Genomic DNA, 57,671 nt, shown 5'->3' on the forward strand with positions numbered 1-57,671 from the left:
GCTGGTGATGGGGGCGGTGGCGGGTTGCCCGATCACGGCGGTGTTCGATGGCGACGCCTCGCTGCGCTCCCGCCCGATGCGGCGAATTTTGGACCCCCTCGAATTGATGGGCGCAAAGGCCGGCGAAGCCAAAGAAGGCGGCCGCCTGCCGCTGACGCTGCACGGCGCGCGCGATCCCGTGCCGATCCTCTACCGGACCCCGGTGGCCTCGGCCCAGATCAAGTCGGCGGTGCTGCTGGCAGGACTTGCCGCGCCCGGCGTCACCACGGTCATCGAGCAGGAAGCCAGCCGCGACCACACCGAGTTGATGCTGAAACATTTCGGCGCCGAGATCATCTCGACCACGGAAGGCCCGCACGGCCGCAAGATCGCACTCACCGGCCAGCCCGAACTGCATGGCGCTGACGTCGTGGTGCCCGCCGATCCGTCGTCGGCGGCGTTCCCGATCGTGGCGGCGCTGGTTGTCCAGGGCTCCGACGTGACCTTCTCCGACGTCATGACCAATCCGCTGCGTACGGGGTTGCTCACAACGTTGCGCGAGATGGGCGCTTCCATCGAGGAGAGCGAAGTCCGCGGCGACGCCGGCGAGCCGATGGCCCGCTTGCGCGTGCGCGCTTCCAAACTGCGCGGCGTCGAGGTGCCGCCGGAGCGCGCGCCCTCGATGATCGACGAATATCTCGTGCTGGCGGTCGCAGCCTCTTTTGCCGAGGGCGCCACCATCATGCGCGGCCTGCAGGAACTGCGCGTCAAGGAATCCGACCGGCTGGAGGCGACCGCCGACATGCTGCGCGTCAACGGTATCAAGGTCGAGGTCGCAGGCGACGATCTGATCGTCGAGGGCCGCGGCCACGTGCCCGGCGGCGGCCTCGTCGCCACGCACATGGATCACCGCATCGCGATGTCCGCGCTGGTGATGGGACTGGCCGCCGACAAGCCGGTTAAGGTCGACGACACCGCCTTCATCGCCACCAGCTTCCCGGATTTCATTCCGATGATGCGTTCGCTGGGAGCAGAGTTTTCATGATCATCGCCATTGACGGACCGGCGGCATCCGGCAAGGGCACGCTGGGCAAGCGGCTCGCTCACCACTACGGCTATCGCCATCTCGACACCGGCGTGATCTATCGCGCGGTCGCGAAGGCGCTGCTGGACGAGGGGTTTGACCTCACCGATGAGGCGCGGGCGGTAGCGGTTGCGATGGAGCTCGATCCCGAAAAATTCGGGCATCCGGAGCTGAAGACACAACGCATCGGCGATGCCGCCTCAGTGGTGTCGGCAATACCCCGCGTGCGCGAGGCGCTGGTCAGTTTTCAGCGCCAGTTCGCGGCCGACCCGCCGGGCGCCGTGCTCGACGGGCGCGACATTGGAACCGTGATCTGCCCGAATGCCGACGTGAAGATCTTTGTCGTCGCCGACCCGCAGGTGCGGGCCCACCGCCGGACGCTGGAAGCCCGCGCGCGCGGCGAAGCGGTCGACGAGGCGCTGGTGCTGGCCGATATCCTCAAGCGCGACGAACGGGACAAGAACCGCGCCGCAGCGCCGCTGAAGGCGGCCGCCGACGCGCACATTCTGGATAATTCCCATCTCGACATCGAAGGCGGCGTTCGCGCCGCCATCGCCATCGTCGAGGCCGTCCGCGCCAAGCGCTAAAGGGACGATTTTCGAGCGGCTTGGCAGCCCTCCTGCCAGCCCGAAAGGGCCGATAGATTAGGCATTTCCGGCTTGCCGAAAATGGCCCTTGGGGCTATATCCACGCCCATCCGGGCCGCCATCGATACGATCAGGGCTGTCCGAGCGGGCCGGCGGGAGGTTTGAACCCCCGCTGTCATTGGAGGAAAGCCCGCTCCAGGTTCTTGAAGTCGATACGCTCGTTTCAGGCTCCGGACTTCTGACGCTACGCGCATTCTTTCGCAAAACCGGTACCCACTTTTGCGGAATGCGCGACATCAAACGTACCGAACGTGCAGGCATGCTGCCGGCCCGCTTTTGCGCCTCCCGCAAACAGCGGTCGTTGGGATTTGCGGACCCCGACACTTCACGCGCGATACGCCCTTTAACCCGAATGGCCGGCAATACCGCATCTGGAGAACATATGGCTTCGACTGCTGCTTCTTATAATCCTACCCGCGACGATTTTGCTGCAATGCTGGACGAGTCCTTCGCCGGCGGCAATCTGCAGGAAAGCTCCGTCATCAAGGGCAAGGTGGTTGCAATTGAAAAGGACATGGCCGTCATCGACGTCGGCCTGAAGACCGAAGGCCGCGTGGCGCTGCGCGAATTCGCCGGCCCCGGCCGTGAAAGCGATCTCAAGGTTGGCGATGAGGTCGAGGTGTTCCTCGACCGGATTGAGAATGCGCTCGGCGAGGCCGTGCTGTCGCGCGACAAGGCGCGCCGCGAGGAAAGCTGGGGCAAGCTCGAGAAGGCCTTCAACAACAACGAGAAGGTTCACGGCGTCATCTTCAACCAGGTCAAGGGCGGCTTCACGGTCGATCTCGACGGCGCTGTCGCCTTCCTGCCGCGCTCGCAGGTCGATATCCGCCCGATCCGCGACGTCGCGCCGCTGATGAACAACTCGCAGCCGTTCCAGATCCTCAAGATGGATCGCCGCCGCGGCAACATCGTGGTGTCGCGCCGCACGGTTCTCGAAGAGACCCGCGCCGAGCAGCGCCAGGAACTGGTGCAGAACCTCGAAGAGGGCCAGGTGATCGACGGCGTGGTCAAGAACATCACCGATTACGGTGCGTTCGTTGATCTCGGCGGCATCGACGGCCTGCTTCACGTCACCGATATCGCATGGCGCCGGGTCAACCACCCGACCGAAGTGCTCACCATCGGTCAGACCGTCAAGGTCAAGATCATCAAGATCAATCACGAGACCCACCGCATTTCGCTCGGCATGAAGCAGTTGCTGGACGATCCGTGGCAGGGCATCGAGGCCAAGTACCCGTTGAACGCGCGCTTCACCGGCCGCGTCACCAACATCACCGACTACGGCGCGTTCGTCGAACTGGAGCCGGGCATCGAAGGCCTGATCCACGTCTCCGAAATGTCGTGGACCAAGAAGAACATGCACCCCGGCAAGATCGTCTCGACCTCGCAGGAAGTCGAAGTGCAGGTCCTGGAAGTCGATTCGGTCAAGCGCCGCATCTCGCTCGGCCTCAAGCAGACCATGCGCAATCCCTGGGAAGTCTTCGTCGAGAAGTTCCCGGTTGGTTCGGTGGTCGAAGGCGAGGTCAAGAACAAGACCGAGTTCGGTCTGTTCCTCGGTCTCGACGGCGACGTCGACGGCATGGTCCATCTGTCCGACCTCGACTGGAAGCTTCCGGGCGAGCAGGTCATCGACAACTTCAAGAAAGGCGACATGGTCAAGGCCGTGGTGCTCGACGTCGATGTCGAAAAGGAGCGCATCTCGCTCGGCGTCAAGCAGCTCGAAGGCGACCCCTTCGCAGAACCTGGCGACGTCAAGAAGGGCGCGGTCGTGACCTGCGAAGTGCTCGAAGTGAAGGAAGCCGGCATCGAGGTGAAGATCTCGGGCACCGACTTCACCACCTTCATCAAGCGCTCCGAGCTCGCCCGTGACCGCAACGATCAGCGCGCCGAGCGGTTCGCCGTCGGCGAGAAGGTCGATGCCCGCGTGATCCAGTTCGACAAGAAGGCCCGCAAGGTGCAGGTCTCGATCAAGGCGCTGGAAGTCGCCGAAGAGAAGGAGGCCATCGCACAGTACGGCTCCTCCGATTCGGGGGCGACGCTGGGCGATATTCTCGGCACTGCGCTCAAGAACCGCGAGAAGTAAGCGTATCGCTGAGTCGTTCCGCGAACATCAGGCCCCGGTCTCGACTGGGGCCTTTTTCTTGATCTGCACGACTTTCTCCGTCATGCCCGCGCTTGTCGCGGGCATCCACGTCTTGCTTTTTGCGACAAAGACGTGGATGGCCGGGTCAAGCCCGGCCATGACGGCCGTAGGGATGATCCTGGGGCCTTGTTTTCTTCAAATTGCGTCGCAATTGATGTAATCAACTAACGCTTCGCTCACGCTGCGGATGCAAAACGCGGTGATTAGTTCAGGAGAAATTCGATGTCGCTCGATTCGGACGTGATCGTCGATCGCCGCAGGATCCGCCGCAAGCTGACCTTCTGGCGCGTCGTGGCTGGCCTGGTTGCGATCGCGGCGATCGTTACTGTCGGCACCGTCGCGACGACGAGCGGGCCGGCTGCGCTGGCAGCATCGGGATCGATCGCGCGGGTCAACATCGAGGGACTGATCCGCAGCGACCAGCAGCGCGTCGAGGCGCTGGAGCGGCTGGAGAAATCGAACCACGTTGCCGTCGTCGTCCACATCAACTCGCCGGGCGGCACCACGGCCGGCTCCGAGCAGCTTTACGACTCCCTGGCGCGGCTGAAGGCCAAGAAGCCGGTTGTCGTGGTGGTCGAGGGGCTCGCCGCATCGGGCGGTTACATCGCGGCGATCGCCGCCGATCACATCGTCGCGCGCCAGAGTTCGCTGGTCGGATCGATCGGCGTGTTGTTTCAGTTTCCGAATTTCTCCGAGCTCCTGAAGACCGTGGGCGTCAAGGTCGAGGAGGTGAAATCCTCGCCGTTGAAGGCCGCGCCCAACGGTTTTGAGCCGACCAGCCCGGAGGCGCGCGCAGCCCTCGACGCGCTGGTGAAGGATTCCTATGCCTGGTTCCGCGGCCTGGTGAAGGAGCGGCGCGGCATGGATGACGGCCTGCTGGAAAAGGTCGCGGATGGAAGGGTTTTCACCGGCCGCCAGGCGGTCGAACTGAAGCTGGTCGATCAGCTCGGCGACGAAAAGGCAGCCGTCGCATGGCTGGTTGCCGAGAAGAAGATCAAAAGCGATCTGCCGGTGCGCGATTACAAGCTTAACCCGCGATTCGGCGACCTGACGTTCCTGCGAACGGCGGCCTCGATCGCGTTCGACGCACTCGGCTTGAGTTCCATCGCGCGCCAGATCGAGCAGGGTGGCGTCGCACAGGCGGTCGATCAGCTCTCGCTCGACGGCATGCTGGCATTGTGGCGCCCCGCAGCCCCCAACTGAGCCGCACCGGCTGGTCTTTGTCACATTCTCCCGCACTGCGGGTGTCGTGACAGACCCCTGCCGCGGTGCCTGTCACGCGATTTCGGGTTGCCCAAAAGTGATTTAGCGTCTTGACAGTTCAAGGTATTTTCACGGAAATGGATATCCGCACGACCCCGGATCCCAACTTCGATGATCAAATCCGAACTTGTTCAGCGCATCGCCGAGCACAACCCGCACCTCTACCAGCGGGATGTGGAGAACATTGTGAACGCGATCCTCGACGAGATCGTGGCAGCGCTGGCGCGCGGCGACCGTGTCGAGCTGCGCGGCTTCGGCGCTTTCTCGGTCAAGCATCGCCCAGCGCGCGCAGGGCGCAATCCGCGCACCGGCGCGCATGTGCCGGTCGACCAGAAGAGCGTCCCGTTCTTCAAGACGGGCAAGGAGATGCGCGAGCGGCTGAACCGCGACAATGGCTCGCCCGAGGCCGGCGCCTAGGCGCTTTTCGGTTCGACTGGATGTAGCCGTGTTGCGGGTCTTAAGCCCCGCCTTTCTCCATCACGACGAGAGAAGGTCATGCGAAAGTTCTTCACGGCGCTGGTCGTCATTCCCTTAGGCCTCATCTTCATCGTCTTCGCGGTCGCCAATCGCCATTTCGTGACGGTGTCGTTTGATCCCTTCAATTCGACCGACCCGACGATCGCGGTGTCGATGCCGCTGTTTGCCGTGATCATTGCGGTGGCCATCCTGGGGGTGGTGGCTGGTGGCATGGCGACCTGGTTCCGCCAGCGCCACTGGCGCCGCGCGGCGCGCCAGCATGAGGCGGATGCCCGCCGAGCAAGGGCGGAGACGGCCGATCTGCGGGCTGCGGCGGCGGTTTCCCGGGCCGATCAGCAGCGGCTTCCAGCGCCCTCCCAGTACGGGTTCTATGGGTCCGCAGGGCGAGACAAGCAGGGCGCGACGTTGTAGAACCCGCCCCGTCAGCTTGTTCCAATTTGCCTTGGCGGCTTATGTCCGCCCCCTGAGAGACCATGTCCCTGCTCGTCAAAATTTGTGGCCTGTCCACGCGCGAGACGCTCGAGACTGCGCTTGAGGCGGGTGCCGACATGGTGGGCTTCGTGTTCTTCTCCCCGTCGCCGCGCCATCTCAGCCTCGAGACCGCGCGAGAGCTCGGCGGGCAGGCCAAGGGCCGCGCCGCCAAGGTGGCCTTGACGGTCGATGCCGACGACGCGACGCTTGAAAACATCGTTGAGACGCTGCGGCCGGATCTCTTGCAACTGCACGGCAAGGAAACCATCGCGCGCGTGCGCGACATCAAGGCGAAGTTCGCGCTTCCGGTCATGAAGGTGATCGCCGTCGAAACCCCGGCCGATCTCGCCGCGCTGCCGGGCTATGCTGATGTCGCCGACCGCATCCTGTTCGATGCCCGCGCGCCGAAAGGCGCTACCCGCCCCGGCGGGTTAGGGGCGGTGTTCGACTGGCACGTCTTGGAAAAGCTCGATCTCCAACTGCCCTTCATGGTCTCGGGCGGGCTTTCCGCCGACAATGTCGCGGAGGCCGTCCGCGTCACCCGCGCCGGCGGCGTCGACGTGTCCTCCGGCGTCGAAAGCGCGCCGGGTGTCAAGGACCCTGAGATGATCCGTAATTTTATTCGCGCCGCGCGCGCCACCGAAGAATTGATGGTCCGATGAATCCAAACCTGCGCAATTCCTTCCGCACCGGTCCCGACGAGCGCGGGCATTTTGGCAATTTCGGCGGCCGCTTTGTCGCTGAAACGCTGATGCCGTTGATCCTCGATCTGGAAAAGGCCTATGCGGCGGCCAAGGCCGATCCGGCGTTCCAGGCCGAGATGAACGGCTACCTCAAGGATTATGTCGGCCGGCCGTCGCCGCTCTATTTTGCCGAACGCCTGACCGAGCATCTCGGCGGCGCCAAGATTTATTTGAAGCGCGAGGAGCTCAACCACACCGGCTCGCACAAGGTCAACAACGTGCTTGGCCAGATCATGGTCGCGCGGCGCATGGGCAAGAAGCGCATCATTGCCGAGACCGGTGCTGGCCAGCATGGCGTTGCCACCGCGACGCTGTGCGCGCGCTTTGGGCTGGAATGCGTGGTCTATATGGGTGCAGTCGACGTCGCCCGTCAGGCGCCGAACGTGTTCCGCATGGAGATGCTGGGCGCCAAGGTCGTTCCGGTGCAGTCAGGCACGCGCACGCTGAAGGACGCGATGAACGAGGCGCTGCGCGACTGGGTCACCAACGTGCATAACACGTTCTATTGCATCGGCACGGTGGCGGGCCCGCACCCCTATCCGATGATGGTGCGCGACTTCCAATCGGTCATTGGCGACGAGACCCGCAAGCAGATGCAAGAGGCCGAAGGCCGCCTTCCGAATTCGCTGGTAGCCTGCATCGGCGGTGGCTCCAATGCGATGGGCTTGTTCCATCCATTCCTTGATGATCCCTCCGTCGAAATTTTTGGCGTCGAAGCCGCCGGTCACGGCCTGACGCAACTGCATGCGGCGTCGATTGCCGGCGGACGGCCAGGCGTGCTGCACGGCAATCGTACCTATCTGCTGATGGACGACGACGGTCAGATCCAGGACGCGCATTCGATCTCGGCGGGGCTCGACTATCCCGGCATCGGGCCGGAGCATTCCTGGCTGCACGAGAGCGGCCGCGTCACCTATCTGTCGGCGACCGACGACGAAGCGCTGGCCGCCTTCATGCTGCTGTCGCGGCTGGAAGGCATTCCGCCGGCGCTGGAATCTGCGCATGCGATCGCCAAGGTCACGGAGCTCGCGCCCAAGCGGCCGAAAGATCATCTGATGGTGGTCAATCTGTCCGGCCGTGGCGACAAGGACATTCCGCAGATCACGGAGATTTTGAAAGGCAAGAAGCAGTGACCACCCGCATCGACGCACGCTTTGCCGAACTCAAGAACGAGGGCCGCTCGGCGCTGGTCACCTTCCTGATGGCCGGCGATCCCGATCCCTTAACCTCGCTCAACATCATCAAGGCGCTGCCGAAGGCGGGCGCCGACATCATCGAGATCGGCATGCCCTTCACCGATCCGATGGCAGACGGTCCGTCGATCCAGGCGGCGGGCCTGCGCGCGCTCAGGGGCGGGATGACGCTGACGAAGACGCTGGAGATGGTGCGCGGCTTCCGCAAGGATGACAGCACCACGCCGCTGGTGCTGATGGGTTACTACAATCCGATCTACATCTATGGCGTCGACAAGTTCCTCGCCGATGCCAAGACGGCCGGCGTCGATGGCCTGATCATCGTCGACCTGCCGCCGGAGGAAGACGACGAGCTGTGCATTCCCGCACTGAAGGCCGGGCTCAACTTCATCCGGCTGGCGACGCCGACCACCGACGACAAGCGCTTGCCGGCGGTGCTCGCAAACACCTCCGGCTTTGTCTATTACGTCTCGATCACCGGTATCACCGGCGCGGCGGCGGCCGACTCGACGGTCGTCGGGGACGCCGTAGAACGGATCAAGCGCCACACCAAATTGCCAGTGTGTGTCGGCTTCGGCATCCGTACCCCGCAGGCGGCGCGGGCGATTGCCGAGAAGGCCAACGGCGCCGTGGTCGGTACCGCGCTGGTCGACGCGTTGCGCGACAGCCTGGACACGACGGGGCAGGCGACCAGCAGGACCGTCGCGGCTGTGGCCGATCTCGTGGCCTCCCTGGCGCAGGGTGTCCGGGGCGCGAAGCAGGCGGCTGAATAAGCCACAATTGCCTGCCAATTGGCCGAAAGGGGCGGCCTTGCCCGGAGTGATTCGGGCCGCCATATATTCCACTTGATGCGTTTAACCGCATTTCGGAGCGAACCATGAATTGGCTCACCAATGTCGTCCGGCCGAAGATTCGCAACATCCTGCGCCGTGAGACGCCGGAGAATTTGTGGATCAAATGCCCGGATTCCGGGCAGCTCGTGTTCTACAAGGACGTCGAGGCCAACCAGTTCGTCATCCCCGGCTCGAACTACCACATGCGCATGGGCGCGGTGGCGCGGCTGAAGTCGATCTTCGACAACGAGACCTGGTACGACATCGCGTTGCCTGAGGTGACGCCCGATCCGCTGAAGTTTCGCGACGAGCGTAAATATGTCGACCGCATCAAGGACGCCCGCACCAAGACCGGGCTGAACGATGCCGTCAAGGTCGGCTATGGCAAATTAGAGGGCGCCGGCGTCGTGATCGCGGTGCAGGACTTCGATTTCATGGGTGGTTCGCTCGGCATGGCGGCGGGCGAGGCGCTCGTCCGCGGGCTGGAGCTTGCTGTCGAGAAGAAGTCGCCATTCATCGTGTTCGCAGCCTCCGGCGGCGCGCGGATGCAGGAAGGCATTCTCTCGCTGATGCAGATGCCGCGCACCACCGTCGGCGTGCAGATGCTGCGGGAAGCGAAGCTGCCCTACATCGTGGTGCTGACCAATCCGACCACCGGCGGCGTCACCGCATCCTACGCCATGTTGGGCGACGTGCAGATCGCCGAACCCGGCGCACTGATCGGGTTCGCCGGCGCGCGCGTGATCGAACAGACCATCCGCGAGAAGCTGCCGGAAGGGTTCCAGCGCGCCGAATATCTGCTCGACCACGGCATGGTCGACATGGTCGTGCATCGCCACGAGATGCGTCCGACGCTGGCACGGCTGTGCCGGCTGCTGACGAAATCTCCTGCGCTCGAAGCCGCCTCAAAACCTTCGCCCCAGGTCACGGACCCGGCGCAGATCGTCTCGGCGCCGGAAGCCGTGCCGGCTGCGCCCCACGCGTGAGCCTGCCTGCCGCCAAACCCCGCCCGCTTGGTGAGTTGATCGCGCGGCTGTCTGCCTTGCATCCGAAGCGTATCGATCTCAGCCTCGATCGCATGCACCGCCTGCTGGCGCGGCTCGATCATCCGGAAGCCGTGTTGCCGCCGGTGATCCATATCGCCGGCACCAACGGCAAGGGCTCCACGGTCGCCTATCTGCGCGCGATCCTCGAGGCCGCAGGCCTGCGCGTGCACGTCTATACCTCGCCTTACCTGGTCAGGATCAACGAATGCTTCCGCATCGGCGAGAAAGCCGGCGGCCGGCTGGCTGATGATGCCGAGTTGCGCCGGGTGCTGGAGCACTGCGAGCAGGTCAATGCGGGCGAGCCGATCACGATTTTCGAGATGGAAACCGCGGCGGCGTTTTGCCTGTTCGCGGAGCATGACGCCGATGTCGTTTTGCTCGAAACCGGTCTCGGCGGAAGGCTTGACGCTACCAATGTCATCGACCGGCCGATTGCGACGGTTATCACGCCGGTTAGCATGGACCACACCGAGTTTCTCGGCAGCACGCTGACTGCCATCGCCGGCGAAAAGGCCGCCATCATCAAGCGCGGTGCGCCGGTGATCTGTGCCGAGCAGGAGCCGGAAGCCATGGCTGTCATCGAGGCGCAGGGAAAGCGCATGCGCGCGCCGCTGCATGCGGCGGGACAGCAATGGCATGTCGGCGTCGAGCGCGGGCGGCTGGTCTATCAGGACGAGCGCGGCCTGATGGATCTCGCGGCGCCAAAGCTGTTCGGGCGGCATCAATTCGACAACGCCGGTCTTGCCATCGCAACGTTGCGGGCGATCGAGGCGTTCAAAATCGGAATGCCGGCGTTCGAGGCCGGCATTGTCAACGCCGAATGGCCGGCGCGGATGCAGCGGCTGGTTTCCGGCGCGCTGGTCGATCAGGGGCCGAAGGGGTGCGAGATCTGGCTCGACGGCGCGCACAATGCGGAAGGCGGACGCGTCACGGCCGCGGCGCTCGGCGATCTCGAAGAGCGCGTGTCGCGCCCGCTGGTGGTGATCGCCGGCATGATGGCGAACAAGGATGCGGGCGCGTTCCTCGCCAATTTCGCCGGTCTGACGCGCCACATCATGGCGGTGCCGATCCCCGGCCGCGACAATGCGATGCCGACGGACCGGCTGGCGGATGCGGCACGCGCGCTCGGCATGCGCGTGGAAAATGCTGCAAGCGTCGAAGCCGCGCTATACGCGCTGTCGCGGCTGGCTTACGAAGTGCCGCCGCGCATCCTGATTACCGGCTCGCTCTATCTCGCCGGCCATGTACTTGATATCAACGGCACGCCGCCGGGATAGAAATTAAATGGCCGCTGAAATTGCTTCCAGCGGCCGCCCGGGAAGAAATATTGATTGCTTATGAACTAACCAGCCCCGGTGTTTGCAAAGACTAGCCAAGACACCCGCGAACTGCGAGTCGGAACCCGGGTTCCATGCTAGAACCAAAAGAGAATGTTGCGCGCCGGTTTCACCCAAATGAGGGAAATCGCCATAGTATCGCTCCTGCACGGTCGTCCGATCGCACCCGACAAAACCTTGAATTGAAAATTAACATGCGCTTTGCCGCGATTGCCGATGTGCACGGAAACTATCTCGCGCTGGAGGCCGTGCTGGCCGACATCCACGCGCAGGGCATTGGCGACATCGTCAATCTCGGCGACATGGCGAGCGGCCCGCTCGATGCGCGGCGAACCATGGACGCGCTGATGGCGCTCGATGCCGTCCACGTGCTCGGCAATCATGATCGCTATCTGATCGATCGGCCGCCGGAGAAAATGGGATCATGGGACCGGCCGGCTCATGCGCTACTCACCACCGAGCATCTCGACTGGTTACGCACGGTGCCATCAACGCGGATAGTTCGCGATCACGTGTTTCTCTGTCACGCTACGCCTGCCGACGATAACGTCTACTGGCTCGAGACAGTGACGCCTGATGGCTCGGTCAGGATGTCGCCGCTGGAGGCGATAGAGAAAGAGGCGGAGGGAATTTCGCAGTCGCTGATTCTGTGCGCCCATACTCATATCGCGCGCGCGGTCAGGCTCGGCGACGGACGCCTGGTGGTCAATCCCGGTAGCGTCGGCGTTCCCGGCTTTTCTTACAACGTTCCGTTCCCGCATCTGATTGAAGCCGGCACGCCTGATGCGCGCTACGCGATTCTGGAATTCGCCGATGCGTCCTGGCGCATAACCTTTCGCCATGTGCCCTACGATCACGATGCGATGGCAGCATTGGCGCGACGGAACGGCGACGCTGAGTTTGCATCCGCGCTTTCGACGGGATGGATCCGTTGAAAAATTCGTAGATCCGGATGGAGCCAACGGGGCTGCGAGATCATCCGCCACAAAAACAAACGGCCGGCGATTCGCCGGCCGCTTCATCACAATGATCGATCGAAGCCCGATCAGACCGCAGCGGTGATCCACTGTTGCAGCTTCGCCTTCGGCGCGGCGCCGACCTGGCGGGAGGCCATCTCGCCCCCCTTGAAGATCATCAGGGTCGGGATCGACATCACGCCGTATTTCGAGGCCGTCTTCGGGCTCTCGTCGACGTTCAGCTTCACGATCTTGACCTTGTCGCCCATGGCGCCGGAAATCTCGTCGAGCGCAGGCGCGATCATGCGGCAGGGGCCGCACCATTCGGCCCAGAAATCGACGACCACTGGCCCGGTCGCCTTGAGCACTTCGGCTTCGAAATCGGCGTCAGAAACCTTGCCAACGGCCATGGAATACCTCGTTCGGTTAGGAATTAAGGGGCGCGGGTGAGAATCGCGCCCAGCATGATAGGATCAAACCTATGAACGCGATCCTGCCGGGTCAAGCACGGGTCACGCCGAGATGATGGATGCCCGCTCGGCTCCCAGCGCGGCAGTGGAAATCTCCATTAATTCAGCGCTTTCGGTCCAAAGCAGCGCCGCGCGAACCGCCTGCTGGGGATAAAGCTTGGCGAGGACTGCCCGGTACAGCGCGAGTTGGCGGACATAGCCCCGCGGCGCCTCGTCAGGCCGGCTAGGGGGGGCATGGTTGGTCTTGAAATCGACGATCAGGACCTCGCTATCAGTAACTACGAGGCGGTCGATCTGCCCGGACACCAACACCGGCCGGCCGCCCGGCCGCTCCAGCCGCCCGACGATCGAGACTTCGGCACGGCTGCCAGGGGCGAAGACGGGCGCAAATCGCGGATCGGCAATCAGGGCCAGCGTACTTTCGGCCAGCGCCTGCCGTTCCTCGTCGGTCCAGCCATCGGCATTGCGGGCCAGATAGGCCAGCGCGGCCTCGCGGCGCCGCTCGGCGGCGATGTCGGGCAGCGATTGCAGCAGCCGGTGCACCAGCGTGCCGCGCTGCAGGGCACGGGCGCGCTGGGTGAGCGATTCGGCCGTGCGTACCGGATGGCGCTCGCTGTCGGCGGGGTCCGAGGGCCGCAACAGACTTTCCGTGGAAATCTCTGGCTGTGCCGGCGTCAGCAGCCAGTTCGGCAGCACCGTCGGCGCCGGCGCGGGCGGTGCAGCCGCCGGAGCGGCCGACGGCGCGGCCTCCTCCGCGCGCATATAGCGCTTCACCCGGCCTGCGGCGGTCTCGATCTCCTGAAGCTGCAAGGCAGAACCGTCGAGCCCCTTGGTGATCAGGTCGTACCAGGACAGCGGCCGGACACTCCTCATGTTGCCGGGCAGGCAGCCGCCGACGATCAGGCGGTCGGCCGCGCGCGTCATCGCGACATAGAGCAGGCGGCGGTATTCATCCTCGGTATCGCCGATCATCGCCGCGCGGGCCGCGACGACCGCTGGGGGATCCTCGGCCTTGCGGCCGGCCCAGACCACGACACCCGGCGCATGCGGATCGGCATTGCCCTGCGGCAGGTGGATGAGTTTCAGCCGCTGCGTATCCGAGGGCGAGGTCGTGGTGTCCACCAGGAACACGACGGAAGCCTCGAGGCCCTTGGCGCCGTGCACCGTCATGACGCGGACCTCGTCGCGCGAGATTTCCATGTCACGCTTCACTTCGAGATCGGCCGTGCGCAGCCACGCCATGAAGCCCTGCAAAGAGGCCGGTGCCTTGCGTTCGTAGCTCAGTGCGAGTTCCAGAAATTCGTCGAGCGCGTCGTTCGCCTCGTGTCCGAGCCGCCGCAAAATTCGCGCGCGGCCGCCGTCGCCGCCGAGCAGCCAGGCATAGAACGCGAACGGTGGCTCGCTGGCAAAGCGGCGTTCGCATTGTTCGAGCCGCCACAGCGCATCCCTCAGCCGGCCGTCCGCTGCAGCGCGCTCAGCCAGCGCTGCGCGCAACGATCCCCTGCGCTGCCAGGCGATCTTGAACAGGTCGTCATCGGATAGCCCGAACAGCGGACTCTTCAGCGCCACCGCCAGCGCCAGATCGTCCTGCGGCAGCAACAGCGCGTCAGCGAGGTTCATCAAATCGATGATCGCGATGTGCTCGGTCAGCTTGAGGCGATCGGCGCCGGCGACCGGGATGCCAGCGTGCTTCAGCGCCTGGATCACGGCATCGAACGCATTGCCGCGCCGCCGCACCAGCACCAGCATATCGCCATAGCGCAGCCGACGGCGGTCGCCTTTGCTGCCGGTCATCACGCCGCTGCCGACCAGCGCCTTGATCTCGGCCTGAATGCGCCGGGCAAGCTTTACCTCGGGGCTGGTCGCGGCGACGCCGTCGAACGGCGCACGCCAGCCTTCGAGGTCCTGCCGGTCGTCGGCCTCCGCAAGTTCCCAGAGATCGATCTGGCTCGGACCTGCGTCGGCAAGCGAATGATGGATCGGATTTCCGATATCGACCGCATGGATGCTGCGAAAGATATCCTGCTCGCGAAACACCCGGTCGACCGCATGCAGGATCGCCGGTCCCGAGCGGAACGAGTAGGTAAACGACACCGGATCGAACTTCAGGCCGGCGCCCTCGAACTTTCTCTGCAGGGCGCGGCGGCGCAGGTCGAATTCGCGTGGCGCCGCGCCCTGAAACGAAAATATCGACTGCTTCTCGTCGCCGACCGCGAATACCGTTCGCACCACGCCGTCGCGCGCGCCTGCGCCCGAGGTGAATTCGGAGATGATGTGCGCGACAATGTCCCATTGGCGGGGGCTGGTGTCCTGCGCCTCGTCGATCAGCACATGGTCGACGCCGCGGTCGAGCTTGTAATGCACCCAGCCCGAGGAAACACGGTTGAGCATGTCCAGCGTCTTGTCGATCAGGTCGTCATAGTCGAGCAGGCCGCGTTCCTGCTTCTCGCGGCGATAATTGGCCGCCGCGGCGGTTGCGATATGAAGCAGCGCCTCGGTGCGGTCGCGCGCCACCACCGCGCGGCGGCGCTCGATCAGGGGAAGGATTCGACGGGCTTCAGATTCAATCAACCGGCCAATGGCCGGATTATTGTCACAGAATTTCTTCGTCACCACCGATTTGCGGGGTGTGCGGTCGGCGTCGGTGAGGAATATGCCGAGATATTCGTCGACCTGCGCAGCGCCGGTGAACATCAGCGCACCGCGCAGCCGCGCCGCCTGATCCTGATCGGTCTTGCTTCCGGTTTCCAGAACCAGGGCGATGTCCTGCCATCGTGACCGCGGCAGATTGGGTCCGTCGACGATGTCACGTTCGACGTCCTCGATCCGATCGTCGGGGCTCACGCCGAGCGCCGCGGAGATCTGCGCGGCGGCGGCGTGCGCGCTGCCGGCGGCGTCGGTCCAGGCCATGAAATGATCGCGGCTGAGGCAGGCCTCGCGCACCACGTCCTTGAAGGTGACGTCGGCCGCGCTCGCCATCGCCGTCATCAGCGCGCGCCCGGTCGCGCTGTCAGGGTTGCGCGACGCCTCGAGGAAAACGGCGAGATTGGCGCGCTCCATCATCTCGTTCTGGTCGCGGTCGTCGAGCACGGCAAACCGCGCCGGCACATTGGCCTCGAACGGGAATTGCTGCAGCAGCCGCGTGCACAGCGCGTGGATGGTCTGCACCTTCAGCCCGCCCGGCGTCTCCAGCGCGCAGGCGAACAGTTTGCGCGCCGATTTGCGCAAGCGCGCGCTGGGATTGGGAATGCTGGCATCGCGAATCGCCGCGTCCAGCGCATCGTCGTCGAGCGTCACCCAATGGCCGAGGGTGGTGAACACGCGCTCCGCCATGTTGGCGGCAGCGGCCTTGGTGAAGGTGATGCAGAGGATCTTTTCCGGCGCCACGCCGTCGAGCAGCAACCGGATCACCCGCTGCACCAGCACATGCGTCTTGCCCGAGCCTGCATTTGCCGAGACGAAGGCGGAGGCCGCCGGATCGGACGCACGCGCCTGCGTGGCGCGGACGGCGTCGGGAATGATGCGGGCGGCCTTCACCATTCCTCGATCCCCAGTCCGCCGGCCGCCGACCATTCCTTGATCCGGGCGAGATCGTCATAGGCGCCGTAGCGGTTCGACCACATCGACAGGTTCAGCGAAGTGTAGGCCGTCTCCTCGTTCTCGAATTTGCGGATCAGTGCCTCTAGTTGTTCTCGGGCATAGTCGGCCGCCTCGTCCGGCGGCTGCGGCGTATCGTTGTTCCGGATTTTCAGTTCCAGCGACCGCTGCTCGCCGGGCGGATTGTTGCCGCTGAGCCTGACATAGACGAGTTCGCCGACGGATGAGCCAGCGTCGATATTCTCAAAGCCGCCCTCGCGCAGGATCGCGGCCTCCAGCGTCAATTGCGGCGACAGACCCATGCGCACCTGTTTTCCCGTCGGCGGCTGGCCGGTCTTGTAATCGAGGATCGCAAAGCTGCCATCGTGGCGCTGCTCGATCCGGTCGGCGCGCGCCGATAGCGTGAAGATGCGTTCGTTGCCGAGCGGAATCTTGATCTCGCCCCGGATCTCGGCGGCAATTCTGTCAATCCTGTCGCGCCGCGCCAGCTCCCAGTCGGCAAACCATGCGGCGATGCGCTGAAACCGCGGCCACCACAGCGCTCGCGCCTCGGGCCGTTCCATCAGCGGCGCGAAATATTTTTCGCCGATGCCGCGCAGCACCAGCGCGGGCTGTGGCGGAAAGGCGTCGGCGAATTTTTGCGTAAACTCGCCGAGCGCGTCATGGATCGCCGAGCCGCGATCGGCCGCCGACAGCGGCATGTCGACGGGGTCGAGCGGATCCAGCCGCAGGATGTATTTCGCGTAGATCGTATAGGGATCGCGCAGCCAGTCCTCGATCGCCGTGACCGACAATTTCAGCGGCCGCGTCGCGACGGGCGGCTTCGGCGCGGGCTGCTCGATCGGCGCGACCGCGTCGGGCTGGTCCAGTTCGGCGGCGAAGCGGACATAATTTTCTCCGGCGGCCTTGGCAGCGTCCCAGCGCGCTTCGCCGGCGACCGCCTCCAAGCGGTGCAGAAAGCGCGAGGCGACCGCCGGCGCGCCGCCAACCTTGGCCGAATTGGTCAGGATCACATCGTCCGTTCCCAACAACTGTACGAAATCGTGCGCGGAAAGGCCGATGCGCCGCTCCGGCAGATCGAGGCCGAGCTCATGGCGCATCGGTCGGCTCAGCCAGGGATCGAGCCGCGGCGCCGGCGGCCAAACGCCTTCGACCAGTCCGCCGAGGATGACGCGATCGGATTCGGTCAGCCGCGCTTCGAGCTGGCCGTAGATGTGCAGATGCGCGCTCGCCGATTCAGGCCGCCGCACCATGCGATCGGCATAGGCGGTCTGGAACACATCGGGGTAGTCGCCGAGTTGGACCATCAGGCCGCTCGGCTTTTGTTCGGCAAGCAGGTCATCGAACGCCGCTGACAATGCAGCGCCTTGCGCCTCCTCGAAGACGACGGCAATGCCGTCTTGATCCGAGGATAGCGCGACCAGCGTTTCGCGATGGCGCTGTGCCAGTTCGGCGAAGTCGACCGGTTTTGACGAGCCCATGATTTCCAGCGGCGCCAGCGCCTTTTGCAGCGCCGCGATCAGCGCCTGTACCTGGTCGAGCTCGTCGTCCCTTAATTTCGCGCGCAGCTCGGAAGCGTGGAGAGAAGATGTCTCATGGCTCCTGAGCTTCCTGAGCTCGACGCGGAAACGTTCGAGGTCGCGTGCCAATCCGCCTGTACCGGCTTGCGGCCGGGTGCCGCGCAGCAGCGCCAGTTCGAGGATCTCGATGGCGTGTCTGAACGCGCCGGATGTGCGGCCGAGCCGAAACAGCGGATGTTTCAAGAGCGCGAGCAATGTCGGCGGCTCAAGCCCCTTGCTGGCTGCTTCCGCGGCGAGGCGGGCAAAGATGCCGCTTGGCGTATCCATCAGCGCGTCGCCGCCGGAATCGTCGAATTCGAGATTCCAGCGCCTTAGCGCCGCCATCACCCGCCGCGCCAGCGCGCGGTCCGGCGTCACCAGCGCGGCTGATTTGCCGAGGTGCCGCGCCTCGCGCATCGCGACCGCGATCGCCAGCGCCTCCATTTCCGAATTGGGCGCCTCGACGACGGCAAGCTGCGCCATGCCGCCGGCAATCTTTGCGGCAACATCCGGCTGGACCAGACGATCGTGCCATTGTTCGGTCGCGCTCGACGGCCGCATCGTCTCGGACACCAGCACCTCGCGTCCCTGCGGACTTGGCGTACCCAGGATTTCGACGTCGCTTCGCTTGATGCCGAAGCGATCCAGCAATCCGTGCATCGCAAACTGCGGATGGTTCGAGGAGGGCTGCGTGGTGAACTTACCTTGCGCGTCCCTGACGCCGCCGATCGTCTGCCAGGCTTCCTCGTCGAGATCGGTGTCGAGGCCCGGCAGCACCACCGCGCCCTGCTTCAGGCCGGCCACGGCGTTGAGAAATTTCGCGGTCGCCGGCATCGAACCGGTCGAACCGGCTGCAACCACCGGCCCCTCATGATGTGCGGTCAGGCGTGCGGCTTCCGCCTCGATCAGGCGGTCGCGCCGCTCGGCGGGTTCGATCCGGCCGATTTCCTTCAGGTGCTCCGGCCACGCCTTGCGCGCGATGCGCAGGAATTCGAGCGAGTGCTGCCAGTATTTGTCGAACTGGTCGGGGACCAGTTTGTCGAGCGCTTCCCAGGCGACGCCGCGCGTCACCATGTCGTCCATCAGCCGCGCCAGATCGCCGGCCAGCGCCAGCGTCGAGGCCGGGCCACCGACCACGAGCGGCGCCGACACCGGGCTTTTCGCCCATGCCGCAACCAGATGCGCCAGCGTCAGGCGGCGCTCCAATTCGCTAAGCCTCGGCGGAATGTCGAGCGGCGCCACGCCGCTGAATTGTTCGGAGCCTTCCGTAAACGCCAGCTCGTCCTCGTCGATGTCGCCAAGCGCCACAATGCGCGGCAGGATCGCGGCGTCCGTCCGCAGTTCATCGAGAAAGATTTCCCGCGCCAGCCTTCCTGCGCGCCGGGTCGGCAGATAGAGCGTCGCCGTCGCGAGATTGAGCGGGTTGCTGCGTGCCTCGAATCCCTCGACCAGCCGGCCGTCGACCAGCGCCGCGATTACGGTGCGTAGGAACGGCACGGATACGGGAACGCTGAAAACGCGCATGGGCTTCCTGATTCGAGGTCAGGCGCAATATAGGGAGCGATTGGGGATAGGTCATGCGGGTAAGGGCGGCGTCCCCGCTACTCACTGCCAAAGCAGTCCGGGCCCATTCTACTTTGCATGGGGTTGTTTTCGAGATTTTTTGTCTGAGCCGCTGCGGGCGGAGCACGTATCGCTGATGCTTCGCGCTAACGGCGGATCGGTTCGACGCCGGTCCAGCGTCGAATCAGGCCACGCTTTCCAGAAACGCCTCTTCCGCCGCCTGCACCGCGTCGGGGGTTCCGACATGCATCCAGACGCCGTCGAGCCTGAGGCCGAACAGCCGCTCCTGCTCGTTGGCGCGGTCGAACATCTTGGTCAGCGAAAACTCGCCGGCGGGCGCGCCGGCAAACAGCGAGGGCGACATGATTGCCGCGCCCGCATAGACGAACGGCACCACCTGATGCTCTTTCCGCTTGCGCAATGCGCCATCCGGCAGCATCGCGTAGTCGCCGCGGCCGGCGTAGCCGATGCTGCTCGTGGTCGGCGCCATCAGGAGCAGGATGTCCATCCGATCGGGATCGAAGGTTTCGGCGAGCCGCTCCAGATTGGGCCGCACGCCGTCGATCCACATCGTGTCGGCATTGAGATGGAAGAACGGCTCGTTGCCGAGCAGCGGCAGCGCCTTCACCACGGCGCCGCCGGTGCCGAGCACCTCGTCGCGTTCGTCGGAGATAATGATGTGGGGCTTGGCGCGGCTCGCGGTGTGCTGGATGATCTGGTCGGGCAGGTAATGCACATTGACCACGGCTTCGCTGACGCCGGCGCCGGCGAGCTTGTCCAGCACGTGATCGAGCAAGGGCTGGCCGGCCACGCGCACCAGCGGCTTCGGCATGTGGTCGGTCAGCGGGCGCATGCGCAAACCGAGACCGGCGGCAAGGACCATGGCTTTGGCGGGCGTAACGGACATTCCTGGAGTTTCTCGAACTATCAAAATCAGGCCGCGGATCATACCACGGCGATTCGCTTGAACCAGCAACCATGAGGCCTTAGTGGCCGCACATGACGGCCGTACGACGGCCGCCGGCGGCCAAACCTCAGACTTCAGCGCCCTCGGCCCCGCGCTTGGCCGCCTTCTTCTTCTTGTCGCCCTGCTTCAGGAAGTTGACGCCGATCTGATCACCGTTGACCCAAGCCAGTTCGCAGCGCCGATAGGCCAGCCCCGTCGACGACAGCAGCAGGAAGAATTCCTTCAAGTGCAGGCCCTCGACCGAACCCTCGACCGTCAGCTTGGCGCCGGTCTCGGAAACGTCTTCCATCACGCAGTCGCGCCGCCAGGTGCCGTCGATGCCCATCATGTGCGCCGCAAAGCCGCGCTCGAACACGACCCGATCTCCCTTGCGACGTTCCGCCCCCGCCATGGCCGTCTTCCCGTGTCAAAACCGAATGCGCCATGCCTCCACAGCATGGCCGGTTCCAGATTAAATGCGGGGTGGCTAACAGGAGGTAAATCAGGGGCGTGGCGGCGGCACGTTGGCGGCATACCATTCGCGAACCACCGCCAGCGCCGGGTGCGCCAGCGAACGGTTCAGATAGGTCCAGATCCGGGGCTGGTGGCGCAGATATTGCGACTTGCCGTCGCGCCGGTTGAGCCGGGCAAACGTGCCGAGCAGGCGGGTATTCCGCTGCGCCGACATGATGGCGTAAAGCTCGGCAAAGCTGGCCGGATCGAACTGGTCATCCGCCGCGCGGCGCGCCTTGATGTAGCGGGTCAGAAGCGTCAATTCGAGCTGTTCGGGAACGTCGAGCCGGGCGTCCTGCAGCAGCGACACCAGATCGTAGGCGGCAGGGCCAAGCACGGCATCCTGGAAGTCGATAATCCCGACGCGCAAGATCCCCGTGCGGTCGCCGAGCCAGATGATGTTGGGCGAATGAAAATCCCGCATCACCCAGGTTCGGGGCGCAGCCGCCGGCTTCTCCAGCAACGTTCGCCACATCGTGACGAATTCGTCGCGCCGTTGCTGGCTGACCTCGGCGCCACGATCCGGCAGATACCATTCGAGCATCAGGCCGATCTCGACCAGCCATGCATCGATATTATAGACCGGAATTTGGTATGGGCCCTGCGGCGCCAGCGGCGCCGTTTCGGGCAGGGCTTTGCGATGCAGCTCCGCCAGCATGTCGGTCGCCGCCTCGTAGCACTCGGCGATCGGCCGCGGCGGCTCGCCTTCGACGATGCCGGCACTGCCGAAATCCTCGGTGATCAGGAAACCGGAATCGAGGTTGGCGTGGCGGATGGCGGGCGCCGAGAAGCCGTGCGCGCGCAGGCCGTTGTCGATGGCGACGAACGGCTTGACGTCCTCGGCGAGATGAACGGCGGCGCTGTAGGACTTTCCGTCATAAATCGCCGGCCCGTCCGGGCGGCGCGGCGAATTCATCAGGATCGAGGTGCCGTCGTCGCGGATCAGCCGCGCATAGGAGCGCGTCGATGCGTCGCCGGGCATGCGCTCGCGCACGGTATCCAGGAAGCCGGAATCGCTGAGAAATTTGCGCAAGCTGCTCAATCGCGTCACCTGCGCCGCCGCCTTGCCATGGCCGGTGATTTCGGCGGCGCGCGCGGTGGATCCGAGCGCCGGGCGATGGCTGAAGGCGATGTCGATGCGATCTTCGGGCAGCGCATCGGGCGCGCGCTCCGGCCATTCGATCAGCGCCAGTGTGCCCTCGGGCAGCGGCGACAATCCGATTTCCTCCAGCTCGCTCGAATCATTGATCCGGTAGAGATCGGCGTGAACGATCGGATATGGCAGGTCGTAGCTCTGCGCCAGCGTAAACGTCGGGCTTGGCACTTCCAGCGCGGGATCGTTGGCGAGGTAGCGGATCATGGCGCGCGCCGCCGCGGTCTTTCCCGCGCCGAGATCGCCCGAGAGCGTGATGACGTCGCCCGGGCCGACCAGCAGCGCGAGGTCGGCCATCAGATGCGCTGTCGCCGTCTCGTTCGCCAGCGCTACGGTGAATGTCGCGGGCGCGGTCATTCGGCGGCGTTGCGATGGGCGTTCTGGTCGATCGGAAAGTCGCAGGTGACCGTGGTGCCCTTGCCGACCACCGAATCGACGCGCACCTTGCCGCCGTGCAGTTCGACGAAGGAGCGCACCAGCGACAGGCCGAGGCCGGCGCCGCGGTGACGCGAGCCATGGGAATGGCTCTCGAACCAGTCGAACACCTTGTCTTTCACATCAGCCGGAATACCGGGGCCGGAATCGCTGACGGTAAAGATCACGCGATGCTCGGTGCGCCGCGCGCTGATCGTGACGGCGGCATCGTGCGGCGAGAAGCCGACGGCGTTGGCGAGCAGATTATAGAGCACCTGCACCACGCGCCGCTCGTCGCCGGTGAAGTCGCCGATATTGGAATCGATGTCGACCTTGAGTTCGATGCGGTCGGTCGCCAGCCGGTCCTGAATGCCTTCGGCCGCAGCCCGGATGGCTTTTTCGATATTGACCGGGCCGAGCTCGAGCTTCATGGCGCCGGCATCGATGGTGGCGAGATCGAGGATGTTGTTGGTGAGCGCGAGCAGCGCGTTGGTCGATTTGGTAACGTAGTCGAGATACTCGGCCTGCTTTGGCGTCAGCGGGCCGGTCGAGGGATCGCTGAGGAAATGTGCAAAGCCGATGATGGTGGTCAGCGGCGCGCGCAGTTCGTAGGACACGTGGTGGACGAAATCGACTTTCATCTGGTCGGCGGCTTCCAGCGCCTCGTTGCGCTCGCGCAGCGCGCGTTCGACATTCTCGGTGTCACTGATGTCCTGGAAGGTCAAGAGCGTGGCGCCGTCGGGCAGCGGCATGGTCATGCAGTCCAGCACGCTGCCGTCCTTGCGCTCGAGCTTCAGCGCCACCTGCGCCCGGTTATCGATGGCGGTGATCGCCTCGCGCAGGGCCCGCCAGGTCAGCGCGTCCTCGAACAGCGGCTTGCACCAGGCTTCCACGGTTTCGATGTGCGGCTGTTCTTTCAGCGATTCAGCCGACAGCTTCCACATTTTCACGAACGCGGGGTTGAACAGTTCCACGCGGCCGTTGCTGCCGAACACCGCGACGGCCTCTGCGAGATTGTCGAGCGTCTCGTGCTGAACCCGGGTCAGCCGGTCGTAGCGGCGTGCGAGATCGAGGCTCTCGGTAACATTGTCGAACAGATAGGTGACGCCGCCTTCGAGGTTCGGCGTGGTGACGACGCTGACGGCGCGGCCGTCCGGCAGGAACCAGGTGTAGTTTTCCGGCTCCATGGCGCGATAGGCTTCGTGCAGCTTGGCTTTCCAGGCCCGGAAGTCGGGCTGCTCGGGCAATTTGCGCGCTGCGCGCAAGCGGTCGAGCACGCTTGAATCGTCGGGATTGGAATCGAGGAATGCCTGATCGAGGCCCCACAGCCTGCGGTAGGATTCATTGTAGAAGGCAAGCCGCCGCTGGCCGTCGAACACGGCAACCCCCGACGACAACTGGTCCAGGGTGCGGCGATGGGCTTCCGTCATCCGCTCCATGGCGTCGCGCAACGCGGTCGCCTCGCTGGCGTCGATGGCGATGCCGGCGCTGCCGCCGCCGAGCTTGAGCGTCTGAACGTCATAGATGCGCCGCTCGCCACCGACCACGATCGGCAGCCGCGCGCTGAAGGTGGAATTGTCGTTCAGCACCCGGCCCATCTCGACGCGCTGGTCATTCTCCAGGAGTTCGAGGTTGCGGCGAATCGTATCCGCGACGCTTGCGCCCTCGGTGGCTCGCACGTAAGCCGCATTGGCGTAACGCAGATTGCCCTCGGCGCTCTTGGCCCAGATCGGCCAGGGCGCCGCGGCGGCGAACTCGCGCAACAGCTCGGTCTCCTCCAACAGCGTCCGGTAACGGAGATTGGATTCGGCGACCTCACGGCGTAAGCCCCCGAGTTCGCGAATCCGCACAATGGCTTGGCCCCCGATGGCGCGACCCATTGCTTCGATGGCACGGCCGCTCGAGGTGGAGAGATTGAGCAGAAAGCCTTCGCCGGCCTCGCGCAGCGCATCGACCGCATGGTCCATCTGCAGCGCCGGCTCCGGCGGCAGCCAGGTTCCGAAGGCGAGGATGCGTTGCGGTGAATTCGACATCGCGTCCTGCGAGATCAGAAGCGAGATGTCGCCACTGATCTGGGGCCGGTTGTCGCCCGCCGCCCACGCGATCAGGATCTGGGGCTCGGCGAACAGGAGCGCGCGCAGCCGGTCAGCCTGCACCTGCAGGTCGGCGATGTCGGAGCGCAGGCTGAGTTCCATTCGGGTGGCCCGAATGCGCGTGCGCATCAAGAGGATCGCAGCCACCACGGTAAAGCCGAGCAGCGATAACGCCGTCGTCAGCGCGGCGAATTCCTGGTGATTGAGGTCGAGCAGCGCGGAAATCGTCTGCGTGATGGTCAAATCAGCGGCCAAAGCGGGTTCCAGCGATGCGGGAAGGCCGATGGCGAGCGCGATCACGCCGTGGCGCGCCAGTGAGGTGCACGACAGCAGGGTTCGACGCATCGCCGCGACTACGCCCGACATTATTTGCCCCAAAAACGCACGACTTCAGGCCCGGCGCTACCCTCAGCGCATAATCCGCCAAAGTGTGAGCGGTTTGGCGTTGAGATTATGCGCCGACAATAGCCAACAATAGGAGTGAGCGCGCCCGGACGCAAAACCGGACCCCACTTTTGCTGGTCGCGCTCTGCACGAATCGGGTCGAGAGTATCCCCTTCGGGAGAAGAGCGGTAAGAGTCCAGACCGTGAACGCAAACTTGGCTGTGAAAAATTCAGCGGATTACCGATTAGGGCCGTCTTTACTAAACGATTCAGCGCCCGGTCGAGCCGAAACCGCCGCTGCCGCGATCGGTTGTTGAAAGCGACACCACTGGAACCAGTTGCGCCTGCACGACGGGTGCGATCACCATCTGCGCAATGCGCTCGCCGCGCCGGATCGGGAATGGCCTATCGCCATGATTGATCAGCAGCACGTTGATTTCGCCGCGGTAATCCGCGTCCACCGTGCCTGGCGAGTTCAGCACCGTGACGCCGTGTTTGGCGGCTAGCCCGGAGCGCGGTCGCACCTGCGCCTCATATCCAGGAGGCAGCGCGATCGTGAGTGCGGTCGGCACCATCGCGTATTTGCCAGGAGGCAGGATCAAGGGCGTGTCCGCCGGCACTGCCGCGAGCAGATCGAGGCCAGCGGCATCCGCGCTCTGATAGGCCGGCAGCGCGAGACCTTCGCCGTGCGGCAATTGGCGGATTTCGACTTTCACGGTCGCGCTCACGAGTTCTGCTCCACCTTCTTTGCGATCTTCGCCACCAGCTCGGTTGCGACCTGTTCCTTGGTCATCACAGGCCAGGAATCAACCTTGATATCGCTGGAGTCATCGCGTGTCAGCAGGTGGATGGTGTTGCGGTCGCCGCCCATCACCCCTAGCGCGGGCGAAACGTCGTTGGCGACAATCCAGTCGCAGCCCTTGCGTGCGATCTTGGCCTTGGCGTTGTCGATCAGATGCTCGGTTTCGGCGGCGAAACCGATCACCAGCGGCGGGCGCTTGTCCTTCAATTGCGCGATCGTCGCGAGAATGTCGGGGTTTTCGACCAATGCGAGCTGCGGCATGCCGGCAGAGGTCTTTTTCAGCTTCTGCTCGCCCTCATTGGCGACGCGCCAATCGGCCACGGCGGCGGCGAAGATCGCGATATCAGCCGGCAAGGCGGCTTCCACGCGATGTAGCATGTCGCGCGCCGATTCCACGCGGATCACCGTGACGCCTGCGGGATCGCGCAATTCGACCGGGCCCGAGATCAGCGTGACATCGGCGCCCGCAGTCCGCGCCGCGGCGGCGATGGCAAAGCCCTGCTTGCCGGACGAACGGTTGGCGATGTAGCGCACGGGATCGATCGGCTCATGCGTCGGTCCGGCCGTGATCAGGACGCGCTTGCCCGCCAGCGGCTGCGGGCGTGGCGGACGCAGGATGTCGACGGCGGCGGCAGCGATTTCGATCGCCTCCGACATCCGCCCGACGCCGGCTTCACCGGCTTCGGCCATCTCGCCGGCATTGGGACCGATCATGTGGATGCCGTCGCGCCGCAACTGCAGCACGTTGCGGCGGGTGGCGGGGTTGTTCCACATCAAGGGGTTCATCGCGGGCGCCAGCAGAATCGGACGGTTCGCCGCCAGCAGGATCGCGGTGGCGAGATCGTCGGCGTGGCCCTGCGCCATCTTCGCCATCAAGTCGGCAGTCGCCGGCGCCACCACGATCAGATCGCATTCACGCGCCAGGCGGATGTGACCGGCATCGAATTCGCTCTCGGGGTCGAACAGATCCGTATAGACGCGCTCAAGCGACAATGCGCTGGCTGAAAGCGGCGTGACGAATTGCTGTGCGGCCTTGGTCAGCACGCAGCGGACGTTGACGTGCCGCTCCTTCAGCCGCCGGATCAGGTCCAGCGCCTTGTAGGCGGCGATGCCGCCGCCGATGATCAGGGTGACATTCCGTTCGCCGGAGGGCGTGAGCGGCCGTGGGACCTGCGCTGGGGCGTCGGCGGAGGGCGACGCGGCGGCTGCGCCAGCCAGGTCGGGGCGTCCCTGTGTCAGCTCTCCGAGGATGACCCGGACTTCCTCCTCGACGGAACGGCCGTTTCCCGCCGACCGAACGCGCAGGTAGGCTTTGACGGTTTCGTCGAGTTTTCGGATGGTCAGGCTGGCCATTGGTGCCTCCGGCGAGCTATGCAATCAATGCTATCACATGGGGGCAGCATTGCAATCACAAGTGCTGGATGGCGACCAGAATCCCGATAAAGGTCGCCGCGATGATCCAGAGCGCCACGGTCCGCCAGCGGTTCTTGCGGCTCTCGGCCCGGCCTATGGCTGCGATCGTCTCCGGCGACAGCGTCAGGCCTTCCCGGGTCATCTTCTCCATGTTCTCGATCACGACAACCGCCCGCGAGGCGATCGCAGGCAGGCTCCCCATCACGCGGCCGAGTTCGCCGGCGCCGGACATCGCGCCCTGAATCCGCCCGAGCGGGCCGAGATTGCGCTCGATCCATTCGCGCACCACGGGATCGGCGACCTTCCAGATATCGAGCTTGGGGTCGAACCCTCGCGCGACCCCTTCGACCACCACCATGGTCTTCTGCAGCAGGATCAATTCGGGCCGGGTCTGCATGTCGAACAGCCCGGTGACCTCGAGCAGCAGGGTCAACAGCTTCGCCATCGAGATTTCTTCGGCGGTGCGGTTGTGGATCGGCTCGCCGATGGCGCGGATGGCTTGCGCGAAATTCTCGACCGAGTGATGACCCGGCACATAGCCGGCCTCAAAATGCACCTCCGCGACGCGGCGATAGTCACGCGTGATGAAGCCGAGCAGAATTTCAGCGAGGAAGCGCCGCTCCTTCATGCCGAGCCGGCCCATGATGCCGAAATCCACCGCCACCAGCCGGCCGGTATCGTCGAGGAACAGATTGCCGGGATGCATGTCGGCATGGAAGAAGCCGTCGCGCAGCGCATGGCGCAGAAAGCTCTGGATCACCTTGCGGCCGAGATCGGGCAGGTCGACATGCGATTGTTTGAGCCGCGCGTGGTCGTTCAGCGCGATGCCGTCGATCCACTCCATCGTCAGCACGTTGTGTGTGGTGCGATCCCAGTCGACGGCCGGCACGCGGAAATCCGGATCGTCCCTTGTGTTCTCCGCCATCTCGGACAGGGCGGCCGCTTCGAGCCGCAGGTCCATCTCCATCGCGACCGAGCGCGACATCGTGTTGATGACCTCGATCAGCCGCAGCCGCCGCGCCTCGGCCGAATGCGCTTCCGCATTGTGCGCGACGAAGAAGAAATCGCCGAGGTCGCGCCGGAAGCGCGTGGCGACATTGGGCCGGAGCACTTTAACGGCGACCGGCTGGCGCACGCCGTCACGCTCGACCTCGGCGCGATGCACCTGTGCGATCGAGGCTGCGGCGACCGGCGGGCCGAGGCTGACAAACGCTTTAGCCAGAGAGCGTTCCAGCGACGCGGCGATCACGGCCTCGGCTTCGCTTTGCGAAAACGGCGGCAGCCGGTCCTGCAGGCTTTCCAGATCGCGCGCCATCGCGACGCCGACGACGTCGGGCCGGGTCGCCAGAAACTGTCCGAGCTTGAGGTAAGCGGGGCCGAGCCGTGTCAGCGCGCGCGACAGCCGCGGGCCGGATTTGGCGCCGGGGCGTTCGATCAGCCGCGCCAGCCGCAGCGCGAGCTGCCCGGGCGGCGGCACCAGGCTCGGATCGACCACGCCGAACACGCCTTCGCGCGCGAACACGTAAGCGGCGCGGACGAGCCGCGCGATGTGGGTCGCCGCAGAAATCACAAACGCCAGCCCGAATGTAACGCCACGATGCCGCCGGAGAGGCTTTCCCACTTCACCCGCGCAAAGCCAGCGTCGCGGATCATCTCGGCAAATGCATTGGGCCGGGGGAATTTCCGGATCGATTCGACGAGATACTGATAGGAGTCAGCATCACCCGTCACGGCACGGCCGAGCGGCGGGATCACGTTGAACGAAAAGAAGTCGTACAGCCGGTCGAGCCCGGGGACGTCGACGGTGGAGAATTCCAGGCACAGGAATCGGCTGCCGGGCCGCAGCACGCGATAGGCTTGGCGGAGCGCAGCGTCGATCCGCGGCACGTTGCGAATGCCGAACGCGATGGTGTAGGCGTCGAAGCTGCGGTTCGGAAACGCCAGCGCCTCGGCATTGCCCTCGACGAAGGAAACCTGGTGGTCGAGATGCCGCGCCAGGGCGCGGTTGCGGCCGACCTCGAGCATATCGGTGTTGATATCGCAGACGGTGGCGTGGAAGCCGGCGCCTGCCGCCCCGGCCGCGCGGAAGGCGATATCACCGGTGCCGCCGGCGACGTCGAGCAGCGCAAACGGCGCGTCGCCCTTCGGCGGGTTCAGCGCATTGATCATGATGTCCTTCCAGACCCGGTGCAGGCCCGCCGACATCAGATCGTTCATCAGGTCGTAGCGGGTGGCCACGCTGTGGAATACGTCGTTCACCAGCGTCTGCTTGTCCCCCAGGGGCACGTCCCTGAAGCCAAAATGGGTGGTTTGATCCGGCCGATCCATCAACTCATACTCCGTCGGCCGACCATAGCGCGCCCGCCGCAATGGCGCTATCACGTCACTTCCATAAGGTGAATGCCTGCATGCCTGAATTGCCCGAAGTTGAGACTGTCCGCCGCGGCCTGCAACCCGCCATGGAGGGGGCGAAAATCCTCAAAGCGGAAGCACGGCGCAAGGATTTGCGGTTTCCCTTTCAAAAAGACTTTATCGCGCGGCTGGAGGGCCAGACCGTGACTGGCCTCGGCCGCCGCGCCAAATATCTGATGGCGGATCTTGGCTCGGGCGACGTGCTCTTGATGCATCTGGGCATGTCCGGCTCGTTCCGGGTGCTGGAAGGCAACGGCGACACCACGCCGGGCCAATTCCACTATCCGCGAAGCGAGGATCGCGCGCACGATCACGTGGTGTTTCACATGTCATCGGGAGCGGCTATCGTGTTCAATGACCCGCGCCGCTTCGGTTACATGAAGATCATCGCTCGCAACGCGTTGGAGGACGAACCGCTGTTGAAGGACCTCGGCCCGGAGCCGCTCGGCAACGAATTCGACGCCGCGATGCTGGCGCGCTCGTGCTTCAACAAGAAGACCAGCCTGAAGGCCGCGCTGCTAGACCAGCGCGTGGTCGCAGGGCTCGGCAATATCTATGTCTGCGAGGCGCTGTACCGGTCGCATCTCTCGCCACGCCGGTTGGCCGCGACGCTGTCGACCAAGCAGGGCGAGCCGACCGATCACGCCGGGCGGCTGGTGAACGCGATTCATTCGGTGCTCAATCAGGCGATCAAGGCCGGCGGCTCCTCGATCAACGATCATCGCCTGACCTCGGGCGAACTCGGCTATTTCCAGCATTCGTTCGGGGTATATGACCGCGAGGGCGAGAAGTGCCAGACCAAGGGCTGCGGCGGCATCGTCCGGCGCTTCGTTCAGAACGGCCGATCGACTTTTTGGTGTCCGAAATGTCAGAAATAACCATTACACCGACGCTTCAAACGGAGCGACTGATCCTGCGGCCGCTTGCGCTCTCGGATGCGCCGGCGATCCAGCGCCATTTCAACAACTGGAACATCATCCAGCATCTCGCGCAGGTCGTTCCCTGGCCATATCCGGAGGACGGCGCGGAGACTTTCATCGCGAGGGAGCTGGAGAGGGTCGCCGCGGGGGAAGTGATCTATAATTGGATGCTGGTGCTGCGCGGCGGTGACGGCGAGGCGATCGGGAATATTCGCCTGCGCCCATGGGTAGACGATCCAAAGGGCAACCGTGGATTTTGGCTTGCGGAGCGCTATTGGAATCAGGGCCTGATGACCGAAGCCGTCACGGCGGTGAACGATTTTGCCTTCCGCGTCCTGGGCGTCGACGTCCTGCACTTCTGTAATGCCGTTACCAATGAAGCGTCACGCCGGGTCAAGCAGAAGACCGGCGCCGAATTCGTCGGCTATATCGAGATTCCCCATCACAACGGCCAGACGCGCGCGGAAAAATGGCGCTTGACGCGGAAAAATTGGCTGCGTCGGGATTTGTAGCGAAGCGAAGCAAATCCAGCGGGGGCTGGTGGCTGGATTACTTCTGCCGTCGCTTCGCGTAATGACATTGCGCGAAGCGGGATGTCAGCTTCGGGCCGGCACTCTCAGGAAGAGAGCGCTGTCGGTTCCGATGGACGGGAGCGCGGCCAATGCGGGAAGAATCGCTGGCGTTTCCACCGACTTCTCGATGATCGGCTCGTCGCTAGCTGCCGCCGCGTTGCCCAACCTTGCCTCGATCCACTGCCAGAGGCTGCGGATTTCCTCGGCGGATTTGCCGGTCGGCGCGTATTCGCAGACCGCAACGCCGGCGCTTAACGCGTCCTGGTGATCGTTGCGCATCACGATGAACGGTCTGGCGATGATTTCGGCGATGTCGCGCGCGGCCTCGTCGCTCAGCGCATTCTCCGCGCTGGTGAGGCGCGAGCCCCGGATCGGGGTCTGGTTCAGAACGTAGGCGAACGGCTTGTGCCAGGCCCTGACGACGCTGAGCGTCGCGGCAGTCGCTTCGATGTCCGCGATGCTCGGGCGCGTCGGAATCAGACACAGATCGGCATAGCGAATGGCTGAATTGGTCGCGGCGCTGACGCCGCCGGCGGTATCGACGATCGCTACCGTCACGCCCTCGCGGTCGAGCGATTGCAGGCGCTGTTCGACCTCCCTGGCCGCGTAGACCGGCTCGACGACCGGCGCGGCACAGGGGCGCCGGCGCTGCCAGTTCGAAAGCGTGCCCTGCGAGTCGGTCTCGATCAGGCGGACATTGTGCCCGGCCCGGATGGCGGCAAGCGCAAGGCTGATGGCGAGCGTGCTCTTGCCGGAGCCCCCCTTCTGGGTGGCCAATACGATCGTCTGCATTTCAGATCCTTTGGATGGCTTTCAGGCATTGGGGTTACGCCACACGAGCTGCGCCGCATTCTGCGACGCCGAGTTACGCGCTCGTTCAGACGTGCCCAGCCCGATCCAAAGGTCAGGGGATCGCGGTAGTCCGAATCAGTCAGCTTGCAATGATGCCCGATTATGGAATTGTGGTCATCCGGGCAAATACTGCCGGGCGGCGCTTTTGCGCCCGATGAAAAAACGACAACTTGCTGGTGCGGCATAGGTCCCGGCTCTGCGGAGCAGCGCTGATGCGCTGCACCGCGTCCGGGACACGAGTGACTTACTTCCTCACGCAGATCACGCGGACCACCGACGCCTTCGCATCGCTCGATCCGCCGGCTGCGTTGACGCCATTTGCCTTGAGGAAGTCGCGCAGCGTTTCGGCGGTCACCAGCACGGCCTGCGCCGCCGGCACGCCATTGGTGGGGCCCGCCACCTGAACCGGCTTCAACAGCGCGATGCCGGCAAACCTGCCGTCGGCATCGAGCGCCGCCGCACCGGAAAAGCCGAGCGCCGGTGCGGGCGTCAGCGCGATGTCGCTGCCGCCGCCAAGCTGGGCCACCGAAGCTTTCACACTGGTCACGGCGGCGCCGCCGCCCTGGTTCTGCGGATCGGCAATGCCGGTGAGGTCGAGCGCCGTCCTGGTGGCGGCGTTGGCGAGATTAAGCGCCTTCAGCCCGCGCGCGCCATAGATGCGCAATAGCGCGAGATCGTGCTCTTTGTCCTCGGCGACGCGGTCGGCATTGCCAAGCCCTGCGATCGCGACCGTGAGGCAGCCGTCGGTGATCTGGCGGTCGGTGATGATCGCGCCGTCATCGCCGACGACGACGCCGGTGCCATATTCCACGGTCTTGCGCGGGAGAGGTCCCGCCGCTTGCACGGCGGCCGGAAACGCGTTGAACGCGCTCGACATCGCGATCACGACCGGCTCAACGGTATTCTCGGTCGCCTGATCGTAGAGGATGGTGAGGATGCGGACCTCGTCGCCCTTGAAGGTGCCGCGGAGATAGAATTTCTTCAGGCTCTGCAGGCCGGACAGCACGAAGAAGTCCGGCTTGACCACGGTGTAGTCGATGCTGCGCCCCGGCTCTTTCTTCTCGCGCTCGGCGAGCTTTGCCGTGACGGGGCCGGCTTCCTTGCGCCGCGCCAGTTGAATCTGGATCGTGCCGGTCGGCGAGGTCCATTTGGTGCCGTTGGCGTCGCTGGCCTGCTGCGGCACCAGTTTGGTGGGGATGCCCAAGCGCACGCCGGTGCCGGGATCGGTAACGATCTTCCAGCCGACGCTTTCCTGCTTTTTCTTGGCGGTATCGCCGAGAATACCGCGCTCCTGCGGATTGAGCACGCCGGTCTGTTTGGCCCCGCGGGATTTCTGGAATTCCTTGATGGCATTGACCATGCGCTCGCTGGCGTCGCCAGTGATGGCGCCGTTATATTGCCCGACCCAGGCGAGATCCGACTGCAGCGCCAGTCGCTCGGCCTGCCCCAATGCCTTGGCCGTATCCTCCGGCCTCTGCAGCGCTGGCCGGATCGGCACCGTCGTGACCGGCTTGGGCTTGGCCCCTGCCGTGGACGGCGGCATCATCTGCGCCTGGACCTGCGAAGCGGCCAAACCTAAGGCCGCGGTCATCAATGTTGCCGAAAGCACCGATCTCATGACAAATCCAGGACAATGCCGGAGTGGAATAGGGAGCGGTCATTGACGTCGCGCCAATTAAGCACATCTGCTTAGTCGGCAACAACCGCGCCCCGGTTCAGGGGATTGATTGAGGTAGTGCGATCATGCTGACGGCTGACGAACTCGAGCGCTATGCCCGCCATATCGTGCTGCGCGACGTCGGCGGCCCGGGGCAGGCCGCGCTGAAAGAGGCGTCGGTGCTGGTGATCGGCGCCGGCGGCCTCGGCGCGCCGGTCCTGATGTATCTGGCGGCCGCCGGCGTCGGCACGCTCGGTGCCGTCGATGACGACATCGTCTCGCTGTCCAACCTGCAGCGCCAGGTCATCCACACCACGCCCGATATCGGACGGCGCAAGGTCGACAGCGCCGCCGAAGTGATTCACGCGCTCAATCCCCATGTTCACTTCGAGGCGCATGCGGTGCGTCTCGATGCAAAGAACGTGATGTCGCTGATCGGCGGCTACGATCTCGTGCTCGACGGCTCCGACAATTTCGAAACCCGCTATCTGGTTTCCGATGCCTGCTTCTTTGCCGGCAAGCCGCTGATCACGGCGGCGCTCGGCCAGTTCGACGGATCGCTGACCACCATCCGAGCCCATGAGCGCAACGAGCAGGGCGAGTTCAACCCGACCTACCGCTGCCTGTTTCCCGAGCCGCCGCCACCCGGCACCGTGCCGGCCTGCGCCGAGGCCGGCGTGATGGGCGCGCTGGCGGGCATGCTGGGCTCGATGATGGCGCTGGAGGCGATCCGCGAAATCGTCGGCTTCGGCGAGAGCCTGGTCGGACGGCTGGTGATGGTGGACGCGCGCGCCATGCGCTTCGAGACGTTGCGCTACGCGCGCGATCCGCAAAACCCGCTCAACGGCGATACGCCTGTCATCACCGATCTGAGCGGGCACGCGGCCTAGCATTCACCGGCCGTTATCGCATTCACCGTTTCTCACTGTCGAGATGCGCCATCTGCTCGGCGGCATAGCGCGTGCCGGCGGCGACCTCAGGCGGAAATGCGTAGGCGAGCGTGGAGAGATGCGCAGGCGTCAATTTGACGGCGAGCGCGCCAAGCGCTTCCGTCAGCCGATCGCGTCGCCGCGCCCCGACCAGCGGTACGATGTCATTGCCTTGCGTGGCCACCCAGGCGATCGCGACCTGTGCAGGCGTTGCACCGATGCTGTCGGCGACGGCGCGCAAGGGTTCGACCAAGGCCAGGTTCGCATCGAGGTTGCTGCCTTGAAAGCGTGGGCTCGCTTGGCGGAAATCCCGCGCCTCCGAACGGTCCTTTGACCAATGCCCGCTGATCAGGCCGCGCGACAGCACGCCATAGGCGGTGATGCCGATGCCGAGCTCGCGGCAGGTGTTCAAGATGCCGTTCTCGATGCCGCGCGCGATCAGCGAATACTCGATCTGCAGGTCGGCGATCGGGTGCACGCGGTGCGCCCGGCGAATGGTGTCGGAGCCGACCTCCGACAGTCCGATGTGCTTGACGTGTCCGGCCTTCACCATGTCGGCGACGGCGCCGATCGTCTCCTCGATCGGCACCGACGGGTCGAGCCGCGCGGGACGATAGATATCGATTGTCTCGACGCCGAGCCGTTGCAGCGAGTAGGCGAGAAAATTCTTCACCGCGGCGGGGCGGCAGTCGATGCCGCGGAAGCCCATCGCGGGATCGCGCAACGCGCCGAACTTGACGCTGATCTGGAGGTTGTCGCGATTGCGGCCGGCGAGCGCCTCGCGGATCAACATTTCATTGTGGCCCATGCCGTAGAAGTCGCCGGTATCGAGCAGGGTGATGCCGGCCTCAAGCGCGGCGTGGATAGTGGCAATGCTCTCGCTACGGTCGGCCGGGCCGTAAAAGTCCGACATGCCCATGCAGCCGAGGCCGATGGTGGAGACAGTAGGCCCGGTGGAGCCGAGTTTGCGTTTTTCCATAGTGGTTCTCCTCGAAACCGGCGGCGGACATCCGCGCCGTGATGACGAGGCCGATATGAGGGATTTGGGTCGCGCGGATAAGCTGGACAATCATAAATAGCGTGTTCAGTATATCGAACAATGAAGGATTTCGACCTCCGCGACCTCGATGCTTTCGTTGCCGTGGCGCGCACCCGGAATTTCCGCCGTGCCGCGGTCGAGCAGGGCATCTCCGTTTCGAGCCTCAGCCAGCGCCTGCGCGACATGGAGGAGCGGCTCGGCGTTCGCCTGATGAACCGCACCACGCGCAGCGTAGCCCTCACCGAAGCCGGCGAGTTGTTGTTGGCCCGTGTCGGCCCTGCGATGTCGGATGTCGGCGCGGCGCTCGATCAGGTGCGCGGCCTGCGGGCCGTGCCGTCCGGGCGTCTGCGCATCAACGCGCCGCCGCCGGCGATCGATCTGGTGCTGGCGCCGATGGTCGCGCCGTTTCTTGCAGCGCATCCCAAAATCGACATGGAGATCGTCGGCGAGAGTTCGTTCGTCGATATCGTGGCCGGAGGTTTTGACGCCGGCGTGCGTTACGGCGAGCATCTGGCGCAGGACATGATCGCGGTCTCGCTCGGGGCGCCGCAGCGCTATGCGGTGGTGGCCTCGCGCGAATACGTGGCGCAGCATGGAGCGCCGAAACATCCGAAGGACCTGCTCGATCACGCCTGCATCCGCACCCGCTTCGGCAGCGGCGCGATGCTGGACTGGGAATTCGAGAAGGGTGGTCGTGTTGTGAAGGTTTCACCGCCAGCCAAGCTGATCGCGACCCATCTAGGCCTGGCGCTACGTGCCGTCCATGACGGTACAGGCTTCTGGCTGACGTTCGAGGGCTACGTCCGGTACGGCATCAAGTCGGGCGCGCTGGTCAGCGTGCTCGACGATTGGTGCCCACCGTTCCCCGGGCCGTTCTTGTACTACCCGAGTCGCCGCCAACCCCCGCCGGCGCTCGCCGCCTTCGTGGCCTTTGTCGCGGAGTGGCGGAAGCGGGAGCGGCGGAAAAACAGATAGTGCCGTAGCCCGGATCGAGCCAACGGGTCGCGCGAATGCGCGCCCCGTTGGCTCGATCCGGGCTACATGCGCTACGGGTGCTCAGAACTCACAGCATGCTGGGCAGCACGCGGTCCGGCGGCTTGTGGTTGTCGAGGAAGGTTCTGATGTTGATGATCACCTTCTCGCCCATCTCGACGCGGCCTTCGATGGTGGCCGAGCCCATATGCGGCAGCAGCGTCACCTTGCCGGCCTTGGCGAGCCGCACCAGCTTTGGATTGACCGCGGGCTCGTGCTCATAGACGTCGAGGCCGGCGCCGCCGATGTCGCCGGCTTCGATCAGCTTGATCAGCGTGTCCTCGTCGATCACCCCGCCGCGCGCGGTGTTGACGATGTAGGCGTCTTTTCGGATCAGCTTCAGCCGCCGCGCCGAGAGCAGGTGGTAGGTTGCCGGCGTATGCGGACAGTTCACCGAGATGATGTCCATCCGCGCCAGCATCTGGTCGAGGCTTTCCCAATAGGTCGCGCCGAGCTCCTCGGCGATTATGGGCGCTACGGGGCGGCGGTTGTGATAGTGGATCTGCAGCCCGAAGGCGCGCGCCCGGCGGGCCACGGCCTGCCCGATGCGGCCCATCCCGACGATGCCGAGCCGCTTGCCGCCGATCCGGTGGCCGAGCATCCAGGTCGGCGACCACCCCTCCCAGTTCTTGCCCTCGGTCAGGATGGTGGAGCCCTCGATCAGCCGCCGCGGCACCGCAAGAATCAGCGCCATGGTCATGTCGGCAGTGTCTTCGGTCAGCACTTTCGGCGTGTTGGTCACCGTGATGCCGCGCGCATGCGCGGCCGTGACGTCGATATTGTCGACGCCGTTGCCGAAATTGGCTATCATGCGCAGCTTGCAGTCGGGATCTTTCAGGATCCCTTCGCTGATCATGTCGGTGACGGTCGGCACCAGCACGTCGGCGGTGCGGACCGCGTCCGCGATCTGTTCCGGCGTCATCGGTGTGTCGTCGAGATTCAACCTCGCGTCGAACAGCTCGCGCATCCGGGTCTCGATCGAGTCCGGCAGCTTGCGGGTGACGACGACGAGAGGTTTTTTCTTGACCGACATGTTCTGCTCTCATGAGGGACGGCGAGAAGCGCGCCGTTCAGACCTCATTAACCCGGTTGTTCGACACTGCGATGGCCACGCGGTCCCGGTATCCGGCTGTTTCCTTAGGTAAGTCCCTTGGGTAAGTCTCTTGGGTAAGTCTCTTGGGTTCCCCAATACTTGCCTTGGATTTTAGGCAAAGAATCCGGGCGTTCTGGTTCTTGACGTTCCGTCCTCTCTATCAGAAGGCCGGGCCAAGACAAGAACCCCTCGGACGTTCGCAAGCCGGGGTGCGACCAGAGCGGGGCACAGGGGTCTGGGGTTTTTCGGGCGTTAGCGGGCGTTTTCGACTCGAAGAATTCGGGTTGCGGGTAGCTCGGCAGGAGACGGGTTGATGGCGTTGGGGCGTTTCTGTTCGGTGGCGGTGCTGGCGGGATGCTGGCTTTTGGCATCGGTCAGCACAGGATTCTCGGCCAAGGATTCGGCCATCACCACGAGCGGCCTGCCGGTGCCGCGATATGTCAGCCTCAAATCCGACCATGTGAATGTCCGGGCCGGTCCGACCAAGGATAACGACGTCGCCTGGGTCTATACTCGTTCGGGCCTGCCGGTCGAAATCACCGCCGAGTTCGAGAACTGGCGCCGCGTGCGCGATTCCGAAGGCTCGGAGGGCTGGGTCTATCATTCGCTACTGTCCGGTCGCCGCACTGCGGTCGTCACCATGAAGACCAAGGACGGGCTGGCCCCGCTCTATGACCGTCCGGATCCCGCCAGCGCGATTGCGGCCCGCCTGCAGGTCGGGGTCGTCGCCCAGGTCAAGAAATGCGCCAATGGCTGGTGCCGCGTGATTGGCAACGGCTTTGACGGCTGGATCGAGCAGCAAAGGCTGTGGGGCGTCTACGCCGACGAGAAGGTGGAGTGAGCTAAGCTCGCCTGTTTACCCGCGCGACCTGGTGATTCTTCGTCATGGCCGGGCTTGTCCTGGCCATCCACGTCTTTCTTGCTGATTTGAAACAAAGACGTGGATGCCCGGGACAAGCCCGGGCATGACGACTGAATAGGAATGGCAGTGATTGAGGATCAGCGCTTCTTGCGCAGCCGCACGACCATGTCGACGCGGGCGATTTCATAGCCTTCCGGCACGTCGGGCATCTTCGACAGCACCAGATGCGGATCGGGAATGTCCACCAGCTCGTGGTTGTTCTCGAGATAGAAGTGGTGGTGCGCGGTGACGTTGGTGTCGAAATAGGTCTTGGTGCCGTCGACCGAAACCTGGCGCAACAGACCCGCATCGGTAAGCTGATTGAGCGTGTTGTAAACGGTCGCCAGCGACACCGGCACCTTGGCCAGCGTTGCTTCCTCGTACAGCATTTCCGCCGTCAGATGGCGGGCGCCCTTGCCGAACAGGAGCCAGCCCAACGCCATGCGCTGGCGAGTCGGCCGGAGACCGGCGGCCTGCAGCATTTCGTTGACGTCGTGCCAGGGACAGCCGGTCAACGCCGGCTGATGTCCGGCAGCACGGGCGGCCGGATCGATACCGTCGTCGTTCAGGGGCGAGGCTTGGTCGTTCATGTCCACTTCGGGCACCACACGCGCTAACTTGGGCAATATTCTTGCCCAATATAAAAGGAAATCAGGTAGATGCAAGTTTTTCGCAACTAGAACCAGCCCAAGGTTAAGGAGGAACCAGCGCGCATACGCGGCGTTTTAGCCCGTTCCAGTGCTTTGCCGGGCCCTGATGCCTATGTTACAGAGCGCGCGGACCACATATGCGATTTCGGCAGAGGCAAATGCCGATAGCACCCCAAGTAGCGCCAATTTGCGGGAAACAAACGTTCTCCCGTAGGGAAACGGGTCCGGTTCGCTCAAAAGCGCTCTATCGGGACATCTTAAGAGAGTTGAGAGAGGCTGGACACCATGCTGGAACGGCGCAGCGGTTACGAATACGAGGATTTGCTGGCCTGTGGCCGCGGCGAGATGTTCGGTCCCGGCAATGCGCAGCTGCCGTTGCCGCCGATGCTGATGTTCGACCGCATCACCGAAATTACCGAAAAAGGTGGCGAGTTCGGCAAGGGCCTGATCCGGGCCGAACTCGATGTGAAGTCGGACCTGTGGTTTTTCGGCTGCCATTTCAAAAACGATCCAGTCATGCCCGGCTGTCTCGGCCTCGATGCGATGTGGCAGATGGTCGGTTTCTATCTGGGCTGGATCGGCGGCGAGGGACGCGGCCGGGCGCTGGGGCTGGGCGAATTGAAGTTCTCCGGCCAGGTGCTGCCGAACGTCCGCAAGGTTGTGTACAACGTCGACATGAAACGCGTGATGCGTGCAAAGCTGGTGCTTGGCGTTGCCGACGGCTGGCTTTCCATGGATGGCGAGATTATCTATCGCGCCAAGGATCTGAAGGTCGGGCTGTTCAAGCAGGGCACCGCGCCTGCCTGAGCAGCGCGATCACGCAACCAAAATATCTTCACGGACAAACGGAAACGGCAGGACGAGGCGATCATGAGGCGGGTTGTCATCACGGGGATGGGGATTGTCTCGTCCATCGGAAACAACACCCAGGAAGTGCTTGCGAGCCTTCACGAGGCGAAATCCGGGATCAAGCGCGCGGACAAATACGCCGAGTTGGGCTTCCGTTCGCAGGTGCAGGGCGCCCCGACGCTCAATCCGGCCGACGTGGTCGACCGCCGCGCGATGCGCTTCCTCGGCGAGGGCGCGGCGTGGAATCACATCGCGATGGAGCAGGCGATCCAGGACTCCGGGCTTTCGCCGGAGGAAGTCTCCGACGTCCGCACCGGCATCATCATGGGATCGGGCGGACCGTCCGCCCGCACCATCGTCGAAGCCGCCGACATCACGCGAAGCAAGGGGCCGAAGCGGGTTGGACCATTTGCTGTGCCGAAGGCAATGTCGTCGACGGCGTCGGCCACGCTCGCGACCTGGTTCAAGATCAAGGGCGTGAATTATTCGATCTCGTCGGCCTGCGCGACGTCGAATCATTGCATCGGCAACGCGTATGAGACGATCCAGATCGGCAAGCAGGATGTGATCTTCGCCGGCGGCTGCGAGGAGCTCGACTGGTCGCTGTCGGTGCTGTTCGACGCCATGGGCGCGATGTCCTCGAAATACAACGATACACCCGCCACCGCCTCGCGCCCCTACGACATCAGCCGCGACGGTTTTGTCATTGCCGGCGGCGCCGGCGTGGTGGTGTTGGAAGAGCTCGAACACGCCAAGGCGCGCGGCGCGCGCATCTACGCCGAAGTGGTCGGCTATGGCGCGACGTCAGACGGTTACGACATGGTCGCGCCGTCGGGCGAGGGCGCCGAGCGCTGCATGCGCATGGCGATGTCGACCGTGAAGACCCCGATCGACTACATCAACCCGCATGCGACCTCGACGCCCGCCGGCGATCCCCCGGAAATCGAAGCGATCCGAAGGGTGTTCGGCACCGGCGACAAGTGTCCGCCGATTTCGGCGACCAAGGCGCTGACCGGGCACTCGCTCGGCGCCACCGGCGTGCAGGAAGCGATCTATTCGCTTTTGATGATGAACAACGGCTTCGTCTGCGAGAGCGCCAACATCACCGAGCTCGATCCTGTGTTTGCCGACATGCCGATCGTGCGCAAGCGCATCGACAACGCCAAGCTCGGCACTGTGCTGTCGAACTCCTTCGGCTTCGGCGGCACCAACGCCACGCTGGTGTTCAAGCGGATGGATGCGTGATTTCGTTCTTGCCTCCTCTCGCTTGCGGTGAGAGACCGGCAGGCCGCGGATGGTGACTTTGCAACGATCCAAAACGGGGTAGGCATGATTATCGAACCGCGCGTGCGAGGCTTCATCTGCACGACGGCACATCCTGTCGGCTGCGCCAGAAACGTCCGCGATCAAATCGCTTATGTTCTCCGTCAGGGGGGCATTCCAGAGTGCCCCAAGCGCGTCGCTGTGCTGGGCTGTTCAACGGGGTATGGCCTCGCGAGCCGCATTGTTGCGACCTTCGCCGGAGGGGCAGACACCATCGGCGTGTCACTGGAGCGCGAGCCCTCAGCAAGCAGAACAGGTAGCGCCGGCTGGTACAACAACCGCGCATTTGAAATCGAGGCCCGGAAGATCGGACGATCTCCCCTCACGCTGGAGGGCGACGCCTTCTCCGACGAGTTGAAGAAAACCTTCATCGACCGTGTGCGCGAAAAGTTCGGACAGCTCGACTTGCTGGTCTACAGCATGGCTGCTCCGGTGCGGACCGATCCGGACACGGGCCAGACGTATCGCTCGGCGATCAAGCCGCTCGGCGCCCCCGTCGACATCAAGACCCTGAACACTGAAACCGGCGAGGTCTTCGAGACGACCATTACGCCGGCGAGCGAGGATGAAGCGACCGCCACGGTGGCGGTGATGGGCGGCGATGACTGGAAGCGCTGGATCGACCAGCTCGCGGACGCCGGCGTCCTGGCGCCAGGCTTCCGGACGCTCAACTACACGTATATCGGCAGCGAACTGACTTGGCCTATCTACTGGCAAGGTACTTTGGGGCGCGCCAAGGTCGATCTCGACCGCAAGGCGGAAGCGATCCGGAACCGGCTCGGCCAGGACGCGGCGCGTGTGGTGGCGCTGAAGGCCGTGGTCACCCAGGCGAGTTCGGCCATTCCGGTGGTGCCGCTCTATGGCACGGTGCTGTTCAGGGTCATGAAGCAGCTCGGGCTCCACGAAGGATGCATCGAACAGATCGACCGCCTGTTCCGGACGCGCCTTGGCCCGAGTGTCGAAGTTGACGAGGCCCAGCGCGTCAGACTCGACGACTGGGAGCTTTCGCCCGAAGTTCAGACGGAGGTGTCGCGACGATGGCCCCTCCTCTCCACAGAAACGCTCGGCGAATTGGCAGACCTTCCTGAATACAGGAGCCAATTCCTTCGCCTGTTCGGATTTGGCATCGACGGCGTCGATTACTCACAGGACGTGGACCCTTGCGTCGTCGCGTGATCGGGAAACCGCTCTTTCAGTTACGCGTTCCATCCGGGCCGCTTGAGTTCGCCTCACCCCGCCGCGATCTTCTCCGCGCGCTGGAACGCCGGGCACGCCCTCAAGCATCCAGATCGCGGAGATCGGGCGCGAGCGCGGCGACCAGTAGAGTCGCATCATGGGGCGGCTCCTTCTTTCTTCCACCGGTAGTATTTCATCACAAAGCCCGTCATCGGCTCGACCTGCTCCCTCTCGAACGCAAAGCCTTCGCGCTCGTACCAGCGCCAGGCCTTTTCGTTCTCGCGCACGCAGCGCAGCCAGATTTCATCCGGCAATTGTTGTCGCGTGAAGGCAAGCAAGCGCCGCCCGAGACCATCACTTTGATATTGCGGCGCGACGAACAACTGGTCGAGACGCAGGTTGGACAGATGCAAGGCCAGCACGCCATTGCCGTCGGCGACGTAAAGGCTCCAGCCCTTTTCCACTTCCATCGGGACACGCGCGCGTAATTTTTCCAGCAGCGTATCGCTGGCGCCTTCCAGCCCGGTCGAGACCCAGCTGTTCATCCAGACGCGGGCGATCTCGTCATATTCGTCTGATCGGGCTGGTCGGATGCTGATTTGTGACACGGCTTGTATCCCCGAGACGGTTGGCTCGTCAGGCTCGCGATTTCCGCGATGGTGATTTCGCCGTGCGCGCTTCGCGCAACGCGTCGGCGGCGAGGCATACCACTTCGGAGATCTGCTGGAGTTGTGCGGCGAGCGGGCTTGTCTTGCGCCAGACCATGCCGATGGTTCGCGACGGTTGCGGATTCCTGAAGCGGGCGACGGAGACCGACGCCGAGCGTGTTTCCACCGCCACCGCCATTTCCGGGATCAGGGTAACGCCGATGCCGGCGCCGACCATTTGAACGAGCGTCGACAGCGAGCTTGCGTCCAGCACCTCCCGCGGCGGTGATTGCATGTTGCAGAACGACAGCGCCTGGTCGCGAAAACAGTGCCCCTCTTCGAGCAGCAAGAGCCGCATTTCGCGTAGCGTCTCATGGCTCGGCACCGGCGTTCCCTCATCCTCGCCCGGGCGCACCAGCAGGAAATTTTCCGAAAAACACGCGACCTCGGTCAGCGAGGGTTCCGATACCGGCAGCGCCACGATCGCCGTATCCAGCCGGCCTTCGGCGACTTCCTTGATCAGCTTCGGCGTCAGCGTCTCGCGAACGTGAATGTCGAGTTCCGGATGCATGCGCGCGAGGTTCTCGATCACCTTGGGCAGCAGATAGGGCGCAATCGTCGGGATCATCCCGATGCGCAGGCGGCCCGCGAGCCGGTCCCGCGACGCGCGTGCAAAATCGCCGAGTTCATCGACCGATCGCAGGATCTCGCGGACGCGCTGGACGATCTCTTCGCCGAATTTCGTCAGCGTCACTTGCCGTGCGCTTCGCTCCAGCAGCACGCCGCCGAGGGTTTCCTCCATTTCCTTGATTTGCATCGACAGCGCCGGCTGCGAGATGGAACACGCCTCTGCGGCACGTCCGAAATGGCCGTGACGTGCCAGCGCATCGAAGTAGCGAAGCTGTCTGAGCGTCATCTGGATCATCAGGTGATCTTATCGGTTCGATCATTAAAATCAACTTTACCTGATGACATGCCGTGCTTAGATTGCCGCCAATCTGAACAGGGACCACCCCAGGAGACGATCATGGATGACAAAACCAAATGCCCGTTCACGGGCGCGCGCGGACCCAAGAACCGCGACTGGTGGCCGGACGCTCTGGATGTTTCGATTCTCCACCGCAATTCCACTCTGTCCGATCCGATGGGCGAAGCGTTCGATTACGCCAAGGAATTCAAGACCCTCGACCTCAATGCCGTGGTCAAGGACCTGCATGCGTTGATGACGGAATCGCAGGAGTGGTGGCCGGCCGACTTCGGTCACTATGGCGGCCTGATGATCCGCATGGCGTGGCACAGTGCGGGCACCTACCGCATCACGGACGGCCGCGGCGGCGCCGGCGCGGGTCAACAGCGCTTCGCGCCGCTGAATAGCTGGCCTGACAACGCCAACCTCGACAAGGCGCGCCGGCTGCTGTGGCCGATCAAGCAGAAATACGGCCGGAAGATCTCATGGGCCGACCTGATGATTCTCGCCGGCAACGTTGCGCTGGAATCCATGGGCTTCAAGACCTTCGGCTTCGCCGGCGGTCGCGCCGACGTCTGGGAGCCCGAAGAGCTGTTCTGGGGTCCGGAAGGCACCTGGCTTGGCGACGAACGCTACAGCGGCGAACGCCAGCTCGCCGAACCCTTAGGCGCCGTGCAGATGGGCCTCATCTACGTCAATCCGGAAGGGCCGAACGGCAATCCGGACCCGATCGCGGCGGCCAAGGACATCCGCGAAACCTTCTTCCGCATGGCGATGAACGACGAAGAGACTGTCGCGCTGATTGCCGGCGGCCATTCCTTCGGCAAGACCCACGGCGCCGGCGATCCGTCGCTGGTGGGACCGGACCCGGAAAGCGGTGCGCTTGAGGATCAGGGCCTCGGCTGGAAGAGCAAGCACGGCACCGGCGTCGGACGAGACGCCATCACCGGCGGCCCGGAAGTCACCTGGGTGCAGACGCCGACGAAGTGGAGCAATCTGTTCTTCGAGAACCTGTTCGAAAACGAATGGGAGCTGACCCAGAGCCCGGCGGGTGCGAAGCAGTGGAAGGCGAAAGGCGCGGAAGCCTCGATCCCGGACGCCTACGACAAGTCGAAGAAGCATGTGCCGACCATGCTGACCACCGACCTGTCGCTGCGCTTCGACCCGGCCTATGAGAAAATCTCGCGGCGCTTCTACGAGCATCCGGACCAGTTCGCCGACGCCTTCGCGCGGGCCTGGTTCAAGCTCACGCACCGCGACATGGGCCCGATCGCGCGCTACCTCGGACCGCTGGTGCCGAAGGAAACGCTGATCTGGCAGGACCCGATCCCGGCGGTGGATCATCCGCTGATCGGCGAGGCTGATATCGCCGCGCTGAAGGCGAAGATTCTTGGCTCCGGGCTGTCGGTGTCGCAGCTTGTCACGACCGCATGGGCGTCGGCATCGACGTTCCGCGGCTCCGACAAGCGCGGTGGCGCGAATGGCGCACGCATTCGTCTCAGCCCGCAGAAGGACTGGGAGGTCAACCAGCCGGCCGAGCTCAAGACGGTGCTGCAGAAGCTCGAAGCGATCCAGAAGGAGTCCGGCAAGATGGTTTCGCTGGCCGACCTGATCGTTCTCGGCGGCTGCGCGGCGGTCGAAAAAGCCGCCAAGGACGCCGGGCTCGATGTGAAGGTGCCGTTCACGCCGGGCCGCATGGATGCGTCGCAGGACCAGACCGACGTCGAGTCCTTTGCCCCGCTCGAGCCGCGCGCCGACGGCTTCCGCAACTACGTCAGCGCCAAGAAGCTTCAATTCATGAAGCCCGAGGAGGCGCTGGTGGACCGGGCGCAGTTGCTGCGGCTCACGGGACCCGAGATGACGGCGCTCGTCGGCGGCCTGCGCGTCCTCGGCGCGAATTTCGGCGGCTCCAAGCATGGCGTGTTCACCAACAAGCCCGGCACGCTGACGAACGACTTCTTCGTCAACCTGCTCGATATGGGCACGCAATGGCAGCCCGCCGGCTCCGACGGCGTGTATGAGGGCCGCGACCGCAAGACCAATGCGGTCAAGTGGACCGGCACCCGCGTCGACCTGATCTTCGGTTCGCACTCGCAGCTCCGCGCCTTTGCGGAAGTCTATGCCTGCACGGACTCGAAGGAGAAGTTTGCCAAGGATTTCGTCGCGGCTTGGAACAAGGTGATGAACCTCGATCGGTTCGAGGTCGCCTGAGGCTTAGCGGAAACGCAATGACAAAACAAAGGGCGGCCGAAAGGCCGCCCTTTTTCGTGCCGCTGAATCCAGATTACGCGCCGAGCGTACCGGCCTTCGCGGCGGCATAACGTTCCGCGATCTTGGCCCAGTTCACCGTATTCCACCACGCCTTCAGATAATCGGCGCGACGGTTCTGGTAGTTCAGGTAATAGGCGTGCTCCCAGACGTCATTGCCCATCAAGGCGCGCTTGCCGTCCATCATCGGGTTGTCCTGGTTCGGCCGGGTCTCGATCGCAAGCTTGCCGTCCTTGCTGACGGTCACGAACACCCAGCCGGAGCCGAACTGGCGACCGCCCGCGGCGTTGAAGTCGTTCTGGAATTTTTCCATGCCGCCGAGATCGCGGTCGATCGCAGCCAGCACCTCGCCCTCGGGCTTGCCGCCGTTCGGGCCCATGATTTCCCAGAACATGGTGTGGTTGGCGTGGCCGCCGAGATTGTTGCGGACGGTGAACTTGATGCTGTCGTCCAGCGCATTCAGATTGCCGAGCACGTCCTCTATCTTCGCCGTTCCCAACTGGGCATTGGTTTTGGCGACATTGTTGAGGTTGTCGACATAGGCGCCGTGGTGCTTGTCGTGATGGATTTCCATCGTCTTGGCGTCGATATGGGGTTCGAACGCATTGGTCGGATAGGTCAGCGGCGGCAGCGTGAACGGGCCGGCTGCGGCGGCGGGCGCCGGGGCTGGCGCCGCGGCCTGCGCGAAGACGACGCGCGGGGTCGCGGCCATGGCAGCGACACCGGTTGCGGCAAACATCAGTTGACGCCGGGACATGAATGACATCGGTTTCTCCTTACCTGTGGGCAATTGGTGTGGGTACCTGTGAACGGGACGCCGTACGCCGCTGCGCGCGGCAAGCTACTGGTGACTATCGGAATCGGGTTTCGTTTTCTGTCTTCGCGCCCTGCGGCGGAACCGCACAGGTGCCTCAATACTCCCAATGTAACGCCGGCGGATAACAAAAAAGGGCGGCCTTTCGGCCGCCCTTTGTTCACATTTTAGAGCGTTTTCAAGCGAAGTGGTTACCGGTTCGCGTGAAGAAAACGCGTCAAGGAAAGACTGGAGCCCGGTTCTGATCCATCAGAACCGGGCTCCGACGATGCCTTATTCGCCGGCGGCTTCGCGCTGCGGCGCTTCCGCCTTCTGCTTGGCCTCGAGGTCCTCGCCGGTTGTCTGATCGACCACCTTCATCGACAGCCGCGTCTTGCCGCGGTCGTCGAAGCCGAGCAGCTTGACCTTGACCTTGTCGCCTTCCTTGACGACGTCGGAGGTCTTCTGCACGCGCGCCGAAGCGAGCTGGCTGATGTGGACGAGGCCGTCCTTGGCGCCGAAGAAGTTCACGAACGCGCCGAACTCCATCACCTTGACCACGGTGCCTTCGTAGATCTGGCCGATTTCCGGATCAGAGGCGATCGACTTGATCCACTTGATCGCAGCCTTCATCGCCTCGCCGTCGTTGGAGGCGACCTTGACGGTGCCGTCGTCCTCGATGTTGACCTTGGCGCCGGTCTTCTCGACGATCTCGCGGATCACCTTGCCGCCGGTGCCGATCACTTCCCGGATCTTGTCGGTCGCGATCTTGAAGGTCTCGATGCGCGGCGCATACTCGCCGAGCTCGGCGCGGGCGTTGGTGAGTGCCTTGGCCATTTCGCCGAGGATGTGGATACGCCCGTCCTTGGCCTGGCCGAGCGCGACCTTCATGATCTCCTCGGTGATGCCCTCGATCTTGATGTCCATCTGCAGCGAGGTGATGCCCTGGTCGGTGCCGGCCACCTTGAAGTCCATGTCGCCGAGATGATCCTCGTCACCGAGGATGTCGGACAGAACCGCAAAGCGCGAACCTTCCAGAATCAGGCCCATCGCGATACCCGCGGTCGGCCGCTTCAGGGGAACGCCCGCATCCATCAGCGCCAGCGAGGCGCCGCACACCGAAGCCATCGACGAGGAGCCATTGGATTCGGTGATCTCGGAGACAACGCGCACCGTGTAGGGGAATTCATGGTGCGGCGGCAGGACCGGATGGATCGCGCGCCAGGCCAGCTTGCCGTGGCCGATTTCGCGGCGCTTGGTGCCGCCGAGGCGTCCGGTTTCACCGACCGAGTAGGGAGGGAAGTTGTAGTGCAGCAGGAACGTCTCTTTATACGTTCCCGACAGCGCGTCGATATACTGCTCGTCCTCGCCGGTGCCGAGCGTGGTCACGACCATCGCCTGGGTTTCACCGCGGGTGAACAGCGCCGAGCCGTGGGCGCGCGGCAGCACGCCGACTTCGGCGATGATGTTGCGCACGGTCTTGGAATCGCGGCCGTCGATGCGCTTGCCGGTGTCGAGGATGTTCCAGCGAACGATCTTGGCTTCGAGCTCCTTGAACACGCCGGCGATGCGCAGCTTGTCGTATTTCGGCTCCTGCCCTTCCGGGAAGTAGTGCGCCATCACCTTTTCCTTGGCCTTGCCGACCGCGGCGTAGCGGTCCTGCTTGACCGGGATGGCGTAGGCGGAGCGCAGCTCCTGCTCGATCAGGCCGAGCATTTCCTTCTCGATCTCGCTGTTGTCGATGATGGTGACCTCGCGCGGATCCTTCGCGGCCTTCTCGGCCAGTTCGATGATCGCCTTGATCACCGGCTGAAAGTGGCGATGACCGAACATCACAGCGCCGAGCATGATCTCTTCCGAGAGCTCCTTGGCTTCGGACTCGACCATCAGCACCGCGTCCGACGTGCCGGCGACGACCAGTTCGAGCTGCGTGTCGGCCATTTCATCGAGCGTCGGATTGAGGATGTATTCGTCGTTGCTGAAGGCAACGCGCGCGGCGCCGATCGGTCCCTTGAACGGCACGCCCGACAGCGTCAGCGCCGCGGAGGCGGCGACCATCGCCACTACGTCGGGATCGTTCTCCATGTCGTGCGAGAGCACGGTGACGATTACTTGGGTCTCGTTGCGCCAGCCATCGGCGAACAAGGGCCGGATCGGGCGGTCGATCAGGCGGGAGACCAGCGTCTCCTTTTCGGTCGGGCGTCCTTCGCGCTTGAAATAGCCGCCGGGAATGCGGCCCGCGGCGTAGGTCTTTTCCTGGTAGTCGACGGTCAGCGGCAGGAAGTCGACGCCCTCGCGCGGCGCTTTCGCGGCGACGACGGTGGCGAGCACGACGGTTTCGCCATACGTGGCGAGCACGGCGCCGTCGGCCTGACGGGCGATCTTGCCGGTTTCCAGCTTGAGGGGACGTCCACCCCAGTCGATTTCGACGGAATGCTTATTGAACATAGTGGTTTCTTTCATGGGTTCACGAGAGAGCGGAGCCCAGAAACACAAAGACCATGCGCAAGATTGCGGGACGCTGGTCGCAATGCGCGATCAGCATCCGGCGATCCTGCCATGGTCTTCATCTTTCGGATGGCGTCCATCCTCTCGGCAGTCACGGGCACCTTGCCCTGTCCAGCGGCCGGATTGCTGCTGGACGTTTGTCGAGCACGATCCTTCTCGGATGATGCTCCTTGCGCATGATCGTCTCCCAAAACGGGAGTCCGTTTTCTTCGGAAGATCAGGCGAAAACGCGCGCAAGCTGCGCGCGCGTACTCTCAAATCAACGACGAATGTTATGCTTTTCGAGCAACGCCTTGTAACGCGCCTCGTCCTTCTTCTTGATGTAGTCGAGAAGCGAACGGCGCGTCGACACGAGCTTCAGAAGGCCGCGGCGTGAATGATTGTCCTTCACGTGGGTCTTGAAATGGCCCGTGAGATTGTTGATGCGTTCCGACAGGATCGCAACCTGGACCTCGGGCGAGCCGGTGTCGCCGGCCTTGTTGGCATTCGTCTTGATGACTTCCGCTTTGCGTTCGGCGGTAATCGACATCGTCAAACTCTCTCATTGCTGCGACCGGGACTGGCAGTCAGCCCGGTCAGGTTGAACACGCGCTTGGGGATGAGTTCGCCATTGCCAATTTCAGCAAGCGCCAAAAGACGGCCTGCCACCGTGACATAGACTGTGCCGCTACTATTGGGCGCATCCCGTCCGCGCAACAAAACGGCCTGGCCCCTGTGGAGCCTTGCCGCATCAGCCCGTGTGACGGCCAGTGCCGGGATGTCGTCCAGCGCGGTCTCAACGGGCAAAAGCGCGTCGGCGAGGCTTCCCTCGCCAGACGCGGCTCTATTGCATAAAGCCTCCAACTCTTCCAGCGGAATCATGTCCGTCTCGCGGAATGGGCCGACCAAAGTCCGCCGCAACGCGCAGATATGGCCGAAACAGCCCAGAATCCGGCCGATATCGCGGGCCAAGGCCCGGACATAGGTCCCCTTGCCGCACTCGGCCTCGAACACGGACTGGCCGTTATCTCTATGTTCTACAAGGGTTAATTCGTGAATCTCGACCGGCCGGGACTTCAGTTCGACGGTTTCGCCGTCCCGCGCCAGGTCGTAGGCGCGCTCGCCTTGGACCTTGATGGCGGAATATTGCGGCGGGATCTGTTCGATCAGGCCGGTGAACTGCGGCAGCAGGGCCCGGATCGCGTCGGCTGACGGCTTGAGCTCGCTGGTCTTGACCACCCGACCCTCGGTATCGTCGGTGTCGCGCTCCTCGCCCCAGGCGACCGTGAAGCGGTAGCGCTTGCGGCCGTCCATCACGAACGGAACCGTCTTGGTGGCCTCGCCGAGCGCGATCGGCAGACCGCCGGACGCCAGCGGATCGAGCGTGCCGGCATGGCCCGCCCGCTTGGCCTGGAACAGGCGCTTGAGCACGGCCACCGCATGCGTCGAGGTCATGCCGATCGGCTTGTCGAGAATCACCCAGCCATGGACGTCGCGCTTGTCGCGACGCGGCTGGTTGTTCTGGCGCGGCTGCTTGGTGTGGCGCGGATCGTTGTTGCTGCGGCGCTGGCCTTCATCGACGCGGCGCTCATCGTTGCGACGTTCGTCGCCGGCGCGACGTTCGTCGTCGCCGTCCGACTCTCCCGAAAAAATATTTTTATCAGCGTCGTGCGAATCGGCAGTTTGCTGCGCGATCACGCCGTTGGCGGTGGGCATCATCATCACTTGTCGTCCGAATCGGGTGCGAGATCTCTTTGCACCGCAGGTGTTCTCAGTAATTTCTCGATCCGTTCCGCTTCGTCGAATCGCTCGTCGGTGCGGAAGCGGAGGTCAGGGGCAAATTTCAGGTTAACGCGGTGAGCGATCTCGCCGCGCAGGAACTTCTTGTTGCGCTCGAGCGCAGCGATCACGATGTCGGTGTCGCGGCCGCCGAGCGGCATCACGTAGATCGTCGCAAGTTTCAGGTCAGGCGACATCCTCACCTCGGGGACGGTGATGATGTGGCCTTCGAGATCCGGATCGTGAACGCTACCCTGCGACAGAATATCGGCGACGGCATGGCGCACGGTCTCGCCAACGCGCAATTGCCGTTGCGAGCCGCCGGGGGCGGAACCCTTGGTGTGATGGCGGGGCATTTGTCGAAATCCCAATTGTCCTCATCACCCGCGAAAGCGAGTGACCCAGTATTCCGTGCTCAACGTTAATTGCGGTGACTACTGGATGCCCCGCCCCAGTGCACAATTGCGCACAAGGCGGGGCATGACGGTTAGTTCAAAATTCCAGACTCGTCGCAAGATTTGGACTTACAAAGAGCGCTGGATGGTCTCTACGCGGTAACACTCGATCACGTCGCCGACACGCATGTCGCTGTAATTCTCGAACGCCATGCCGCATTCCTGGCCGGATTGCACTTCCTTCACTTCGTCCTTGAAGCGCTTCAGCGTCGAGAGCTTGCCTTCATGCACCACGACGTTGTCGCGGATCAGGCGAACATTGGCGCCGCGCTCCACGGTGCCGTCGGTGACGCGGCAGCCGGCGACCTTGCCGACCTTGGAAATGTTGAACACTTCCAGGATCTGGGCGTTGCCGAGCATGGTTTCGCGCAGCGTCGGCGCGAGCAGGCCGGACATCGCCTTTTTGATGTCGTCGACGAGATCGTAGATGATGTTGTAATAGCGGATCTCGATGCCGTTGCGCTTGGCAGCTGCTGCGGCCTCCTTGTTGGCGCGCACCGAGAAGCCGATGATCGCAGCGTTGAAACCTTCCGCCAGCGTGACGTCGGATTCCGAGATGCCGCCGACGCCTGCATGCAGGATGCGGGCTGCAACTTCGTCGGTGCCGAGCTTTTCCAGCGAACCCAAAATGGCTTCGAGCGAGCCCTGCACGTCGGCCTTCACGATCAGCGGGAATTCCTTGCGGCCCGCGGTCTTGAGCTGCGACATCATCTGTTCGAGCGAGCCGCGCATGCCGGAGATCGATGCGGCGGCGTTCTCGCGCTTCTGGTGGGCGCGATAGCTCGTGACCTGGCGGGCGCGGGCTTCGTTCTCGACGACGGCAAGGCGGTCGCCGGCCTCCGGCGGGCCATTGAAGCCGAGCACCTCGACCGGCACCGAAGGTCCGGCCTCGTCGATGTTCTCGCCCTGGTCGGAGATCAGCGCGCGGACGCGGCCCATTTCGGCGCCGGCCACGATGATGTCGCCGACCTTGAGCGTGCCGCGCTGAACCAGCACGGTGGCGACCGGACCGCGGCCGCGATCGAGCTTGGCTTCGATCACGGTGCCTTCCGCCGGACGCTCCGAGTTGGTCTTGAGATCGAGCAGTTCGGCCTGCAGCGCGATCATCTCGAGCAGCTTGTCGAGATTGGTCTTGTTCTTGGCGGACACCTCGACGTCGACGACTTCGCCGCCGAACGACTCGACCTGGACCTCGTGCTGCAGCAGTTCGGTGCGCACGCGCTCCGCCCTGGCGTCGGGCTTGTCGATCTTGTTGATCGCCACGATCATCGGAACCTTCGCGGCCTTGGCGTGGTTGATCGCTTCCACTGTCTGCGGCATGACGCCGTCATCGGCCGCCACCACCAGGATCACGATATCGGTGACCTTGGCGCCGCGCGCGCGCATCGCGGTGAACGCGGCGTGGCCGGGCGTATCGATGAAGGTGATCTTCTTGCCGCTTTCCGGCGAGCTCACCTGATAGGCGCCGATATGCTGGGTAATGCCGCCGGCTTCGCCCGACACCACGTTGGCGTGGCGGAGCGCGTCGAGCAGCGAGGTCTTGCCGTGGTCGACATGGCCCATCACGGTGACGACCGGCGAGCGCGGCTCGGTATCGGTGGAGTCATCGACGACGTCGAACAGGCCCTCTTCGACGTCGGACGCCGCGACGCGCTTGACGGAGTGGCCCAATTCCTCGGCGATCAACTGCGCGGTGTCGGCATCGATCACGTCGGTGATCTTGTGCATCGCGCCCTGCTTCATCAGCAGGCGGATGACGTCGACCGCGCGCTCCGACATGCGGTTGGCGAGTTCCTGGATGGTGATGGCTTCCGGAATCGTGACCTCGCGGACCAGCTTTTCCTTCGGCTCGTTCGAGGCGTGTCCCTTCAGGCGCTGGGTACGGCGGCGGAACGACGCGATCGACCGTTCGCGCACGTCGTCGGCGTTGAGCGCGGTGACCAGCGTCAGGCGGCCGCGTTCCTTTTGTGGGCCCGGCTTGTGGGTGGTCTTGGGGGGCACTGCGGGGCGCATGGCGCCGCCGGGGCCGCGGCGAATCTGGCGCGGACCTTCATCCTCGTCGGAACCGTCGGCGGCAACGCCGGGGGCGCGTGCGGGCGGCGCTGCTGCTGCAGTCGGACGGGCGCCAGCCGGGCGGGCTGCGGCCGGTCGGGCCGCAGCGGGTGCCGGCGTCGCCGCGGGCTTGGCCTCGGCCTCGCCAAATCGCTTCTTGGCCTCGACTTCGGCCTTGCGCTTGGCTTCCTCTTCCTGCCGGTGCCGCTCTTCCTCGGCCTTGCGGCGGGCTTCGGCGGCCTCGCGTTCGGCCTGTTCGATGCCTTCACGGCTGGCGCGGCGCTTGGCTTCTTCCTCGGCTAGCCGCCGTTCCTCGACTTCGCGCACCTTGGCGTCGGCCAGCGCGCTGGCGCGGGCGGAACGCTCGTCTTCCGTCAGCGTCCGCAGCACCACGCCCGAACCGCTGCGCGGCGCGGCCGATGGCGTTGCCGCGGGGCGGGAGAGGGGAGCCTTTGCAGCGGGGGCGGCTGCCTTGGCGGCGGCCGGCTCGGGCGCATGCGTTTCGGTTGCGGGCGTATCGCCGCCGAGGCGGCGCTTGCCACGCTTTTCGACCACGACCTGCTTGGTCCGGCCATGGCTGAAGCTCTGGCGCACGGTGCCCGTCTCGACCCGCGGCTTCAGCGTCAAGGTCTTGGTCGGAACACTCAGAGTCTTGTCGCCAGGCGTTTTGGTATCAACCATTCAGCAGTCCTAATCTCGTTACGTTGTGCGCATTCGCACAGTCATTGATGCAAAGCTTCGGAAGCAGTCGTCGTCCGTCAGAATTTCTGGCCGCCATCCCCGGTCTTGTCGTCATCGGCCATCCGGTATCGAACCAGGATCTGGCAGCGCGACAGGAACGTCTTGCTCGCCGGGCCCGCGAGCAGCGCAGCATGTATCACATTTGCCCGGCCCAGTGCCAAATCCAATTGTGCCGAGGTTAAAGCGGTAACGATCGGTAAACCCCGCGATTCACCAATATTTCCGCTCCTTTGCCCGGCGATAGCGTCCAATTTGCGGATTCCGTCGGCCGCGCCGTCGGAAGCGTGAATCAGGGCTCCGGCCCTGCCCTGTTCGAGCAGGCCCTCCACCTTGGCAAAGCCGGAAATGACCTGGCCGGCCTTGGCCGCCATGGCCAGCGCCTCGGTGCAACTCCGTTCCAGCAGGGCCTCGGTATCGGCGGGAAGGGTCGCCGCGACCCGGACGTCGCGCTTGAACCCTCGTCTAAATTGGTGACGCCGCACCGCTTCCGCAACCGTCCGGCGCGAGGCCGAAACCCACAGGCCGCGGCCGGGCAATTTTCGCTTCAAATCGGGGACTACTTCGCCCGACGGGGCGACCACAAAGCGGATCAGTTCGTCGATCGGCCGCACCTCGCGACTGACCGCGCACATCCGCATGGTCGCGGACTTGTCGGTCCGCGGTCCATGGTCGAGATCGGGGTCAGCCAAAGCGAGCATGCCTGTTTAGTGGCTCCGGTCATCTGCGCACGGACTGCGCGCAGAAAAGAGTTTCGGTGTTGCGCAGCACGCGCATTACGCCGTCTGGTCTTCGGTGGCCTCGGCCGCCTCGGATTGCTTGGCGAGTTCCGCCTCGGTGATCCAGCCGGCAATGACGCGGGCCTGCATGATCATGCGCTCGGCATCGTCGCGCGAGATCTCGTTGGCGTCGAGAATGCCGGGGTGCTTGGTTGGCTCGCTGCCTTCCTTGCGCTCGGTCCAGCCGACCAGATCGTCGGTGGCGCAGCCCGCCAGATCTTCGACCGTCTTGATGTCGTTCTCGCCGAACTTCACCAGCATCTTCGAGGTCACGCCGGGGACCTTCTTCATTGCATCTTCCACACCGAGTTCCTTGCGCTTGTTTTCCAGCTCCGTTTCGAGCTGTTCCAGATATTCCTTCGCCCGGCTCTGCAGCTCGTTGGCGGTTTCCTCGTCGAAGCCTTCGATGCCAGCCAGTTCCTTGACATCGACCAGCGCGAGTTCCTCGACCGACGTGAATCCCTCGGACGCCAGCAACTGGCCGACCACTTCGTCGACGTTCAGCGCTTCCATGAACACCCGCGTGGAATTCTCGAAGTCGGCCTGGCGGCGCTCGGATTCTTCCTGCTCGGTGAGGATGTCGATGTCCCAGCCGGTCAGTTGCGAGGCGAGGCGCACGTTCTGGCCGCGACGGCCGATCGCCAGCGAAAGCTGGTTGTTGGTGTCGGGAACCACGACCTCGATCCGTTCGCGATCCTCGTCGATCACGACCTTGGCGACTTCGGCGGGCGCCAGCGCGTTGACGACGAAGGTCGCAATGTCTGGCGACCACGGAATGATGTCGATCTTCTCGCCCTGCAGTTCGTTCACCACCGCCTGCACGCGCGACCCGCGCATGCCGACGCAGGCGCCGACCGGATCCACCGAGGAATCCCGGGAAATCACGCCGATTTTCGCGCGAGAGCCGGGATCGCGGGCCACTGCCTTGATCTCGACGATGCCGTCATAGATTTCCGGCACTTCCTGCGCGAACAGTTTTGCCATGAACTGCGGATGGGTGCGGGAGAGGAAAATCTGCGGCCCGCGGGTTTCGCGGCGGACATCGAAGATGTAGGCGCGGACGCGGTCGCCGTTGCGGAACACCTCGCGCGGCAGCATTTCGTCGCGGCGGATGATGGCCTCGCCGCGGCCGAGATCGACGATCACGCTGCCATATTCGACGCGCTTGACGACGCCGTTGACGATATCGCCGATGCGGTCCTTGAATTCCTGATATTGCCGGTCGCGCTCGGCCTCGCGCACCTTCTGCACGATCACCTGCTTGGCGGATTGCGCGGCGATGCGGCCATATTCCAGCGGCGGCAGGGTGTCGGCGATGGTGTCGCCGACTTGGGCGCCCGGGTTGGCGCGCTGCGCGTCTGCCAGCGAAATCTGGTTCGAGGAGTTCTCGACTTGCTCGACGACCAGCATGTGGCGCGACAGCCGGAGCTCGCCCTTCTTGGCGTCGATCTCGGCGTGAACGTCGGTCTCGCTGCCGTAACGGGCGCGGGCCGCCTTGGCGATGGCATCTTCCATCGCAGCGATCACGATCCCGCGGTCGATCGACTTTTCGCGGGCGACCGCGTCTGCGATCTGCAGCAGTTCGAGTTTGTTGGCACTGACGGCCATGGCCTAGTCTCCTTCGGTAGGATCGATCTCGCCTCTGCGCAGTCTTTCTGCGGCGAGGCGGTGTTTCTTGGTATTGGTCGGCTCCGGCTTCGTGCCGGGCTTGCTTCCGGTCTTGCTTGCGATCTTGGGCTTCGGTTTGTTACTCTTGGCCGGATCGCTCTTCCTTGCGTGCGGCGGGGGCGGCGGGGTCAACCCGAGATTCTGCTTCAATTCGCGCTCGGCCTGCTTGCCGCGCCGCATCGATTCCGCAATCAATTCGTCGGTCAGAACCAGCCGTGCCTCGGAAATGTCCTCCATCACCAAAAGCACGTCGGCATCTTCATCCGCGCGTGTGTCATCCCGATGTAACCGCACGGCATTATCTTCGACGCCGGCCAGCGTACCACGGAAACGCTTGCGGCCCTGATGGGCGACCGCCATTTCGATCTTGACGAGGTGACCGTTGAAGCGCTCGAAATCGGAACGGCGCACCAGCGGGCGATCGATGCCCGGCGAGGATATCTCCAGCCGGTAGGCGCGGTCGATCGGATCGGCGACGTCGAGCACCGGCGACAGCGCCCGCGAAATCGCCTCGCAATCCTCGATCTGCATCGATCCGTCGGGCCGTTCGGCCA

48 protein-coding genes (2 of these 48 running past the window's edge) are annotated in these 57,671 nt (G+C 64.1%); 21 read left to right on the forward strand and 27 right to left on the reverse strand.

What is annotated here, in order from left to right; genetic code table 11:
• From aroA to V1288_RS12260, 12 genes are all read left to right on the forward strand, one after another.
• Positions 1–1,024: the 3' portion of a 3-phosphoshikimate 1-carboxyvinyltransferase gene (aroA, locus tag V1288_RS12205; RefSeq protein WP_334357270.1), read on the forward strand. It extends 314 nt beyond the left edge of the window; 1,024 of the gene's 1,338 nt are visible here — the last part of the coding sequence; its start codon lies off the left edge, out of view; the stop codon is at positions 1,022–1,024.
• Positions 1,021–1,650, forward strand: coding sequence for a (d)CMP kinase (cmk, locus tag V1288_RS12210; protein WP_334357271.1), 630 nt, complete (start codon positions 1,021–1,023; stop codon positions 1,648–1,650). The genes aroA and cmk overlap by 4 nt, the downstream gene beginning before the upstream one ends.
• A 412-nt stretch (positions 1,651–2,062) precedes the next feature.
• Positions 2,063–3,793 carry a 30S ribosomal protein S1 gene (gene rpsA / locus V1288_RS12215; RefSeq protein ID WP_334357272.1) on the forward strand — a complete coding sequence of 577 codons (1,731 nt, stop codon included), beginning with the start codon at positions 2,063–2,065 and terminating at the stop codon, positions 3,791–3,793.
• Between the two features lie 282 nt (positions 3,794–4,075).
• Positions 4,076–5,056 carry a signal peptide peptidase SppA gene (gene sppA / locus V1288_RS12220; protein WP_334357273.1) on the forward strand — a complete coding sequence of 327 codons (981 nt, stop codon included), beginning with the start codon at positions 4,076–4,078 and terminating at the stop codon, positions 5,054–5,056.
• A gap of 171 nt (positions 5,057–5,227) precedes the next feature.
• Entirely contained in the window at positions 5,228–5,533 is a 306-nt protein-coding gene (locus V1288_RS12225; protein WP_057844774.1) for an integration host factor subunit beta, read from the forward strand.
• 78 nt (positions 5,534–5,611) lie between these two features.
• Positions 5,612–6,004, forward strand: coding sequence for a LapA family protein (locus V1288_RS12230; RefSeq protein ID WP_334357274.1), 393 nt, complete (start codon positions 5,612–5,614; stop codon positions 6,002–6,004).
• A 62-nt stretch (positions 6,005–6,066) separates the two neighbouring features.
• Complete coding sequence (locus V1288_RS12235; protein WP_334357275.1) at positions 6,067–6,726, forward strand: phosphoribosylanthranilate isomerase; 660 nt, start codon at positions 6,067–6,069, stop codon at positions 6,724–6,726.
• Positions 6,723–7,940, forward strand: coding sequence for a tryptophan synthase subunit beta (gene trpB, locus V1288_RS12240; protein WP_334357276.1), 1,218 nt, complete (start codon positions 6,723–6,725; stop codon positions 7,938–7,940). Before V1288_RS12235 ends, trpB begins: the two co-directional genes overlap by 4 nt.
• Complete coding sequence (gene trpA / locus V1288_RS12245; RefSeq protein WP_334357277.1) at positions 7,937–8,773, forward strand: tryptophan synthase subunit alpha; 837 nt, start codon at positions 7,937–7,939, stop codon at positions 8,771–8,773. Before trpB ends, trpA begins: the two co-directional genes overlap by 4 nt.
• A gap of 104 nt (positions 8,774–8,877) precedes the next feature.
• Complete coding sequence (gene accD, locus V1288_RS12250) at positions 8,878–9,819, forward strand: acetyl-CoA carboxylase, carboxyltransferase subunit beta (protein ID WP_334357278.1); 942 nt, start codon at positions 8,878–8,880, stop codon at positions 9,817–9,819.
• The gene (locus tag V1288_RS12255) at positions 9,816–11,156 is read left to right on the forward strand and encodes a bifunctional folylpolyglutamate synthase/dihydrofolate synthase (protein WP_334357279.1); all 1,341 of its coding nucleotides are present in this window, start codon (positions 9,816–9,818) and stop codon (positions 11,154–11,156) included. Before accD ends, V1288_RS12255 begins: the two co-directional genes overlap by 4 nt.
• A 254-nt stretch (positions 11,157–11,410) precedes the next feature.
• A complete protein-coding gene (locus tag V1288_RS12260) occupies positions 11,411–12,151 on the forward strand; it encodes a metallophosphoesterase family protein (RefSeq protein ID WP_334357280.1) in 741 nt (246 codons plus the stop codon).
• A 110-nt stretch (positions 12,152–12,261) separates the two neighbouring features.
• Here the strand turns inward: V1288_RS12260 and trxA are convergent, their stop codons facing one another.
• The 11 genes from trxA to ubiE form a co-directional block, all read right to left on the reverse strand.
• The gene (gene trxA, locus V1288_RS12265; RefSeq protein WP_016847387.1) at positions 12,262–12,582 is read right to left on the reverse strand and encodes a thioredoxin; all 321 of its coding nucleotides are present in this window, start codon (positions 12,580–12,582) and stop codon (positions 12,262–12,264) included.
• A gap of 102 nt (positions 12,583–12,684) precedes the next feature.
• A complete protein-coding gene (gene addA, locus V1288_RS12270) occupies positions 12,685–16,182 on the reverse strand; it encodes a double-strand break repair helicase AddA (protein ID WP_334357281.1) in 3,498 nt (1,165 codons plus the stop codon).
• The gene (gene addB, locus V1288_RS12275; protein WP_334357282.1) at positions 16,176–19,322 is read right to left on the reverse strand and encodes a double-strand break repair protein AddB; all 3,147 of its coding nucleotides are present in this window, start codon (positions 19,320–19,322) and stop codon (positions 16,176–16,178) included. The genes addA and addB overlap by 7 nt, the downstream gene beginning before the upstream one ends.
• A 223-nt stretch (positions 19,323–19,545) precedes the next feature.
• On the reverse strand, positions 19,546–20,268 hold the full coding sequence (locus tag V1288_RS12280) for a nucleotidyltransferase family protein (protein WP_334357283.1): 723 nt from the start codon (positions 20,266–20,268) through the stop codon (positions 19,546–19,548).
• Between the two features lie 127 nt (positions 20,269–20,395).
• Positions 20,396–20,719, reverse strand: coding sequence for a PilZ domain-containing protein (locus tag V1288_RS12285; protein WP_334357284.1), 324 nt, complete (start codon positions 20,717–20,719; stop codon positions 20,396–20,398).
• Between the two features lie 90 nt (positions 20,720–20,809).
• Positions 20,810–22,330 (reverse strand): tRNA (adenosine(37)-N6)-threonylcarbamoyltransferase complex ATPase subunit type 1 TsaE, encoded by a 1,521-nt coding sequence (gene tsaE, locus V1288_RS12290; RefSeq protein WP_334357285.1) that lies wholly within the window; start codon positions 22,328–22,330, stop codon positions 20,810–20,812.
• Positions 22,327–24,846: a sensor histidine kinase gene (locus V1288_RS12295; RefSeq protein WP_334357286.1), complete on the reverse strand. Its 2,520-nt coding sequence runs from the start codon at positions 24,844–24,846 to the stop codon at positions 22,327–22,329. Before V1288_RS12295 ends, tsaE begins: the two co-directional genes overlap by 4 nt.
• Positions 24,847–25,133: 287 nt before the next feature.
• Positions 25,134–25,592 carry a dUTP diphosphatase gene (dut, locus tag V1288_RS12300; RefSeq protein ID WP_334357287.1) on the reverse strand — a complete coding sequence of 153 codons (459 nt, stop codon included), beginning with the start codon at positions 25,590–25,592 and terminating at the stop codon, positions 25,134–25,136.
• Positions 25,589–27,019: a bifunctional phosphopantothenoylcysteine decarboxylase/phosphopantothenate--cysteine ligase CoaBC gene (gene coaBC, locus V1288_RS12305; protein WP_334357288.1), complete on the reverse strand. Its 1,431-nt coding sequence runs from the start codon at positions 27,017–27,019 to the stop codon at positions 25,589–25,591. The genes dut and coaBC overlap by 4 nt, the downstream gene beginning before the upstream one ends.
• 55 nt (positions 27,020–27,074) lie before the next feature.
• On the reverse strand, positions 27,075–28,649 hold the full coding sequence (gene ubiB, locus V1288_RS12310; RefSeq protein WP_334357289.1) for a 2-polyprenylphenol 6-hydroxylase: 1,575 nt from the start codon (positions 28,647–28,649) through the stop codon (positions 27,075–27,077).
• Positions 28,646–29,407 carry a bifunctional demethylmenaquinone methyltransferase/2-methoxy-6-polyprenyl-1,4-benzoquinol methylase UbiE gene (gene ubiE / locus V1288_RS12315; protein ID WP_334357290.1) on the reverse strand — a complete coding sequence of 254 codons (762 nt, stop codon included), beginning with the start codon at positions 29,405–29,407 and terminating at the stop codon, positions 28,646–28,648. The genes ubiB and ubiE overlap by 4 nt, the downstream gene beginning before the upstream one ends.
• Before the next feature lie 80 nt (positions 29,408–29,487).
• Here ubiE and mutM point away from each other — a divergent pair, with 80 nt between their 5' ends.
• Positions 29,488–30,369: a bifunctional DNA-formamidopyrimidine glycosylase/DNA-(apurinic or apyrimidinic site) lyase gene (mutM, locus tag V1288_RS12320; protein ID WP_334357291.1), complete on the forward strand. Its 882-nt coding sequence runs from the start codon at positions 29,488–29,490 to the stop codon at positions 30,367–30,369.
• Positions 30,357–30,923, forward strand: a complete 567-nt coding sequence (locus V1288_RS12325) for a GNAT family N-acetyltransferase (RefSeq protein ID WP_334357292.1) — start codon at positions 30,357–30,359, stop codon at positions 30,921–30,923. The genes mutM and V1288_RS12325 overlap by 13 nt, the downstream gene beginning before the upstream one ends.
• Before the next feature lie 84 nt (positions 30,924–31,007).
• Here the strand turns inward: V1288_RS12325 and V1288_RS12330 are convergent, their stop codons facing one another.
• Together V1288_RS12330 and V1288_RS12335 are read right to left on the reverse strand one after the other, a co-directional pair.
• Entirely contained in the window at positions 31,008–31,775 is a 768-nt protein-coding gene (locus V1288_RS12330; protein ID WP_334357293.1) for a ParA family protein, read from the reverse strand.
• 304 nt (positions 31,776–32,079) lie between these two features.
• A complete protein-coding gene (locus V1288_RS12335; RefSeq protein WP_334357294.1) occupies positions 32,080–33,453 on the reverse strand; it encodes a serine protease in 1,374 nt (457 codons plus the stop codon).
• Between the two features lie 125 nt (positions 33,454–33,578).
• Between V1288_RS12335 and V1288_RS12340 the strand changes: the two genes are divergently transcribed.
• Positions 33,579–34,382, forward strand: a complete 804-nt coding sequence (locus V1288_RS12340; protein ID WP_334357295.1) for a HesA/MoeB/ThiF family protein — start codon at positions 33,579–33,581, stop codon at positions 34,380–34,382.
• Between the two features lie 22 nt (positions 34,383–34,404).
• Here V1288_RS12340 and V1288_RS12345 read toward each other — a convergent pair whose 3' ends face one another.
• Positions 34,405–35,400, reverse strand: coding sequence for an aldo/keto reductase (locus V1288_RS12345; protein ID WP_334357296.1), 996 nt, complete (start codon positions 35,398–35,400; stop codon positions 34,405–34,407).
• Between the two features lie 120 nt (positions 35,401–35,520).
• Here V1288_RS12345 and V1288_RS12350 point away from each other — a divergent pair, with 120 nt between their 5' ends.
• Positions 35,521–36,435 carry a LysR family transcriptional regulator gene (locus V1288_RS12350; RefSeq protein ID WP_334357297.1) on the forward strand — a complete coding sequence of 305 codons (915 nt, stop codon included), beginning with the start codon at positions 35,521–35,523 and terminating at the stop codon, positions 36,433–36,435.
• A gap of 88 nt (positions 36,436–36,523) precedes the next feature.
• Here V1288_RS12350 and V1288_RS12355 read toward each other — a convergent pair whose 3' ends face one another.
• Entirely contained in the window at positions 36,524–37,525 is a 1,002-nt protein-coding gene (locus tag V1288_RS12355) for a 2-hydroxyacid dehydrogenase (RefSeq protein ID WP_334357298.1), read from the reverse strand.
• 373 nt (positions 37,526–37,898) lie between these two features.
• On the opposite strand from V1288_RS12355, the gene V1288_RS12360 reads away from it, so the two are divergent.
• Complete coding sequence (locus V1288_RS12360; protein WP_334357299.1) at positions 37,899–38,426, forward strand: SH3 domain-containing protein; 528 nt, start codon at positions 37,899–37,901, stop codon at positions 38,424–38,426.
• A 158-nt stretch (positions 38,427–38,584) separates the two neighbouring features.
• Here V1288_RS12360 and irrA read toward each other — a convergent pair whose 3' ends face one another.
• Positions 38,585–39,076 carry an iron response transcriptional regulator IrrA gene (gene irrA, locus V1288_RS12365; protein WP_057844747.1) on the reverse strand — a complete coding sequence of 164 codons (492 nt, stop codon included), beginning with the start codon at positions 39,074–39,076 and terminating at the stop codon, positions 38,585–38,587.
• 345 nt (positions 39,077–39,421) lie between these two features.
• On the opposite strand from irrA, the gene fabA reads away from it, so the two are divergent.
• From fabA to fabV, 3 genes are all read left to right on the forward strand, one after another.
• Complete coding sequence (fabA, locus tag V1288_RS12370; protein ID WP_334357300.1) at positions 39,422–39,943, forward strand: bifunctional 3-hydroxydecanoyl-ACP dehydratase/trans-2-decenoyl-ACP isomerase; 522 nt, start codon at positions 39,422–39,424, stop codon at positions 39,941–39,943.
• Between the two features lie 63 nt (positions 39,944–40,006).
• Positions 40,007–41,230 carry a beta-ketoacyl-ACP synthase I gene (gene fabB, locus V1288_RS12375; RefSeq protein ID WP_334357301.1) on the forward strand — a complete coding sequence of 408 codons (1,224 nt, stop codon included), beginning with the start codon at positions 40,007–40,009 and terminating at the stop codon, positions 41,228–41,230.
• An 84-nt stretch (positions 41,231–41,314) separates the two neighbouring features.
• Entirely contained in the window at positions 41,315–42,484 is a 1,170-nt protein-coding gene (fabV, locus tag V1288_RS12380) for an enoyl-ACP reductase FabV (RefSeq protein ID WP_334357302.1), read from the forward strand.
• A 155-nt stretch (positions 42,485–42,639) separates the two neighbouring features.
• On the opposite strand, the gene V1288_RS12385 is transcribed toward fabV, so the two are convergent.
• Positions 42,640–43,092: a GNAT family N-acetyltransferase gene (locus tag V1288_RS12385; RefSeq protein ID WP_334357303.1), complete on the reverse strand. Its 453-nt coding sequence runs from the start codon at positions 43,090–43,092 to the stop codon at positions 42,640–42,642.
• A 28-nt stretch (positions 43,093–43,120) separates the two neighbouring features.
• Positions 43,121–44,056 carry a LysR substrate-binding domain-containing protein gene (locus V1288_RS12390; RefSeq protein ID WP_334357304.1) on the reverse strand — a complete coding sequence of 312 codons (936 nt, stop codon included), beginning with the start codon at positions 44,054–44,056 and terminating at the stop codon, positions 43,121–43,123.
• Between the two features lie 102 nt (positions 44,057–44,158).
• Between V1288_RS12390 and katG the strand changes: the two genes are divergently transcribed.
• Complete coding sequence (gene katG / locus V1288_RS12395; protein WP_334357305.1) at positions 44,159–46,309, forward strand: catalase/peroxidase HPI; 2,151 nt, start codon at positions 44,159–44,161, stop codon at positions 46,307–46,309.
• Between the two features lie 73 nt (positions 46,310–46,382).
• On the opposite strand, the gene V1288_RS12400 is transcribed toward katG, so the two are convergent.
• From V1288_RS12400 to rimP, 9 genes are all read right to left on the reverse strand, one after another.
• Positions 46,383–47,132: a superoxide dismutase gene (locus tag V1288_RS12400; RefSeq protein WP_334357306.1), complete on the reverse strand. Its 750-nt coding sequence runs from the start codon at positions 47,130–47,132 to the stop codon at positions 46,383–46,385.
• A 321-nt stretch (positions 47,133–47,453) separates the two neighbouring features.
• Positions 47,454–49,607, reverse strand: a complete 2,154-nt coding sequence (gene pnp / locus V1288_RS12405; RefSeq protein ID WP_334357307.1) for a polyribonucleotide nucleotidyltransferase — start codon at positions 49,605–49,607, stop codon at positions 47,454–47,456.
• Positions 49,608–49,926: 319 nt separating this feature from the next.
• Positions 49,927–50,196, reverse strand: a complete 270-nt coding sequence (gene rpsO, locus V1288_RS12410; protein WP_079540211.1) for a 30S ribosomal protein S15 — start codon at positions 50,194–50,196, stop codon at positions 49,927–49,929.
• A 2-nt stretch (positions 50,197–50,198) separates the two neighbouring features.
• On the reverse strand, positions 50,199–51,368 hold the full coding sequence (gene truB, locus V1288_RS12415) for a tRNA pseudouridine(55) synthase TruB (RefSeq protein ID WP_334357308.1): 1,170 nt from the start codon (positions 51,366–51,368) through the stop codon (positions 50,199–50,201).
• Positions 51,368–51,781, reverse strand: a complete 414-nt coding sequence (rbfA, locus tag V1288_RS12420) for a 30S ribosome-binding factor RbfA (protein ID WP_334357309.1) — start codon at positions 51,779–51,781, stop codon at positions 51,368–51,370. The genes truB and rbfA overlap by 1 nt, the downstream gene beginning before the upstream one ends.
• Positions 51,782–51,949: 168 nt before the next feature.
• Entirely contained in the window at positions 51,950–54,613 is a 2,664-nt protein-coding gene (gene infB, locus V1288_RS12425; protein ID WP_334357310.1) for a translation initiation factor IF-2, read from the reverse strand.
• 77 nt (positions 54,614–54,690) lie between these two features.
• Positions 54,691–55,371 carry an RNA-binding protein gene (locus V1288_RS12430; RefSeq protein WP_334357311.1) on the reverse strand — a complete coding sequence of 227 codons (681 nt, stop codon included), beginning with the start codon at positions 55,369–55,371 and terminating at the stop codon, positions 54,691–54,693.
• Between the two features lie 75 nt (positions 55,372–55,446).
• Positions 55,447–57,057: a transcription termination factor NusA gene (nusA, locus tag V1288_RS12435; protein WP_334357312.1), complete on the reverse strand. Its 1,611-nt coding sequence runs from the start codon at positions 57,055–57,057 to the stop codon at positions 55,447–55,449.
• A gap of 3 nt (positions 57,058–57,060) precedes the next feature.
• Positions 57,061–57,671, reverse strand: partial view of a ribosome maturation factor RimP gene (gene rimP / locus V1288_RS12440; protein WP_334357313.1) — the 3' portion only. It continues 178 nt past the right edge of the window; 611 of the gene's 789 nt are visible here — the last part of the coding sequence; the start codon falls outside the window, past its right edge; its stop codon occupies positions 57,061–57,063.

Source organism: Bradyrhizobium sp. AZCC 2176, from assembly GCF_036924645.1.
Taxonomy (GTDB): Bacteria; Pseudomonadota; Alphaproteobacteria; order Rhizobiales; family Xanthobacteraceae; genus Bradyrhizobium.

Coding starts and splice junctions, on each gene's coding strand:
- rpsA (WP_334357272.1), top strand. CDS start 2,063: ATGGCCGGCAATACCGCATCTGGAGAACATATGGCTTCGACTGCTGCT.
- V1288_RS12430 (WP_334357311.1), bottom strand. CDS start 55,371: ATGCTCGCTTTGGCTGACCCCGATCTCGACCATGGACCGCGGACCGAC.
- V1288_RS12235 (WP_334357275.1), top strand. CDS start 6,067: ATGTCCCTGCTCGTCAAAATTTGTGGCCTGTCCACGCGCGAGACGCTC.
- V1288_RS12400 (WP_334357306.1), bottom strand. CDS start 47,132: ATGTCATTCATGTCCCGGCGTCAACTGATGTTTGCCGCAACCGGTGTC.
- fabA (WP_334357300.1), top strand. CDS start 39,422: ATGCTGGAACGGCGCAGCGGTTACGAATACGAGGATTTGCTGGCCTGT.
- V1288_RS12230 (WP_334357274.1), top strand. CDS start 5,612: ATGCGAAAGTTCTTCACGGCGCTGGTCGTCATTCCCTTAGGCCTCATC.
- trpB (WP_334357276.1), top strand. CDS start 6,723: ATGAATCCAAACCTGCGCAATTCCTTCCGCACCGGTCCCGACGAGCGC.
- ubiE (WP_334357290.1), bottom strand. CDS start 29,407: ATGGATCGGCCGGATCAAACCACCCATTTTGGCTTCAGGGACGTGCCC.
- V1288_RS12295 (WP_334357286.1), bottom strand. CDS start 24,846: ATGTCGGGCGTAGTCGCGGCGATGCGTCGAACCCTGCTGTCGTGCACC.
- addA (WP_334357281.1), bottom strand. CDS start 16,182: ATGGTGAAGGCCGCCCGCATCATTCCCGACGCCGTCCGCGCCACGCAG.
- V1288_RS12390 (WP_334357304.1), bottom strand. CDS start 44,056: ATGATCCAGATGACGCTCAGACAGCTTCGCTACTTCGATGCGCTGGCA.
- cmk (WP_334357271.1), top strand. CDS start 1,021: ATGATCATCGCCATTGACGGACCGGCGGCATCCGGCAAGGGCACGCTG.
- accD (WP_334357278.1), top strand. CDS start 8,878: ATGAATTGGCTCACCAATGTCGTCCGGCCGAAGATTCGCAACATCCTG.
- katG (WP_334357305.1), top strand. CDS start 44,159: ATGGATGACAAAACCAAATGCCCGTTCACGGGCGCGCGCGGACCCAAG.
- V1288_RS12260 (WP_334357280.1), top strand. CDS start 11,411: ATGCGCTTTGCCGCGATTGCCGATGTGCACGGAAACTATCTCGCGCTG.
- infB (WP_334357310.1), bottom strand. CDS start 54,613: ATGGTTGATACCAAAACGCCTGGCGACAAGACTCTGAGTGTTCCGACC.
- truB (WP_334357308.1), bottom strand. CDS start 51,368: ATGATGATGCCCACCGCCAACGGCGTGATCGCGCAGCAAACTGCCGAT.
- coaBC (WP_334357288.1), bottom strand. CDS start 27,019: ATGGCCAGCCTGACCATCCGAAAACTCGACGAAACCGTCAAAGCCTAC.
- trxA (WP_016847387.1), bottom strand. CDS start 12,582: ATGGCCGTTGGCAAGGTTTCTGACGCCGATTTCGAAGCCGAAGTGCTC.
- V1288_RS12360 (WP_334357299.1), top strand. CDS start 37,899: ATGGCGTTGGGGCGTTTCTGTTCGGTGGCGGTGCTGGCGGGATGCTGG.
- nusA (WP_334357312.1), bottom strand. CDS start 57,057: ATGGCCGTCAGTGCCAACAAACTCGAACTGCTGCAGATCGCAGACGCG.
- pnp (WP_334357307.1), bottom strand. CDS start 49,607: ATGTTCAATAAGCATTCCGTCGAAATCGACTGGGGTGGACGTCCCCTC.
- mutM (WP_334357291.1), top strand. CDS start 29,488: ATGCCTGAATTGCCCGAAGTTGAGACTGTCCGCCGCGGCCTGCAACCC.
- fabV (WP_334357302.1), top strand. CDS start 41,315: ATGATTATCGAACCGCGCGTGCGAGGCTTCATCTGCACGACGGCACAT.
- V1288_RS12330 (WP_334357293.1), bottom strand. CDS start 31,775: ATGCAGACGATCGTATTGGCCACCCAGAAGGGGGGCTCCGGCAAGAGC.
- addB (WP_334357282.1), bottom strand. CDS start 19,322: ATGCGCGTTTTCAGCGTTCCCGTATCCGTGCCGTTCCTACGCACCGTA.
- V1288_RS12335 (WP_334357294.1), bottom strand. CDS start 33,453: ATGAGATCGGTGCTTTCGGCAACATTGATGACCGCGGCCTTAGGTTTG.
- V1288_RS12325 (WP_334357292.1), top strand. CDS start 30,357: ATGTCAGAAATAACCATTACACCGACGCTTCAAACGGAGCGACTGATC.
- rbfA (WP_334357309.1), bottom strand. CDS start 51,781: ATGCCCCGCCATCACACCAAGGGTTCCGCCCCCGGCGGCTCGCAACGG.
- V1288_RS12285 (WP_334357284.1), bottom strand. CDS start 20,719: ATGGCGGGGGCGGAACGTCGCAAGGGAGATCGGGTCGTGTTCGAGCGC.
- V1288_RS12340 (WP_334357295.1), top strand. CDS start 33,579: ATGCTGACGGCTGACGAACTCGAGCGCTATGCCCGCCATATCGTGCTG.
- V1288_RS12345 (WP_334357296.1), bottom strand. CDS start 35,400: ATGGAAAAACGCAAACTCGGCTCCACCGGGCCTACTGTCTCCACCATC.
- V1288_RS12355 (WP_334357298.1), bottom strand. CDS start 37,525: ATGTCGGTCAAGAAAAAACCTCTCGTCGTCGTCACCCGCAAGCTGCCG.
- sppA (WP_334357273.1), top strand. CDS start 4,076: ATGTCGCTCGATTCGGACGTGATCGTCGATCGCCGCAGGATCCGCCGC.
- V1288_RS12280 (WP_334357283.1), bottom strand. CDS start 20,268: ATGTCCGTTACGCCCGCCAAAGCCATGGTCCTTGCCGCCGGTCTCGGT.
- irrA (WP_057844747.1), bottom strand. CDS start 39,076: ATGAACGACCAAGCCTCGCCCCTGAACGACGACGGTATCGATCCGGCC.
- V1288_RS12350 (WP_334357297.1), top strand. CDS start 35,521: ATGAAGGATTTCGACCTCCGCGACCTCGATGCTTTCGTTGCCGTGGCG.
- fabB (WP_334357301.1), top strand. CDS start 40,007: ATGAGGCGGGTTGTCATCACGGGGATGGGGATTGTCTCGTCCATCGGA.
- V1288_RS12225 (WP_057844774.1), top strand. CDS start 5,228: ATGATCAAATCCGAACTTGTTCAGCGCATCGCCGAGCACAACCCGCAC.
- rpsO (WP_079540211.1), bottom strand. CDS start 50,196: ATGTCGATTACCGCCGAACGCAAAGCGGAAGTCATCAAGACGAATGCC.
- tsaE (WP_334357285.1), bottom strand. CDS start 22,330: ATGACCGCGCCCGCGACATTCACCGTAGCGCTGGCGAACGAGACGGCG.